This is a genomic window from Leifsonia sp. NPDC058248 (assembly GCF_042881905.1).
Classification (GTDB): Bacteria; Actinomycetota; Actinomycetes; order Actinomycetales; family Microbacteriaceae; genus Leifsonia.
Genome location: NZ_JBHVXB010000008.1, coordinates 107,244 through 161,455, shown reverse-complemented (window position 1 = coordinate 161,455; position 54,212 = coordinate 107,244). Strand labels below are relative to the sequence as shown.

Below are 54,212 nucleotides of genomic sequence, written 5' to 3'. Positions count from 1 at the left end.
CGCCGCGGCCCCCCGCTGATCGGGGTGGGGGTGTGGATGCACCCGGACCCCGTGCCCCCCCCCCCCAACTCAGGACTCGACGGCGTGGGGGACAGCGCGTAATAGTCGGCAACAGGGGGACGGCGAACGGGGTGGGCGCCTATCGTCTATCCATGACCGATCTCGAACTCCACCCCGGTACGGCGACGAGCGCGCCCGCCGGTGAGGTGCACGACTCGGTCGCCTCGCTCGTCGGCAACACGCCCATCGTCGAACTGCACGCGCTCACCCGCGGGATCGGTTCGCGGGTCCTCGTCAAGCTCGAAGGCCGCAACCCCGGCGGATCCTCCAAGGACCGCATCGCGCTGAACATGATCCGCTCGGCCGAGGCCTCCGGCGTACTGGTACCCGGCGGCACGATCGTCGAAGCCACCTCCGGCAACACCGGGATCGGGCTCGCCCTCATCGGACGGCTCACCGGGCATCCGGTCGTCATCGTGCACAGCTCCGACATCTCCGACGAGAAGCGCAAAGTGCTCACCGCCTACGGGGCGCGGCTCGTCGAGGCAGACTGGGAGGCCGCCCCGAGCGACCCGGCCAACCCGCGGGCCATCGCCGACCGGATCGCCGCCGAGACGCCTGGGTCGTGGCGCTCCTCGCAGTTCGCGAACACAGCCAACCCGGATGCGCACTACCAGGGCACGGGCCCCGAGATCTGGCGGCAGACGGCCGCGAGCGTCACCCACTTCGTGGCCGCGATCGGCACCGGAGGAACGGTGAGCGGAACCGGCCGTTTCCTCAAGGACGTGAGCGCCGGCGAGGTGCGTGTGATCGGCGCCAACCCGGTCGGCTCCACGTACGGCGGCGGTCCAGCCGGGAGCATCCTGGTCGACGGTGTCGGGTCGGCCTGGCCTCGCGAATTCTGGCCGGAGACCTTCGACCACGCCGTGGTCGACGCGGTGCGCACGGTCGACGACCGCGAGGTCTACCGGACCATCCGGCAGCTCGCGTCCGAGGAGGCCCTGCTGCTCGGCCCGTCGTCGGGCCTGGCGATCGCCGTGGCGCTCCGGGTCGCCCGGGATGCCGAACCCGGTTCGGTGGTCGTGGCGATCGCGCCCGACGGAGGTGTCAACTACCTCACCAAGGCCTATGATCCGGAATGGCTGGCGGCCGCCGGTCTCGCCGGCGACGAGTAGGTCGAAAGACGACGAGGGAGCACATGAGTCTTCTCCACTTCGGATGGTTCCTCGGCGCCGGTTTCGGCGTGCAGGGCTGGGGCGACCCCACTTACGGCATCGGCTACGACTGGAAGCAGCCGCGGGTCTACCAGGACGCTGCGCGCCAGTTCGAGGCCAGCGGGTTCGACCTCTTCATCATCGAAGACGGCGTCGCCGTGCCGGACACCTACGGCGGCTCGGCCGAAGTGAACCTCGCCGCCGCCCGCTTCGTTCCGAAGCACGACCCGCTGCCGCTCGTCCCCTATCTGCTGAGCGCCACCAGCCACCTCGGCATCGTCCCGACGCTCAGCGCGAGCTTCTACGAGCCGTTCACGGCCGCTCGCCTGCTCTCCACTCTGCAGCATTTCGCGCAGGGCCGGCTCGGCTTCAACGTCGTCACCAGCGGTTCCGACCTCGCCGCCCAGAACTACGGCCTCGACAAGCAGGTGGAGCACGACCTCCGCTACGACCGCGCCGACGAGTGGGTCGAGGTCGTTCGCACGCTCTGGCGCAGCTGGGACCAGGACGCAATCGTCGAGGACGTCGGGCGCGGCGTCTACGCCGACTTCACGAAAGTGCGCACCATCGACCACGACGGTCGCTTCTTCACCGTCCGGGGTCCTCTGAACACCGCGCCCGCCGCCGAGGAGCCTGTGATGGTGCAGGCCGGCGCATCCGGCCGCGGCCGCGACTTCGCCGGGAAGAACTCCGACGTCATCCTGGCCCTCGCCTCGACGCCCGAGCGGATGCGCGAATACCGCGACTCCATCCGTCAGGTGGCGCTTGCCCATGGCCGCGATCCGGATGCCGTGAAAGTGCTCTTCGTCGTGAATCCGATCGTCACCGCGAACGCCGAGGAGACGGCGACCGTCAAGGCCGCCCGTGCCGAGCTCACCCAGGCCGCGATCGACGAGCAGCTGCAGTCCATCTCGTACCTCAGCGGCGTCGACTTCAAGCGATTCGATCTCGACGCGCCGCTGCCCGAGGTCACCACGAACAGCAACCAGGGCACCCTCGACAACTTCGTGAAGTCGGCTCCGGCCGGTTCCACTCTCCGCGAGATCCTGCAGGCACGTGCCCGCAAAGACGGCCTGGCGATCGTCGGGACCGCCGACGAGATCGCCGACCATCTCGGGGGACTGGGGGAGGCGGTCGGAGGCGACGGGTTCCTCTTCACCGGCCAGGTGCATCCGGCGAACGTCCACCGCACCCTGGACTCGCTGGTTCCGGCGTTGCGCCGGCGCGGACTGATCCGCACCGGTTTCGGCGGCGGCGGTCTGCGCCAGAACCTGCTGGAATTCTGATGACGGCCGAGCGCGCGGCGGAGCGCGCGGCGGAGCGCCCGGTGATCGAGCTGGCCGGCACTGCGCCCAGCGTCGCCGACCTGGTCGCTCTCGCCAACGGCGCCGCGGTCACCTTGTCGCCCGAGACCCTCGCCACTCTCGCGGCGTCGCGAGCCGTCGTCGACGACGCCATCGCGACGGGTGCTCCTGTCTACGGACTGAACCGCCGACTCGGAGCGGGACGGGATGCCGCCATCGACCCGAGCGAGCTCGCCGACTTCCAGCGGCGCACCATCGCCAACCACCGCGGTGGGATCGGGGAGGCGTTGTCCGAGCGCGAGGTCCGCGCGGTCGTCGCGGCGCGGCTGATCGGGTTCACGCGCGGCGGGTCGGGGGTCAGACCCGAGCTGGCCCAGGCGTATGCGGCCCTGCTCGACGCGGGCGTGCATCCGGTCATCCCGAGCCGCGGTTCGGTGGGGGCGGCCGACCTCACGCATCTCGCGGAGGTCGCGGCCGTCGTGACCGGCGACGGGCGGGCGATCGGCGCATCCGGAGCCGTGGTGAGTGGTTCGGTCGCGTTGGCTGCGGCCGGGCTCGAGCCGATCGCTCTGGCCCCGCACGAGGGTCTGGCCGTGCTGAGCTCGAACGCGTACAGCATCGGCGTCGGCGCCCTGGCGGTCACCGACGCCCGGCACCTGGCCGAGGCGGCCGACCGTTCCGTGGCGCTGTCGCTCGAGGCGATCGGGGCAGCCGGTCCCGCCGGTAATCTGAGCGCCTACAGTGCAGTGGTGGCGGATGCCCGGGGCGGAACCGGTCAGCAGGCGTCGAGTGCGGCGATCCGGGCGGCCCTCGACGGGAGCGCCCTCGAACGGCCCGGACGCGAGGTGACCGTGCAGGACCCGCTGGCGTTCCGCACCGCCCCGCAGCTGCACGGAGCGCTCCGCGAGGCGATCGCACGGACGACGGCCGAACTGGAGACCGAGCTCGCCGCCCGCACGGACAACCCGCTGGTCGACATCGCGACGGGCCGGATGGTCTCCGGCGGGAACTTCCAAGCCCTGCCCCTCGCCCTGGCCTTCGAGAGCCTCCGGCTGGTGCTCGCCCACGTGGCCTCCGCCGCCGAACGCCGTGCTGCAGCCCACTCGGTGGCGCTCGCTCCTGCGCGAGCCGCCGGCTACACCCGCGTGCCCGGCCTGCTGCTGTACTCCGCCGCTGCCGCCGTCGCCGAACTCCGCCAGCTCGCCGGGCCGGTCACACTCGGCATCACGACGTTGTCGGGCGTCGAAGACCACGCCTCGCTGGCTCCGGTGGCCCTGCAACTGCTGCAGCGCTCGCTCGACCTCACGGGCGAGGTCGTGGCGATCGAGGCGTTGCATGCGACCGACTTGCTGCGGACATCCGGTGCTGTGCCCACAGGCGTCGGCACGGCGCCGCTCTTCGCGGAGCTCGACGCGCTCACTGCCAGCGGCATCCCCGCCAACGAGCTCGTGCCGGCGGCCCGCGTCGCTCTCGCCTCGCGAGCCTGACCGGCCGTGCCGGGCCGGCCGTCAGAGCGCTTTGTCGAACGAGAGGTAGGAGACGGCCTCCCAGTCGCCGTCCAGTTCGAAGCGCGGCGTGTAGCCCAGCGACAGGTAGAGGGCGACCGCTTCGGGCTGGCGGGCGCCGGTCGTCAGCACCACGGTCGTCACACCGCGACGGCGTGCCTCCGCCTCCAGCTCGGCCATCACGCGGCGGGCGAGGCCGCGACGGCGGAATCGCGAATGGGTCCACACCCGCTTGACCTCGACCGTGTCGTCGTCTTCGCGCATGAACGCGCCCCCGGCGACCGGTTCGCCGTCGGCCAGCAGCAGGATGAACGTGCCGCCCTGCGCCGCACTGAACACCTCGGCCGGATACCGGGACAGCTCGGCCGACGACGGGATGCCGTCGTTCAGTCCGTACCGCTCGTCGTACTCGCGGGAGAGCTCCTCGACGAGCGGAGCGGCCAGGGGATCGTCGGGACTCGTCACCACGACGATGGTGGAATCGGCGAAGCTGGAGGAGTCGTCTGTCACCATCCGACGATAACGCGGGCACGGCACCGGATGCGCGTCCCGTTTCACACTTCGACACGCACGACGGATCTCGCGCAAAAAACTGCGAAATCTGCCGGAAATCTCCGTGAAAAGGGGCGTTGCACGCGTGATTTAGTGTGACAGGAGGGTGTGGTGGCTGAGGTATGCTCCACTCACCCGTACCTGCATCCCCTGCACCGGAAGAAGGACAGAAAACCATCATGCGCATCCGATATGTGGCCCCTGCGGCCGCCTTTGTCGCCATTGCAGCGCTTGCGCTCACCGGCTGTGTCGACAACTCCACGCCGTCCGGCAGCAGCTCATCGTCGAGCTCGGCCAGCGTGAAGAAGGACGACAGCCTGGCGTCGCAACTGCCGGAGAAGATCAAGTCGGCGGGCACCCTGACCGTCGGCATGGACAACACGTACCCGCCGAACGAGTTCAAGGACGACAACGGCAACCCGGCCGGCTGGGAAGTCGACCTGACCAACGCCATCGCCGCCAAGCTCGGCCTCAAGGCCAACTACGCGATCGCGAAGTTCGACAACATCATCCCGAGCGTCGCCGGCGGTAAAGACGACATCGGCATGTCGTCGTTCACCGACACCGTCGAGCGCGAGAAGCAGGTCGACTTCGTCAACTACTACACCGCCGGCATCCAGTGGGCGTCTCAGAAGGGCAAGACCGTCGACCCGGCCAACGCCTGCGGCCTCAAGGTGGCTGTCCAGTCCACCACGTACGAGGACACCGACGAGGTCCCCGCCAAGTCGAAGGCGTGCACCGACGCCGGCAAGCCGGCCATCCAGGCGCTGCGCTTCGACACCCAGGACGCCGCCACCAACGCGGTCGTCCTCGGCCAGGCCGACGCGCTCAGCGCCGACTCCCCGGTGACGCTCGCCGCCATCGCCAAGTCGCAGGGCAAGCTCCAGTCGGCAGGCAAGGCCTTCGAGGTCGCGCCGTACGGCATCCCGCTCGCCAAGGGCTCGGACCTCACCCCGGTCATCCAGAAGACCATCCAGGCGCTGATCGACGACGGCACCTACGGCAAGATCCTCGACAAGTGGGGCGTCGCCGACGGCGCCGTGACCACCGCCGACGTCAACGCCGCCTCGAAGGGCTGATTCCGATGACCCTGGGCGACCAGGACCGGCCGGCGACGGGGACCACCCCGCCGCCGGCCGGCACCACGCAATCGGAGCCGATCAAAGCGATCAAGCTCCGGCACCCGTGGCGGATCTTCTTCGCCGCGGTGCTCATCCTGCTGCTGATCTGGTTCGTCGTGGACGCGTCGCAGCGCGAGGCCTACGGCTGGGCGTCGGTGGGAAAGTACATCTTCGACCGGCGCATCAGCGCTGCCGCGCTCGTCACTCTGCAGCTCACCATCTACTCGATGATCATCGGTGTCGTGCTCGGCCTCTGCCTGGCCGTCATGCGCCTCTCGCCGAACCCGGTCGTCAAGTCGATCGCCTGGCTGTACCTCTGGATCTTCCGCGGCACCCCTGTGTATGTGCAGCTGGTCTTCTGGGGGCTCTTCTCGCTGATCTACCCCCACATCTTCCTCGGTGTGCCGTGGACCGACATCGGCGTCACCTTCGACCTCGCGTTCATGCAGAACGCGTTCGTCATCGCGATCGTCGGCCTGGCGCTCAACGAGGCGGCATATATGGCTGAGATCGTGCGCGCCGGCCTCCTGTCGGTCGACGCCGGCCAGGAGGAGGCGGCGACCGCGCTCGGCATGTCGTGGGGCCAGACGATGGTCCGCATCGTGATCCCGCAGGCTATGCGCGTGATCATCCCGCCGACCGGCAACGAGGTGATCTCGATGCTGAAGACGACCTCGCTGGTAGCGGCCATCCCGCTGACCACCGACCTGTACGGTGTCGCGCGGGACATCTCGGCAGTGACGTTCACCCCCATCCCGCTGCTGATCGTGGCCTCGATCTGGTACCTGTTCTTCACCTCGATCCTGATGGTGGGCCAGTACTTCCTCGAGAGGCGGTTCTCGCGCGGTGTCTCGGCTCGCCGGCCGGACCGCGGCGACGGCGCACTGACGGGAGCGGTGCCGGTGGTCGAAGGACCGGCGGGCAATGAAGTGGGAGGCAAAGGATGACCGACGCGACGAACGCGACACCGATGGTGCTCGCCGAGGGCGTCTCGAAGAGCTTCGGCTCCAACGAGGTTCTGAAGAGCATCTCGCTGTCGGTGAAGCCGGGCGACGTGCTGTGCATCGTCGGGCCGAGCGGCTCGGGCAAGTCGACCTTCCTGCGCTGCATCAACCACCTCGAGCGCGTGGACGCGGGCCGGCTCTCGGTCGACGGCCAGCTCGTCGGCTACCGCCAGCACGGCGACAAGCTGTACGAGCTCAAGCCCAAGGAGGCGTCCAAGCAGCGCCGCGAGATCGGAATGGTCTTCCAGCGCTTCAACCTGTTCCCGCACATGACCGCGCTCGAGAACGTCATGGAGGCGCCGATGCGCGTCAAGGGCGTTCCGAAGTCGCAGGCCGCCGTGCGGGCGCAGGAGCTGCTCACCCGGGTCGGACTCGGCACGAAGGGCGACCACTACCCGGCCCACCTCTCAGGCGGTCAGCAGCAGCGGGTCGCGATCGCGCGTGCCCTGGCGATGGACCCGAAGCTGATGCTGTTCGATGAGCCCACCTCGGCTCTCGACCCCGAGCTCGTCGGCGAGGTGCTCGACGTGATGAAGGGGCTGGCGGCATCCGGTATGACCATGATCGTGGTCACGCACGAGATGGGCTTCGCCCGTGAGGTCGCGGACGAACTGGTCTTCATGGACGGCGGCGTCGTCGTCGAGTCGGGCGACCCGCGCGAGGTGCTGGCGAACCCGCAGCACCAGCGCACGCAGGCGTTCCTCTCGAAGGTGCTGTAGCCGGTAACTCCGGAATTTCCGGTCTGGATGCCCCCGCTTTCTCCATTGAGCCGGAGATCGCAGGGGCATCCGTTCGAGTGTTCCGGAGTTACGCGCAGCGCGTGTGTCCCGTCAGCCGCCGAGCACCTTCCGGATGCGCTGGATCGAGACCGTCTCCGCCGTTCCCAGGCCCTGCGCGAACAGGCTGACCCGGAACTCCTCGAGCATCCAGCGCGCGTGCACGATCGCCTCCGGCGAGCCCGGAGTGAGCGGGATGCGCCCGCCGGCGTCCGCGTAGAGCGCGAGCGCGGTCTCCACCTGCGTCTGCCAGGCGCGGTCGCGGCCCGGGTTCACCGGGAGCGCCGCGATGCGTTGCGTGATGCCGTTGAGGTAGCGCGGGATGTGCCGGAGCTGCTCGAGCCCGGTCGCCGACACGAAGCCCGGGTAGACGAGGCCGGCGAGCTGCGTCTTGGCGTCGTTCAGCGCGGACAGGAACACCAGCGACGTCGCACTCCCGATGGCCTTCTCGGCGGCGCGGGCCGCGGTCAAGATGCGCGTGACGAGCGCCACCGTCTCGAACATGGAATCCATCACGATGCCGGAAACGCGGTCGCGCACCGCCTCGAACTCCGCGCGCATGAAGACCTGCCCGTCGGGCTTCATCCGGTAGAGCACACTGTCGATCACGGCCAGCAGCGTGTCGTCGAAGAGCGCCTTCGTGGTCGGGTACGGGCTCGCCGCCAGCGTGAGCTTCTCGGTGGAGGTGAGGTGCTGCTGCACGTACGCGACCGGCGACGGGATCGACGCCAGCAGCAGGCGACGCACCCCGCCGGGCATCGCTGCCGCCTGGTCGGCGGGCGTGCTCATCAACCGGATGCTCACGCTGGAGCCGTCGTCCACGAACGCCGGGTACGCCCGGATCACGTTGGTGGAGCCGCCCGGCCCTTTTTGCTCGGTGTCCAGGAAGCGGGGGAGCTCGTCCAGGTCCCAGGTCGTGAGCCCGGCCCGTTCGATGGCGTTGGGGGTGCGGGCCTCGGCGACCCGCGCCACCGAGTCGCGGGCACGGGACCGCAGCCGCTCCTGCAGTTCGGCGAGGTCTTTGCCGCTGGCGACCGGCCGCCCGCGTTCGCCGATGACCTGGAAGGTGGGCCGCAGGTGGGCCGGGATGCGCTCGCGGTCGAAGTCGGCTGCGGTCACGCGGGACCCGGTGAGGCGGTTGATCGCGGCGGCCAGCGTCTCGGCCAGGGTCGCGGCGGGCCGCTCGCCGTCGTGGGCGCGCATCCCCGCGGTGCCCTGGAGCTCGCCGAGGAGCCGCGCGGCCCAGTCGGCGGCCGGCACGACCAGGCGTCGGATCGCCTTGGGCAGCGATTTGATCATCGCGGTCACCAGTTCGTGACGGAGGCCGGGCACCTGCCAGTCGAAGCCGTCTGGGAGCAGGCCGGCGAGCAGGGGGAGCGGCACCTGCACGGTGACACCGTCGTCCTCTTCTCCCGGCTCGAACCGGTAGCGGAGGGTGAGCCGCTGATCGCCTTGCCGCCAGACCGGCGGGAACGCCTCGTCGTCGACCGGGGCCGACTCCGCGTCGAGCAGCGCCTCCTGCGTCATGGTCAGCAGGTCGGGCGTCTCGACCTTCGCTTTGCGCCACCAGCCTTCGAAGCTGCGGGTCGAGACGACATCGGCCGGCAGGCGACGGTCGTAGAATTCGAACACGGACTCGTCGTCGTTGAGAATATCGCGGCGGCGGGTGCGTTCCTCGAGTTCGCGCAGTTCGGCGCGCAGCTTCTTGTTGGCCCGGTCGAACGCCTGCTGCGAGTCCCATTCGCCGTCGACCAGCGCATGCCGGATGAACAGTTCGCGCGACAGCTCCTGGTCGATCCGCGAGTACTGCACCCTCCGGCGCGGGATGATCGGCACTCCGTAGAGCGTGACGCGCTCGTAGGCGACCACGGCCCCCTGACTCTTCTCCCAGTGGGGCTCGCTGTAACTGCGTTTGCACAGGTCGCCGGCGATCGGCTCCGCCCAGGCGGGATCGATCGAGGCGTTCATCCGGGCGAACAGGCGGCTGGTCTCGACGAGCTCGGCGCTCATCACCGCATTCGGCTGCTTCTTGGCGAGCGTCGAGCCGGGGAAGATCACGAACCGGGCCTGCCGGGCGCCGAGGTACTCCGACAGCCGGGAGCCCCGAGCGCCGCCCTTGTTGCCGGAGGCCGTCGCGTCTTTGAGACCGATGTGCGAGAGCAGGCCGGCCAGCAGCGACTTGTGGATGCCGTCGGGATTGACCGCCGGCTCGCCGATCGTGAGGCCGAGCGGTTTGGCCAGCTGCCGCAGCTGCCGGTAGACGTCCTGCCATTCGCGCACCCGCAGGAAGTTGAGGTACTCGGCTTTCACGAGCCGCCGGAACGCGCTCGACGAGAGCTCCTTCTGCTTCTCTTCGAGATAGTTCCAGAGGTTGAGCAGGGTGAGGAAATCGCTCGTGGGGTCCGCGAACCGCGCGTGCAGCTCATCCGCGCTGCCGCGTCGCTCCACGGGCCGTTCGCGCGGGTCCTGGATGGTGAGCCCCGCGACGATCGCCATCACCTCGCGTGACGTGCTGTGCCGTTTCGACTCGACCACCATGCGGGCGAAGCGCGGGTCGATCGGGAGCTGGGCGAGCTGCCGGCCGATCTTCGTCAGCGCGTTTCCGCCGTCGGCGCCGCGCGTGATCGCGTTGAGCTCGCCGAGCAGGTCGAGGCCGTCTTTGATACCGCGCGAGTCCGGCGGCGTCAGGAACGGGAACGCGGCGATGTCGCCCAGCCCGAGCGAGATCATCTGCAGGATGACCGCCGCGAGGTTGGTGCGAAGGATCTCCGGCTCGGTGTACTCCGGCCGTTTGGCGAAGTCCTCCTCCGAGTAGAGCCGGATCGCGATGCCGTCGCTGGTGCGCCCGGATCGGCCGGAGCGCTGGTTCGCGCTCGCCTGCGAGATCGCCTCGATCGGCAGCCGCTGCACCTTGGCCCGCACGCTGTAGCGGGAGATGCGGGCGGTCCCGGCGTCGATCACGTATTTGATTCCCGGCACGGTGAGGCTGGTCTCCGCCACGTTCGTGGCGAGGATGACACGGCGACGGATGCCCGGCAGCGTCGACGGCTGGAAGACCCGGTGCTGCTCGGCGCTCGACAACCGGCCGTAGAGCGGGAGCACCTCGGTTCCGGAGAGGTTGCGCCCGCGGATCGCGTCCGCGGCATCACGGATCTCGTTCTCACCGGAGAGGAACACGAGCACATCGCCCGGCGCCTCTCTGGCGAGCTCGTCGAGCGCGTCGTTGATGCCCTGGAGATAGTCGCGGTCGGCGGCGGGCACCGGGTCGACGTCCTCGTCGTCGGCTTCGAGTGCTTCGGCCACGAGCGGGCGGTAGCGGACCTCGACCGGGTAGGTGCGCCCGGAGACCTCGACGATCGGTGCCGGGGTTCCGTCGGCCGTCGAGAAGTGCTCGGCGAAGCTCTGGGGGTCGATGGTCGCCGAGGTGATGATGAGCTTGAGGTCGGGACGCCTCGGCAGCAGCTGCTTGAGGTAGCCGAGCAGGAAGTCGATGTTGAGGCTGCGCTCGTGCGCCTCGTCGATGATGATCGTGTCGTATTTGCGGAGCATCGGGTCGCGATGCATCTCGTTCAGCAGGATGCCGTCGGTCATCAGCTTGATGCGCGTCGCGGCCCCGACGCGGTCGGTGAAGCGCACCTGGTAGCCGACGAGCCCGCCGACCTCCTCGCCGAGCTCCTCCGCGATGCGCTCGGCGATCGTGCGTGCGGCCAGCCGGCGGGGCTGCGTGTGACCGATGTTCTCGCGCCCGATCTCCAGGGCGATCTTGGGCAGCTGCGTGGTCTTGCCCGAACCGGTCTCGCCCGCGACGATCACCACCTGGTTGTCCCGGATGGCACGCCCGATCTCCTCCCGCTTCTGGCTGACCGGCAGCTCGGGCGGGAAGTGGAGGCGGGCGGGGGAGACCGTGGAAGACATGAGCCCTCCATTCTATCGGGGGCACCTATCGGGGCACGCGCACGGGGGCTTTCCCTCGAACCGGCGGTGCCGTAGGTTGCAGACAACCCGAACGGGTTCTTGTGTCGACGGAGACAGGGAGCACCCTTATGAGCCACGGTTTCGCCACGATGTCGGTCGCGAGCATCCTCGCCGAGACCGCCCACCGGATGCCCGACAATGTCGCGCTCGTCTTCGGTGAGCAGCAGATCTCCTACCGGGACCTCTGGGACCAGACCCGGCAGTACGCGGGCGCGCTGCGTGCTCGCGGGATCGGGGAGGGCGACGCCGTCGCCCTGCTGCTGCCCAACGTGCCCGACTTCCCACGGGCGTACTACGCGGTGCTCGCGCTCGGGGCGATCGTCGTCCCCGTGCATGCGCTGCTCAAGGCGGACGAGATCGAGTACGTGCTGCGCGACAGCGGTGCGAAGCTGCTGATCTGCGCCGCACCGCTGCTGGGCGAGGGCGCGAAGGGCGCCGCGGCGGCCGGCATCGAGACGCTGTCGGTGCTGGTCCCCGACGAGCAGAAGGCGGCGCTGCCGTTCGCGCGACTCGAAGACCTGGCGGCGGGCGCGCATCCGGTCGACACCTACGTGCCGCGCGACCCGCTGGACACCGCCACGATCCTCTACACGAGCGGCACGACCGGCAAGCCGAAGGGCGCACAGGGCTGCCACTTCTCGCTCGTCGAACAGGTCAACGTCCTGCTCGCCGGGACCCTCGACGTGGAGCCGAGCGACCGCATCCTCGGCTGCCTGCCCCTGTTCCACACATTCGGCCAGACCTGTGTGATGAACCTGGGCTTCCGGGCCGGCGCCGCCGTGGTGCTCGTGCCGAAGTTCGACGGCGCGACCGCGCTCGCGCTGCTCAACTCCAACGCCTGCACCATCATGACGGGCGTGCCGACCATGTACATCGCGCTGCTCGAGGCGGCCAAGTCCAACCCGGAACGGCCGCCGCTGCGATACGGGATGTCCGGCGGCGCCGCCATCCCCGTCGCCGTGATCGAGCGCATGAAGGACGTGTACGGCATCGACGTTCACGAGGGATACGGGCTCACCGAGACCTCGCCGGTCGCCTCGTTCAACCATCGCGGCTCGCCCACCCGCGTCGGGACGGTCGGCACGCCGATCTGGGGTGTGGACATCGAGATCGCCGACGCCGAGATCGACGACCGGGTGGAACTGCTGCCCCGCGGGGAGCTCGGCGAGATCGTGATCCGGGGCCACAACCTCATGAAGGGCTACCTGAACCTCCCGGAGGCGAACGCCGAGGCGGTGGTCGACGGCTGGTTCCGCACCGGCGACCTCGGCACCAAGAGCGACGACGACTACATCACGATCGTCGACCGCAAGAAGGACATGATCGTGCGCAACGGTTACAACGTGTACCCGCGGGAGGTCGAGGAGGTGCTGTCGACGCATCCGTCGGTCGCGATGTGTGCCGTGTTCGGCGTGAGCCACGACACGCACGGCCAGGAGATCATGGCCGTGGTGACGCTGATGCCGGATGCCCGTGCCGACGCAGACGATCTGGTCGCGTTCGTCCGCGAGCACGTGGCCGCGTACAAGTTCCCGCGGCGGGTGGAGATCCTGGAGGTGCTGCCCCTCGGGCCGAGCGGCAAGGTGCTCAAGCGGGAGCTGGTCGCGCGGTTCGAGGCGGCGGCGGTCGACGGCGCCTGAGAGCGTCGGGCGGGCCGGGGGCGCCGTCCCGCGCGCGTCAGGGCGCCTGGTCGAGCATCCGGAGCTTGTACGACGAGTGCAGGTAGAAGATCGCAATCGCGCCGTAGACGACGCAGGAGACGGCCGGGACGAACGAGTTGTCGGCCTTGGACGCCAGCGCGCCCAGCAGCGAGATGCCGGAGGCGACCGCGAGGCCGGCGCCGATCCAGAAACCGGCTGCCGGCCGCGCGGTGGCACGCCACCAGGCCCGCGGGTCTTCGCGGTTCTCGGTGGCTCCGCGGAAGAGACGCACCCCCACGAACACGTACGCGATGTTGAGGATCGCGACGATCAACACATCGATGGTCGGGTTGACCAGGCGCATGAACACGAAGAGGTTCAGGACCAGCAGCAGCGCATACACGCCGACAATGTAGGTGACCTTCCCGGGGATCGTAACGATGCGCACACCGCGAGCCTAACGGGCTAGTTGACCTCGTTGGGGTGGGCGCTGACGCGTCCCTCGCGCTCCATCGACGTGATGGCGGCCACCTCGGCGGCCGTCAGCTCGAAGTCGAAGACGTCGAAGTTCTCGGCCATGCGCTCGCGGCGGTTCGACTTGGGGAACACGATGTTGCCGGTCTGCAGGTGCCAGCGGATGACGACCTGGGCCGGCGTCTTGCCGTGCGCCTCGGCGGGGGCGGCGACCTCGGGGGCGTCGAAGAGCGGGTACTTGCCCTGGCCGAGCGGGCCCCACGCCTCGATGTGGATGCCGTGCTCACGAGAGAACCCGGTCACCTCGGGCTGCTGGTGCGCGGGGTGGAGTTCGATCTGGTTGACGGCGGGGACGACGTCGGTGTTCGCCAGGAGCTTCTCGAGGTGCGGCACCAGGAAGTTGGAGACGCCGATGGCCTTGGCGCGGCCGGTCGCCGCGATCTTCTCGAGCGACTTCCAGGCCTCGACGAAGGTGTCCTTCTCTGGGGTCGGCCAGTGGATGAGGTACAGGTCGACATAGTCGAGGCCCAGCTTGGCGAGCGACTCGTCGAACGCGGCCTGCGCATCCGTCTGCCGGTCGTTCCAGAGCTTGGTGGTGACGTAGAGCTCGTCGCGCGCGATGCCGGACGACGCGAGCGCCTCTCCGACGCCCGCCTCGTTGCCGTAGATCGCGGCGGTGTCGATGTGGCGGTAGCCGACCTCGAGGGCGTCGGTGACGATGCGGGTCGTCTCGCCCGGATCGACCCGGAAGACGCCGAAACCGAGCTGCGGGATGCGGGTTCCGTTGTTGAGTTCGAGAGTGGGGATATTTGCAGTTGCAACCATTCCTCTACGGTAATCCGTCGATGGTCTTCGCTTCCAATTGTGAGCGCTGATGGATTCATCGAAGGCAGCGATCAATGGGGGCGCCGGATGCTCGCGCGTGATCCGGTAACGTCGAGCGCATGGCATCGCGTGATGAGATCGAACAGCTCGCGGAGACCCTCCTCGAGGAGCACGGCGACCGCATCGACGCGCTGCGCGACCACATGCTCCGGCTGATCGATGCGACCACCGCCGACGAGCATCCGCAGACCACCGAGCCGATCGCGGTGCTGTCTCCCGTTCGCGACGGCGTGCTGTGCGTCTTCTCCTGCGTCTGCGTCGCCGCCTCCGACGGCCAGCCGATCACGATGATCGCCACCCGGCTGAGCGCGGTCGACAGGGACGAGGCGGATGTGGCGCCCACCGACGTCGAGGCCCTCGCATTCTCACGCGCCCTGCTCGGCGACGTGTGGTTCTCCCAGTCGTTCCGCGAGCGGTCCGAGATCGCCGACCCGGCTCGAGCGTCCCGCGGGGTGCGACTCTACCTCTCCGGGGACTTCCAGCCCGGCATCCCCGAGGTGCTGGGAGACGCGCTGGTGCCCACCGTCGAGACCCTCGTCTGACGCCTGCACACGCCGTGCGCCGGCGCAAGCGCTTCGTGCGGGGGTGACGGAATGTTGCGTTGGTTGCGTCGTGTGACGGGCAGGCTGGCGCCCGGCGGGGCACGGGCTTAGCGTCGTGCCATGTCCCAGCTCGCGAACTCTCGGCCGTTGCGTGTCGTCGCCGTCTCCGGCAGCCTCCACACGCCGTCGAAAACGACGGCACTCGTCAAGGAGATCCTCGCCTCGTACGGGCGCGAGCTCTCCATCGACGCCCACCTGATCGCCGTCAACGAGATCGGCCCGGACTTCGCCGGCGCCCTCCGCCGCGACCAGCTGCCCCGCTCCGTCGAGGACGAGCTGCAGCGCATCGAGAACGCCGACCTGCTCATCGTGGCGAGCCCCGTCTACCGCGCGTCGTTCACCGGCCTGTTCAAGCACCTCTTCGACTTCGTCGGGCAGTACGCGCTGGTCGACAAGCCCGTGCTTCTCGCCGCGACCGGCGGCTCCGACCGGCACGCCCTGATCATCGAGCACCAGTTCCGCCCGTTGTTCGGGTTCTTCCAGGCGCTCACGCTGCCGATCGGCGTGTACGCGAACGACTCCGACTTCACCAGCGGGGCCGTCACCAGCCTCGACCTGCAGGAGCGCATCGACCTCGCTGTGGCGCGGTCGCTGCCGCTCATCCGCAGCAACGTGGCCGAAGCCGACTCGATCGCGAAGTACCTGGGCCGATGAGCACCGCGAACGAGACCGCGGCCTGTCCGCTGCTCCCGGTGGTCGGCGGCGACCTGCAGGTGCCGCTGGTCGACGGGAGCTCGACGCGCTACGTGAACCTCGACTACGCCGCCAGCGCCCCCGCGCTGACGTCGGTGGCGGCGCACGTGACCGAGGTGCTCCCGCTCTACGCCAGCGTGCACCGCGGCGCCGGCTACGCCTCGCAGGTGTCCACCGCCGCCTACGAGCACGCCCGCCAGGTGGTGGGCGACTTCGTCGGCGCCCGGCAGGACGACCTGGTGATCTTCACCCGCAACACCACGGACTCGCTCAACCTGCTCGCCTCCGTCGTGCCCGGTGAGACCGTGGTGCTCGACATCGAGCACCACGCGAACCTGCTGCCCTGGGTGAGCGACTCGGCGCGCATCGTGAAAGCGGGGGACACCGTCGAGGATACGCTGAGGCGAGTGGATGCGGAGCTCGGCTCCCATCGTGCCGCACTCCTCGCGGTCACCGGCGCCAGCAACGTCACCGGGGAGACGCTCCCGCTGCGCCGGCTCGCGACGATCGCGCACCGGCACGGCACCCGTCTCGCCGTCGACGCCGCCCAGCTGGTGCCGCACCGCCGGGTCGGGGTCGCCTTCGACGGCGTCGACTACCTGGCGTTCTCCGGTCACAAGACGTACGCCCCGTTCGGCGCCGGCGTGCTCGTCGGACGCCGCGACTGGCTCGACCGCGGCGAGCCGTACCTGCGCGGCGGCGGCGCCGTCAGCACAGTCACGCTCGAGTCCGCGTCGTGGCGCACGGGACCTGCACGCCACGAGGGCGGCTCGCCCAACGTGGTCGGTGTCGTCGCCCTCGCCAAGGCGATCGGCGAACTGTCGGCGCTCGACCCCACGGCGTGGGCGGACCACGAGGCTGCGCTGCGCGACCGCCTCGTGACCGGGCTGGAGAGCGTGCCGGAGGTGCGCATCCACCGCCTGTTCGCCGACGCCGAGGACACCGTCGGCGTGGTCAGCTTCAGCGTCGACGGCCTCGACGGCCACGAGCTGGCGACCGTGCTCTCGGCGGAGTGGGGGATCGGCGTGCGCGACGGGCGGTTCTGCGCGCATCCGCTGCTCGAACGACTCGGCGTCGACGGTCCGGCGTTGCGCGCCAGCTTCGGCGTCGGCTCGACCATCGACGATGTGGATGCCCTGCTCACCGCCCTGCGCAGCGTGATCGCCGACGGCCCGCGCTGGACGTACACGGTCGTCGACGGCCAGTTCGTCGCCGAGAACGACCACCGCCCGCGCCCGGACTGGGCGCCCGAGCTGGACCCGTCGCTGACGTCGTACGGGTGCGCCGCCTGAGCCATGGCCGGCACGCTCATCCTCGGCGCGGTGTTCCGTGCGCTCGGAGCCTACCCGTCGGGCTGGCGCTACCCGGGCGCGCACAACAACCCGCTCGGCGACCCGGCGGTGCTCCGACGGACCGCTCGCGCGGCCGAGGCGGCCAAGCTCGACTACCTCTTCTTCGGCGAGTGGCTCGCGACCGGCCCCGATCTCGAGTTCCGCGACCCCGACCTCCTCGCCCGCCTCGACCCGCTGAGCGCGATCGCGTACCTCGCCGGCGTGACCAAGCGCATCGGGCTCATCGCGACCGCCAACAGCGGATACTCCGACCTCTACTCGCTCGCTCGCCAGACCGCGTCGATCGACCGGCTGAGCGCGGGGCGAGCCGGGATCAACGTGGTCACCGGAGCCGATCCACGTGCCGCCGGCAACCACGGACGGGACCCGCACGGCGCGACCGAGCCCCGCTACGACGAGGCGACCGAGTACCTGCGCGCGCTGCGCCTGCTCTGGGACAGCTGGGAGGACGACGCGTTCGTCCGCGACCGTCGCGGCGGCCGGCTGATCGCTCCCGACAAGCTGCACCGAACGGATGCCCGGGGCGAGAACGTGCGCGTCACGGGGCCGCTCAACGCAGCCAGGCCCGTTCAGGGCCACCTCCCGATCGTGCATGCCGGGACCTCGTCGCGGTCGCGCCAGCTCGCCCGTGAGCTGGCGGACATCGCACTCGTCGCCCTGCCGTCGCTCCCGGAGGCCGTCGCGTTCCGGTCCGAGCTGATCGACCGGTCCCGGGCGCTCGGCCGCCGGGACGCGCCGCGAGTGGTCACCCCTATCCTGCCGGTGGTGGCGGAGACCACGGCCGAGGCCAGGTCGATCTTCGACGAACTGCTCCTGCTGGTTCCGCTCGACGACGGTTCGGCCCTGTCGCAATCGCCTGACTTCCCCGCCAACCGGTCGATCCGGGCGCTGTCTTCCGTCGTGGGCGTTCCGCTCGGCTCACCCGACCTCGACGACGAGGTGCCGCAACGGGTGGCCCGCCGGTTCTCCGAGGGCGGCCAGCGGCTGCTCGAACTCGTCGAGACGCGGACCGGCCGGCGGGTCGCCGGTGAGAGCGCGGTGACCTACCGTCACCTGCTGGCCACGCATGCGGTGCCGGCTGCCGTGATCGTCGGAAGCGGCGGCGAGGTGGCCGACCACCTGCAGGAGTGGTTCGCGGCGGGCGCGGTCGACGGATTCAACGTGCTGACCCCGTTCCTGAACGCGCAGTTCGAGGCCTTCACCTCGCTCGTCGTCCCCGAGCTGCAGCGGCGCGGTCTGTTCCGCACCGAGTACGAAGGACGGACGCTCCGCGAGCACCTGGGGCTGTCGAGGCCGGAGAACCTGCACGGCTCCGCCGAGAGCGCCGCCGCGCAGCGGAGCGCCTGAGCGACTGAGCCGCCGGCTGTCTGAGCTCCGGGCGTGCGAGCTCAGGGCGTGCGGTGGTTGCTGCGTTGCGCGATCCCGAACGCCAGCGTCCCCACGAAGAGGATCGCCGCGACGATCCCGAGCCAGAACAGCCCGGTGAAGGCGAAGCCGACCACGCCGAGCGCGGCCCAGACGACCAGAAGGATGATGATGATGGCCATGATGGGTCCGCCTCAGTTCTTGGGGGCCGCACCCGTCGGCCGGATGGCCGTCGAGGGCGGCGGTGTGGCCGACCGGGTGGCCGTCCTGACGACACCGGTGGGTGTCGCACGCTGTTCGAGCAGCGGGCAGGCGAACGGGTCCTTCTCGCCCAGCCCGACGCGGTTGATGTAGTTCGTGACGATGACGTAGGAGGCGATCAGCCCTGTCTGCGTGTAGTGGACGCCGTGCTCGTCGCAGAAGGCCCGGATGGTCGGCGCCGCCCGCCGCAGGTGCGGTCGCGGCATCGACGGGAACAGGTGATGCTCGATCTGGTAGTTGAGCCCGCCCATCATGAAGTCGAGCACCCGGCTGCCCCGGATGTTGCGGCTCATCAGCACCTGGCGGGTCAGGAAGTCGAGCTTCGCGTCGTGCGCGACCAGCGGCATCCCCTTGTGGTTCGGAGCGAAGGACATGCCCATGTAGAACCCGAAGAGCCCGAGCTGGATCGCGAGGAACACCGCGGCCTTGCCGGGGGAGAGCACGAAGAGCACGAGCGTCAGGTACCCGACGATGCGCACCATCAGGAAGCCGATCTCGACCGGCCGGCGCTGCACCGGCTCGCGGGAGAACACGCGGCGCACGCTCGACGCATGCAGCGAGAGACCCTCCAGCAGCAGGATCGGGAAGAAGAACCAGCCCTGGTGGCCGATCATCCAGCGCAGGAGGGGAGGGCGCTTCGACGTGGCCTGCGACGGGGTGAACGCCACCACCGGCAGGTCGATGTCGGGGTCGACGCCTTCGCGGTTCGGATTGGCGTGGTGCCGGGTGTGCTTGTGCTGCCACCACCCGTAGCTCATGCCGACGAACAGGTTGCCGACGACGAGGCTGGTCCAGTCGTTCCAGCGGCCGGAGCGGAAGATCTGCCGGTGCGCCGCATCGTGGCCGAGGAAGGCGATCTGCGTGAAGACGAACGCGAAGAGCGCGGCGGTGAACAGCTGCCACCAGCTGTCACCGAGGAGCAGGAACAGCCCGATCGAGGCGATCGTCACGACCGGCACCGCGACGAGTTTCGTCCAGTAGTAGCCGTAGCGGCGCCGCATGAGACCGGATGCGCGGATGATCCCTGCGAGCTGGGAGTAGTCGTCGGGGGCGGAGCGTTCACGACTCACGGTGTGCGTAGGGACTGATTCCAGTGACATCCCGGCTCCTCGTCGATGCGGGCACCGGGGTCTGGGGCACTGTCCCCTCATCCTACGCTCGCGGGGTGTCGCGGGAGCGGGTTCCGAGCCAACGTGCAGCCTGCCGCCGGAGTCCTCCGGCGCGTAGGGTGGCCGCATGGCGAATCGGCTCGCTGATGCGATCAGTCCCTACCTGCGCTCACACGCCGGAAACCCCGTCGACTGGTTCCCGTGGGGCCCCGAAGCGTTCGCCGAGGCCGAGCGACGGGATGTCCCCGTGCTCATCTCGATCGGCTACTCCACCTGCCACTGGTGCCACGTGATGGCCCGGGAGAGCTTCAGCGACCCGGAGGTCGCGGCCGAGATGAACGCACGGTTCGTGGCGATCAAGGTGGACCGGGAGGAGCATCCGGATGTCGACGCCGGCTATCTGTCGGCGGCGAGCGCCTTCACCGGCAACCTCGGCTGGCCTCTCACTGTGTTCACGACGCCCCGCGGCCGGGCGTTCTACGCGGGAACGTACTTTCCGCCGATGCCGATGGCCGGTCGCGCGTCGTTCCGCCAGATCCTCGACGCCATCTCGGATGCCTGGGACAACCGCCGGGCGGAAGTCGAGGAGAACGCCGTCGCGGTGGTCTCGGCGCTGAAGGCCGCCTCCGAGGCCGCGACCTCCGTCACCGACCTGCCCGGCGAGAGCGCGCTGGACGACGCCGTGTCCGTGCTCGCCGAGGCGGAGGACGCGGTGTACGGCGGTTTCGGCACCTCGCCGAAGTTCCCGGTGGCCCCGGTGCTCGGGTTCCTGCTGTCGCGCGAGCCTGGTGTCCCGGTGGCGATGCGCACCCTCGAACGGATGGCCGCCTCCCCGTTGCGCGACCCGGTCGACGGCGGCTTCTTCCGCTACGCGACCCGGCGCGACTGGAGCGAGCCGCACTACGAGCGGATGCTCTACGACAACGCCCTGCTCCTGCGCGACTACGCACAGGCGTGGCAGCTGACGGGCGCCGGATGGGCCGAGGAGGCCGCCGACGGCATCGCCGGGTTCCTGCTGGGGGTGCTGCGGCGGTCCGGCGGGGGATTCGCCTCGGCGCAGGACTCCGAGAGCACGATCGACGGCGCCCGGGTCGAGGGCGCCTACTACCGGGCGTCCGCAGTCGAGCGCGCGGCGCTCGACCCGCCGCCGATCGACGGGAAATTGCTCACCGGCTGGAACGGCCTCGCCATCGGCGCGCTCGCGCGGGCGGGCTTCGCGCTCGACCGGCCGGCCTGGGTCGTCGCCGCACGGGGGGCCGCGGACGTTCTGCTCGAACAGCACGTGCGCGACGACGGGATGCTCGTGCGCGCCTCGCTCGGCGACCGGGTCTCCGACGCGGCACCCACCCTCGAAGACTACGGCGGCCTCGCCGGCGGCCTCCTCGAACTCGCGCTCGTGACCGGTGAGCTCCGCTACGCCTCGGCGGCCCGCGACCTGGTCGACCTCTGCCTCGACGCGGGAGGGGAGGCGACGTGCCCGTTCGAGGTCCCCGGCGGGGGCGACCCCGTGCTGCAGAGCAACGGGATGAGCGTCCGGGTCGACCCGTCGGAGGGCGCGTACCCGTCCGGGCTGTCGTCCACGGCATCCGCTGCCCACACGCTGTACCTGCTCACGGCGGAGCGGCGCTACGAACGGGCGGCGCGCGAGGCGATGCGCCTGGTCGCCGCGCCCGCCGAGGAGACTCCGAGCGCGTTCGGCGCTGCGCTCGAGCTGATGTCGGCGCTTGCCCGCGAACCGGAGCAGCTCGTGGTGGTGCTCCCCGACGGCGGGGAGGACGCATCGGGCATGGTCGCGGCCGTACGCGGCCGGCCGACCGGTCTGGTCACCGTCGTGGACGAGCAGGCGGCGCGCCGTCTCGAGGCCGACGGCTTCGAGCTGTACGCGGGGCGCAGGACCCAGGGCGGGCAGCCGACCGCCTACCTGTGCCGCGACTTCGTCTGCCGGCTGCCGGTCACGATGCCGGCGCACCTCGCCTAGCGGCGCTCGACCTTGTCGAGCATCCCCCACACGGCCTCGCTGAGCTCCGGATGCTCGAGCGCGATCCGCCGCAGCACCTCGTACTCGAAGCGGGCGAACAGGGCACGTCGGGCGGCGGGGTGGTGTGCCCTGGCCTGCTCGTCGGCGAGGTCGAACCGGTCGATGGCGTTGGAGCGGAGGGAGATCACCACCTGCTCGTCGACGCTCGGGAGCTCCGGGATGAACTGCCACGGGTCCTCACCGGCGCGGCAGCGGTGCTCGATGATCGCGGACAGCTCGTCGTGGGCCTGCTGGCGCAGGACCTCGACGCTCGTGGGAACATGATCCGCCACGCTGATCCTCCCTCCGCACCTCTCGGGTCATCGTCTCGACCGGCGCTCCGACACGTCGGCTCCACCAGCCTACGTCGGGTTCGCCGACGGTGTCGTGAGGTCGCGTCCAGCGAGGCGGCGTTCAGCGAGGCGGCGTTCAGCGAGGCGGCGTTCAGCGAGGCGGCGTTCAGCTCACGCGCGCGAGGAGGAACGCGTTGAGCGCGTCGCTCAGTTCGGCGTCCACCGTGAACGACCTGCCGTCGAGGTGGGTGACCGGCGCCGCCTGCCGCACGCTCGAGACCAGCCACAGTTCGTCGGCCAGCGGCAGTTCGTCCGCGCGGAGCTGCTCGTAGGAGGTCTCGAATCCGCGCTGCTCGAAGAAGGCGAACACGCTGGCCTGCGTGGTGCCGGCGAGGATGCCCTGGTCGGTCTGCGGGGTGCGGACCCTGTTGCCGTTGCGGACGATCACATTCGAGGTCGGTCCTTCCAGCGCGAAGCCGTCGGAGCTGACGAAGATCACGTCGTCGGCGCCTCGGCGGCCGGCCTCGCGCAGGGCGGCGCGGTTCGCCGCGTACGAAAGCGTCTTCGCACCCTGCAGCAGCCACGGTGAGGTCTCCGCGACATCGTGGCGGTAGCCGCGGTCGAGGGTGACCACCCGGATGCCCCGGCGTGCCGCCGAGAAGTCTTCTGCGACATCCACGAAGACCCACCCGCTGGCGCGACCGGTCCCCTCGACGCCGCGGGTCAGGATCAGCTTGGCGTAGAGCTCGCGCGCGCCGTCGGTGCCGTCGGTGGCGTCGGCGCCGTTCCGCTGCCGGTAGTCCGCGATGCCGGCGACCACCGCGTTCCGCCAGACGTCGAGGTCGGGCTCGGCCAGGTCGAGCAGGAGCGCGGAGTGCGCGAGGCGCTGCAGATGCGGTTCGAGGGCCTGCGGATGCCCGTCCACGACGCTGATCGTCTCGAAGACGCCGTCCCCGCGGGTGAGGCCGAGATCCATCAGCCGCACCTGGGGTGCGTCGGCGTCCACGGTCGTGAAGCCGGGGTCGCCGGCCGGGGCCGCCGCGTCGGCGGGAGTAGAGGTCGGCCGGGTGAGGGTGAGCAGCGTCGCGCGAGTCATACCCCTATTGTGACTCCCGGATGCGGAACGCGTCGTCGCCTTCCGGCACCAGCTCGGTCACCGTGACCTTCGTCACGCGGGAGCCGGGCGGTCCCGTGCGCAGCCAGTCGAGCATCCGGTCGACCTGCGCGGTGTCGCCCTCGATCTCGACCTCGACGCTTCCGTCGTGCCGGTTGCGGGCGAAGCCGACGACCCCGAATCGGTGGGCGACCTCCCGCGCGCTCCAGCGGAAGCCCACGCCCTGAACCATTCCCGTGACGATCGCCTGCACTCGGATCATCGCCCCATTCTGCTCCCGGTCGCGGTGATCCGGGAGGCGTCGCGGAGGCCGCGGGTGCCGGTGACACCGCCGACGGCGCCCGGTGCGTTTGAATGGGACCGTGACTTCACCGCTCGTGACCGACCTCCGCTCCGACCTGCGCGCCGCCGGGTTCACCGTCTCCGCCCTCGGAGCACTGTGGGGTGAGACGGGAGGCGAGGCGCTGCACCGTGGCCAGCGCATCCCGGCCCTGCGTGCGCTGGCGGCCGAGCGGCAGCGCTCCGGGCAGACCGCGCTCGCGACCCTGGCGGAGTTGTTCGTGCTCGGCAGGGCGGTGGGGGCGGATGCCCTGGAGCGCGCACTCCCGTCGCTGGGGTCGGCCGGCGCGGAGTCGCTCGGGCTGATCCGCGCCTCGGGGGACCGGGTCGAGCCGGCGGTCGACCTCCGCCCGTACAGCTTCGTGGACGCCCTCGGACCCGGCGAATGGTGGATCGTCTCCGACCTCGGCGAGCTGGCGCTCGGCCATGCGCTGCCCGTCGACCACGTCCTGGGCGTCGGCGGGGCATCCCTCACCCTGAGCGGCCTGATGCTGCAGTGGCCGGTCGAGCGAGTCCTCGACCTCGGCACCGGATGCGGCATCCAGGCGATGCACGCCTCGCGTCACGCCGGGAGCGTGGTCGCGACCGACATCTCGGTGCGGGCACTGGAGCTGGCGGCCCTGAACGCCGAGCTGAACGGGATCGGGAACATCGAGTTCCGGTTGGGCAGCCTCTTCGAGCCGGTCGCCGGTGAGACGTTCGGTCACATCGTGTCGAATCCTCCGTTCGTGATCACGCCCCGCGGCGAGGGTGTGCCCGAGTACGAGTACCGGGACGGCGGCCTCGTCGGCGATGCGCTGGTCGAGGCGGTCATCCGGTCGGCGGGTGAGCATCTCGCGCCGGGCGGCGTGGCGCAGCTGCTGGCCAACTGGGAGTATCTGGGGCGTGCCGCGCCGGTAGCGAGCGCGGGCGCCGACGCCTTCGAGCGGGTCGGCGGCTGGCTGGACGCGTCGGCGGTCCCGGTCGACGCCTGGATCGTGGAACGCGACGTGGAAGACGCGGCGCAGTACGCGGAGACCTGGATCCGCGACGGCGGCACGCGCCCGGGGACCGAGGCTTTCGATCGGCTCTACGAAGCCTGGCTCGACGACTTCGCTGAGCGCGGGGTCGAGTCGGTGGGCTTCGGCTATGTGCTGCTGCGGCGTCCGGGATCCGGTGACCCGACCCTGCGCCGCCTCGAGCGGTTGAACGGCTCGCTGGGCGGCAACGAGGCGGGACTCGGCGTCCACCTCGGTGCCGTGCTCGAGGCCCATGACTGGCAGGCGGGTGCCGATGACGCCGCGCTCGCCGCCTCCCGGCTCGTGGTCGCGGGTGACGTGACCGAGGAGCGGCACTCGTGGCCCGGCGACGAGGGCCCGACCGCCATGCTGCTGCGGCAGGGCGGCGGCTTCGGGCGCACCATCCAGGGCGACACAGCGTTGATCGCGCTCGTCGGCGCCTGCGACGGCGAGCTCACGGTCGGCGCGATCGTCGGTGCGCTCGCCCAGCTGCTCGAGGTGGACGAGCCGGCGCTGGCGGCGGAGCTGCTGCCGATGGTGCGCGCGCTGGTGGTGGACGGATTCCTCAGCCCTGCTGCGGCCTGACTCGGCCGCGGTGGCCTGACTCAGCCGCGCGGCGGCCCGACTGAGCCGCGCGGCACCCGGACTGAGCCGCGCGGCAGCCGGACGAGCTCCACCTCGGTGACCGCGCCGGCGTCGACCACCGCCGTCAGGTAGGTGCAATCGGGCTGGCGGCGGCGATCGGTGGGGGATCCGGGGTTCAGCAGTCGCAACCCGCTTGCGGCCGTGGAGTCCCACGGGATGTGGCTGTGGCCGAAGACGAGCACGTCGGTGCCGGGGAAGTCGCGGGCGCAGCGCTCCTCTCGGCCGGCTGCCGCGCCGGTCTCGTGCACGACGGCGAACCGGAGTCCGCCCAGCTCTGCCCGGGCGACCTCGGGCAGCCGCTCTCGCAGCTCGGGTCCGTCGTTGTTGCCGTAGACGCCGATCAGGCGTTTCGAGCGGGCTTCGAGCAGGTCGAGTGTTCCGAGGTCGACCCAGTCGCCGGCGTGGATGACGACGTCGGCCTCGTCGACCGCCTTCAGCAACTGCGCCGGAAGCGCGCGGGCCCGCTTGGGCACGTGGGTGTCCGACACGATCAGTAGACGGAGGGCGGCGCTCATGGCTCCAGAGTACGAGGCACCGGATGCTCGGAGCGCCCTGTGCACACGGCGCGCTTCTCCACAGGTTGATGGCAAAGGGTTCGCAAAGGCGCGTGCCGGGGATTAGCGTCGAGACATGAAACTTCGAACCCTCGGAAACAGTGGAACGGTCGTCACGGAATACGCCCTCGGCACCATGACCTTCGGCGCGGAGGCCGACGAGAAGGCCTCCCACGCGATCATCGACACCTACCTCGACGGCGGCGGCACCTTCATCGACACCGCCGACGTCTACAGCGCGGGCGGCTCGGAGACGATCATCGGGCGCTGGCTGGCGAACAATCCCGCCCGGCGCGACGAGATCGTCATCGCCACCAAAGGGCGTTTCCCGATGGGCGCCGGCTCAAACGACCTCGGGCTCTCCCGTACGCACTTGCGCAAGGCCCTCGACTCCTCGCTCTCGCGGCTCGGCGTCGACCACATCGACCTCTACCAGATGCACGCGTGGGACGCCGTGACGCCCATCGAGGAGACTCTGCGGTTCCTCGACGACGCGGTTCGTGCCGGCAAGATCTCGTACTACGGGTTCTCCAACTACCTCGGCTGGCAGCTCACCAAGGCCGTGCAGGTCGCGTCGGCCAACGGATGGGCGGCTCCGGTCACCCTGCAGCCGCAGTACAACCTGCTGGTGCGCGGCATCGAGCACGAGATCGTGCCCGCGTCGCTCGACGCCGAGATCGGGCTGCTGCCGTGGTCCCCGCTCGCCGGCGGCTGGCTCAGCGGCAAGTACTCCCGCGACCGCACCCCCACGGGAGCCACCCGGCTCGGCGAAGACCCGAAGCGCGGCATGGAGGCGTGGGACAAGCGCAACGCCGACCCCCGCACGTGGGAGATCATCGAAGCGGTCGGCGTGGTCGCGAACGAGACAGGCGCCTCGGCCTCGCAGGTCGCGCTCGCCTGGCTGTCCGGCCGGCCGGCCGTCACGTCGGTCATCCTCGGCGCGCGCACGATCGAGCAGCTCACCGACAACCTCGGTGCCGCCGACCTCACGCTCTCCGACGACCAGGTCGACGCGCTCACCCGGGCGAGCGAGCCGCGCACCGACGACTACCCCTACGGCGCCGCCGCCATCCAGCAGCGGCACCGCAAGCACGAGGGCGGTCGATGAGACGCACAAGCGCCGCTCCCTCGCAAGACCGCGCGTGAGCGGGCGGCAGACGGGGCCGGCGAGCGATCGCCCACGACTGAGCGACCGTCGTCAGCTCGCGCTGACGCTCCTCGTGGCCGGAACGTTCTTCATGGAGAACCTCGACGGCACGATCCTCGCAACGGCCGCTCCGACAATCGGGCGCGCCTTCGGCATCGACTCGGCCACCGTCGGCGTCGCGATCACGGCGTACCTCGTGACGCTGGCGGTGCTCATCCCGATCTCGGGATGGCTCACCCAGCGCCTCGGCGCGCGCACCGTCTTCGTCGGCGCCATCGCGGTGTTCACGGTGGCGTCGGCCCTGTGCGCGCTCAGCGGCGACCTGGTGCAGTTGACGGCCATGCGCATCCTGCAGGGCGCCGGCGGAGCCATGATGGTCCCCGTCGGCCGCCTCGCGGTCCTGCGGGTGACCGAGAAGAAAGACCTGGTGCGGGCGATCGCGTGGCTGACCTGGCCCGCCCTGGCCGCGCCCATCGCCGCACCGTTCGTCGGCGGTCTGCTGGTGACCTACGCGAGCTGGCAGTGGATCTTCCTGCTGAACATCCCGCTCGGCGTCGTGGCGTTCATCGCCGCCCTGCGGCTGACGCCGCGCGAAGCCGAACTGACGCGCACCCCGCTCGACTGGCTCGGCTTCGTGCTGACGTTCACGGGAGTCGGAGGCATCGTGGTGTTCGGTGCGCTGCTCGCCGACCCCGCCGCGCCCGTGATGGCCACGGTGGTCTCGGGCGTGGCGGGCGCAGTGCTCACCGCCGCCGCCATCCGGCATCTGAGCCGCGCCGCTCACCCGCTGCTCGACCTGCGCGCCTTCCGCATCGAGACCTTCCGGATCACGCATGCGGGCGGCTCCCTGTTCCGGCTCACCATCTCAGCGGTCCCGTTCCTGCTCCCGCTGTTCTTCCAGGACGCACTCGGCTGGTCGCCGGTCCAGGCAGGCGCCGTCGTCCTCACCCTGTTCGTCGGCAACCTCGTCATCAAGCCCGCCACCACGCCCATGCTGCGGCGCTGGGGATTCCGCAGGGTCCTCATCGGGTCGACCGTCGGAGCCGTGATCAGCATGGTGCTGTCCGCCTTCATCGCGCCGCTCACGCCGATCGTGTTCGTCGTCGTCCTCCTGGTGTTCAGCGGAATGACCCGCTCCACCGGATTCACGGCCTACAACACCATCGCGTTCGCCGACGTGCCGCGCGACGAGATGACCGATGCCAACACCCTCGCCTCGACGGTGCAGCAGATCGCGGCGGGCCTGGGCGTCGCCGTGGGCGCTGTCGCGCTGCGGTTCGGCGACCCGCTCGCGGCCCTCCTCGGGCTGGGGAGTCCGGACGGCGCCTACCGGGTGGCGTTCGTGCTCATCGCGCTGATCGCGCTCGGCTCCGTGGTGGAGGCGGTGAGGCTGTCCCGGGGAGCCGGGGAGAACATCCGGCCACCCCGACGCGTTCGCGCCGCTGCCGGCGCCGGCGTCTGAACCCGGGAGCGTGCGCAGTGGCGTGCGCAGTGGTCAGTGCGCGCGGGGCACGACCGTCAGCACGCGCTCGATGTACTCGAAGAACGCGTCCATGAAACTGCGGAGGAACATCTCCGTTCCGGGATCGGTGACCTCGCCGTCCTCGGTGATGAGTCCGGGCGTGATCTGGATGTAGGCCTCCGGGGTGTTCATCTGGGGCGCCTGGAGGAAGCTCAGGACGCTGCGCAGCTGCTGCTGGGCGACAGCGGTGCCGATGGCTCCGGGGGAGGCGCCGATGATCGCGGTCGCCTTGCGGGCGATCACGTTCTCCCCGTACGGCCGGCTGGCCCAGTCGATCGCGTTCTTGAGGGCGCCCGGGATGGACCGGTTGTACTCCGGAGTGACGAAGAGCAGGGCATCCTGCACATCGACCGACGCCTTGAAGTCGAGCGCGACCTGGGGGAAGCGGCCGTCGAGGTCGCGGTTGTAGAGGGGCAGTTCGCCGATCGGGATCTCGGTGAACTCGAGGTCGTGCGGCGCCAGCCGAAGTAGGGCTTTCGAGAGCAGGCGGTTGATCGAGTGCTCGGAGAGGCTGCCGACGAAATAGCCGACGTGATACGGCGGGGTGAGCTCATTGATTGTTGCCATGTGCTCAGGCTCCTCCATCCTCCCTACGCTGTCGAGAGCGCATCCGCCGACCGCAAATAGGGCATCTTCCCGATGTGACGGCCCCTCCTTAGAGAACACGCTTGAGGTACTCAGGAAGAGCGGGACAGGGGAAAGAAAAATGCTGTTGTCAGAAGAATTCATGACCGGCCGGGTCGCAACGCGCGAGACCGCCGAACGTGACAGGGACACCGAGCTGGTGCGCGTCATCCGCGCCGAGCACGAGGCGCGCCACGACGAGGACGGGAAGGTCGGCTGGGTGCACTGGATGCAGCGTCACCGTGCGGCTTCGGCAGCACGAACCGAATCCCACCGGGACGTCGCGGCCGTGTCTTCGGGCGTGCCGGATGCGGTCGAGGAGGCCGCCCGGGAGGGCGTCGCCGGGCCGGTCGTGGAGACCGGCGACGGCCTCCGCGCGGCGGCATCGCCGAGCTCGTCCCCAGAGCGCCGGGAGCTCGAACCGGCCGGTCGGTGACCGCTGTTTCGCCTGTGGCGAAGCCACCCGGAGAAGGCTCCCCGGATGTCGGTGGTCCGTGGCACGATGAGGCCATGCGATCACCGGCGTCGAGCCCTTCGATGATCGGACGGGAGTCCGATCTCGCGGCGCTGCGCGACGAGCTCGCGGCCGTCGACGACGGGCAGCCGCGCGCCGTCGTCATCGGCGGCGAAGCGGGAATCGGCAAGACCCGGCTGCTCGACGAATTCCGCGCCGAGGCCGCCGGCTCGGCCATCGTGCTCACCGGCAGGAGCGTCGATCTCGGCACCGACGGTGCGCCGTACGCTCCGTTCACGGGCATCCTGCGCCAGCTCGTCGACGCGATCGGGCTGGATGCGGTGCTCGCCGCCGCCGGTCCGGGCGCCGGCGTGCTCTCGGTGCTGCTCCCCGAGCTCGGCGACACTGCCGGCGTGCCGGCCCGCACCGGCGTTGAGCGGCTCTACGAGCTCGTCACGGTCCTGCTCGAGAACGTCTCGAGCACCACCCCGCTGGTGGTGACCATCGAAGACGTCCAGTGGGCCGACACCGCCACGCTCGAACTCGTGCGTTTCGTGGTCAGGATGATGGAGAGCGGCCGATTCCTGCTGCTGCTCAGCTATCGCAGCGACGAGGTGCTCCGCGGGCATCCGCTGCGCTCCTACCTCCCCGAACTCGATCGCACGCGGCGCGTCACCCGCTGGGAGCTCGCCCGGCTCGATCGGTCCCAGGTCGCCGTCCAGGTCGAGCAGCTCCTCGGCTGCGTCCCCGACACCGAGACCGTCGATCGCATCTACCAGCTGAGCGAGGGTGTGCCGTTCTTCGTGGAGGAGCTCGTCGGCATCGACCACCTCGGCACGGGAGAAGACCTCCCCGAGACCCTGCGCGAACTGCTGCTCGCGCGCTACGAACGGCTGAGCGAGCCCACGCAGCGCATGCTCCGGCTCATCTCCGCCGGCGGCGTGTGCGTCGACCACGAGCTGCTCGAGGCCGTGTTCGAAGGCTCGGCAGACGAACTCGACGCGGCCGCGCGCGAAGCCGTCGTCGCCAACGTCCTCAGCACCGATCCGACCGAGTACACCTTCCGCCACGCGCTCGTACGCGAGGCGATCCACGCCGACCTCCTGCCGGGGGAGCGCACCCGTTTCCACACCCGCTACGCCGTCGCTCTCGAACACGGCGGGCGCTCGGCGAGCCAGATCAGCTACCACTGGATGGCGGCCCACGACCTGCGGCGTGCGTTCATCGCCACGCTCGAGGCGATGGAGGAGGCGCGGCTGTCCTACGCCTACCGCACCGCCGCCGCGATGGGCGACCGGGCCCTGGAGCTCTGGGATCAGGTCGACGACGCCGAGCAGCTCGCCGGACGCAGCCGCGTCGAACTGCTCACGCGCACCGCGTCGGCACTCCGCAACGCGGGCGACAGCGAGCGTGCCCTTGCCCTGGCGAACGCAGCGCTCGCCGACACCGACACGCTGACGCCTGACACCCACGCGCGGCTGCTGCGCGACAAGGCGCAGTACCTCGCCAACCTCAGCAGGCCCGGCTCCGTCGAGGCCCTGCGCGAAGCGCTCGCGATCGCGCCGTCCGGCCCGACCGACCGGCTGCGCCCCCAGCTCCTGGCGGAGATCGCCGGCCGTCTCATGATCGAAGCCCGCTACGACGAGGCCATCGAGATGTCGACGCTCGCCATCGACGAGGCCGGCGACGACGCCGGCGCCCGCAAATCGGTCGCCCACACCGTGCGCGGCATCGCGTTCATCGACCACGGCGACATCGAGCGCGGGCTCGCCGACCTCGAAGCGGCCCGCGAGCTCGCCGGCGCCGAGACCGGGCCCCTCCTGCGCTACTCGGTCAACGCATCCGACGCCATGAACCTGCTCGGGCGCTACGACGAGGCCGTCGCCATCGCCGTGGCCGGGGCAGAGCGGGCACGCCAGCGCGGCGTCGAACGCACCTCCGGCGTCATGCTCTCGTCCAACACCGTCGAGCCGTTGTTCGCCCTCGGGCAGCTCGACCGCGCCGAGAAGCTGCTCGACCCGGCGCTCGCCCTCGACCCGCCACCCGGCTTCCGGGTGCACTTGCAGCGCATGAAGCTCTGGCTCACGCTCTGGCGGGGCGACATCGATCGCGCCGACGAACTCGTGCGGCGCTGGCGGCCCGGGATGCTCGTGCAGAGCGAGATCGAGATGCAGTCGCGCCTGGGCTTCGCGCGCGTGGCCGCCGAGGTGGCCGTCGCGCGCGGAGACGCCGAACGGGCGTGGGCGGATGCGCGCGTCATCACCTCCGACGACTGGCGTTCCATCCCCGCCTACGACCTCCCCCTGCTGGCTGTCGCCGCCCGGGCGCTCGCCGGTCTGGCCGGCCGGCCCCGCGACTCGGGTGCCGGTGCGGGCGCCGGTGCCGGTGCCGGTGGTGCTGGCGACGCCGCCACGAGTGTCGACGTGCCCGCCGAGGCCGAAAACCTGCGCGCCATCCTGGCCCGGCTCGCCGACTGGCCGACCTACCCCGTATGGGCGCCGATCGTCGAAGCCGAGCTGGCCGTCGTGCATGCCGCCCTCACGAACGACTCCAGCGCCGTCGACGCCGCCACCGACGCCGCCTCCGCCGTGGTCGACGCGTGGCGCACCGCGCTCAGCGCCGTCGCGTCGCCGCTCGCGCCCGCACACCTCGGGCCGTACGCCCAGCTCCGTCTCGCCGAGGCGAGCGCCGTGCTCGGCGACCGCGCGACCGCCGAGGGCGCCGTGACCGCCGCACGCGACCGGGCCGCGGAGCTCGGGCTGGGCTTGATCGTCCGTGCTGCTGACCAGCTGCGCGAACGCGCCCTGTCGGTCCGTCACGGCGGAGTCCGGCCGTCCGACACCGCCCTCACCGAGCGGGAGGCTCAAGTTCTCGCCCTCATCGAGCAGGGCCTGAGCAACAAGCAGATCGGCGAACGGCTCTACATCAGCGCCAAGACCGCGAGCGTTCACGTGTCGAGCATCCTCAAGAAGGTGGGCGCCACCTCCCGCACCGAAGCGGTCTACCGCGCTACCCGCGCCTACCGCTGAGAGCGCACTCACGGGTGAGGGTGAGAACGTGCCCACCGGCGCGTACGCGCCTCAGCCGTCGACCGTGAGCGCGCAGGCGATGCAGAGTTCGGCCGTTGGACGCGCCCGGAGCCGTTCCACCCCGATGGGCCGCGCGCAGCGCATGCAGAGCCCGTACGTTCCCTCGGCGATGCGAGCCAGGGCAGCGTCCACAGCGACGATGTCCCCGGCCGTGTCGCCGCGGAGCGCCTGAATGCGCGTCCACTCGAACGACATCGTCGGGCCCTCCGGATCGTGTTCGTCGTCGGCCGACCCGTCCGCCCGCGCCGACAGCACCACACCGAGGGATTCGGCCAGGCGCTCCGCCTCGGCGACGTCGTGCGCCCGGCGATCGTGAAGGAGCGCCGTCAATTCGGCGAGCTCGTCGTGCGCAAGCCCCTCATCGTCCACCATGTCTTCTCTCAGCATCATCGCCCCCAGCCTTCGCCCGTCCGCCGGCCCCGCTGCCGTGCGGCGCCCACGGCGTCACCGATGGTGACGAGGGTACGCCTCCCGGCCGCGATGTCACGCTCCCACGCTCGCGTAGGCTCGAACGGTGCCTTCGTACCGTGTGACCGTCGCCGTCGGAGCCCTGCGTGCGGGAGTGCGCCCAGAGCTCGTCCTGCCCGCCGCCGCGGACGCCGCAGCCGAGCTCACGGTCGTCGAAGCGTCCAGCGTCGACGTCGTCGCACGCGAAGCGCGCCTGACCGTGCGGTTCATGGCGGACACCGTCGACGAAGCCGTCACCATCGCCCAGCACACGGTCGACCGTGTCGGCACGCTCGCCCGGACCGGCGACTGGAGGGTCACCGAACGGGTGGGCGGCCGCTGGTTCCGTCGCGCCTGACCCGCGCCGGACGGCTTTGCCCGTCGGCGGGCAGTGAATCCGCGCCGTCAGTGGACGGGCAGCGACGCCTCGATGAGTCCTACGATCTCGGGAGCATCCGGCTCCACCGTCGGGCGGAAACGGTGCACCGACCCGTCAGGCGTGATCACGAACTTCTCGAAGTTCCATTTCACCTTGCCGGCTTTGCCCTCGGCATCCGGAGCCTTGGTCAGCTCGTTGTAGAGCGGATGCGCCGACTTGCCGTTGACCCGGACCTTCTCCATCATCGGGAAGGTGACGCCCCACGTGGTGGAGCAGTACTCCTTGATCGCATCGGTGGAGCTCAGCTCCTGGAGGAACTGGTTGCTCGGAAAGCCGATGACGGTGAAACCGCGATCGCCGTACGTCTTCTGGAGGTCTTCGAGCTTCTCGTACTGGGGTGCGAGACCGCAGCGGGAGGCGACGTTGACGACGAGGATGACCTTGCCGTCGAAGGCGGCCAGGGAGGTCGGTTCGCCGTCGATGGTCGTGAATGGGATGTCCGTGATGCTCATGATCTGAGCATAAGCACGGAGCAGACCCATTCGTATGCATTCATTGCAATCATGCAGCGATGTTTCAGAGACGCGCCCTCGCAGCGCGGCAAGGGCCCGTCGTTTGCCAGTTCTTGTCGCCATCCAGGGCGGGTTGGCCGCAACAAGTGGCAAACGACGGCCGTCAGGGGTCGCGCCGAGGGGAACTGGGCGAGGGGGGTCTGGGCGAGGGCGGGCTAAGCGCGGGCGAGCGGCGCCTCGGCGTCGGCCGACCACTCGTTGAGGGACCCGTCATAGATCGCGACATCCGTGCGGCCGAGCAGCGACAGCGCGAGCGCGTCGGAGGCGGCCGCGATCCCGCCGGCGCAGTACGTCACGATGCGGTCGCCCGAGGCGAGCGCGTCCGAGAACGTCGCGCGCAGGCTCTCGAGCGGGAGGAACTCGTTCGTCTCCCTCGAGACGAGGCGGCCGGCCGGAGCACTGATGCTTCCCGGGATGTGGCCGAGCCGGGCACGCTGGCCGGACTCACCCGCGAACTCCTTCGGCGGGACTCCGCAGATCAGCGTCGCGCGCTCAGAGCCGTCGACGACCGAGGCGACGAAGTCCTTCTCGACCCACGACTCCGGGCGTTCGTCTGCGACGAAGATCGCGCCCGCCCGCGGTTCGACGTGCCCGAGGTCGATCGACCGGTCCTCGGCCCGCCACTTGGCGAGGCCGCCGTCGAGCACGGCGACGCGGTCGTATCCGAACGCGCGGAAAAGCCACCAGATCCGTGCCGCCCAGGTCCCGACCGCGGAGTCGTAGACGACCACCGCCGTGTCGTTGTCGATCCCCACCGACGCGGCCGCCGCCTCGAAGGCTGCGGCATCCGGGCGGGTGAACGGATACGCGCCGCTCGGGTCGCTGAACACGTCGAGCAGGTCCGCGAACACCGCGCCCGGAATGTGGCCCTCGATGAGGAACGGGTCGAGACCGCTGAGGTATGCCGAGCGGCCGTCGGGACGCGTTGCCTGCAGGACCGTCGCGTCCAGCACCACCAGGCCGTCGGACCCGAGGTGGTCGGCGAGCCATTGGGTGGAGACGAGCGGCCGGTCGAGGGCGGCGCCGATGGCGGGGGCCGGTGCTGTCGAGGTGGCTGTCAGGGTTTCGGATGCGGTGCTCACGTCAACCACGCTAACCAGCGGGCGCGCATCCGACTATGCGACGCGAAACGCGGCGTAACGCTCGACCTGTTCGGACGCCGACGACCACACCCTCAGCGCGCAAGGCTCAGCGCGGCCACACGTTCAGCACTCGATGACGTTGACCGCGAGGCCGCCCTCGCTGGTCTCCTTGTACTTGGTCGACATGTCGAGGCCCGTCTGACGCATCGTCTCGATGACCGTGTCGAGCGAGACGAGGTGCGATCCGTCTCCGTGCAGCGCGATCCGCGCGGCCGAGACCGCCGTCGACGAGGCGATCGCGTTGCGTTCGATGCACGGGATCTGCACCAGTCCGCCGACCGGGTCGCAGGTGAGGCCCAGGTGGTGCTCCATCGCGATCTCCGCAGCATTCTCGACCTGCTGGGGTGTGCCGCCGAGCACCGCGCACAGGGCTCCGGCCGCCATCGCGCAGGCCGAGCCGACCTCCGCCTGGCAGCCGCCCTCCGCGCCGGAGATGGAGGCGTTGGCTTTGAACAGCGAGCCGATCGCCGTGGCGGTCAGCAGGTACTGCCGGATGCCCTCAGCGGAGGCTCCCGGAACGAAACGCAGGTAGTAGTGGGCGACGGCGGGGACGATGCCGGCCGCGCCGTTGGTCGGCGCCGTGACGACCCGGCCCCCGGAGGCGTTCTCCTCGTTGACGGCCAGCGCGAAGGCGTGCAGCCACTCGATCGAGGTGTCGCGGCCGGGAACGCGTCCGGCGGCCTCCAGGTGTTCGCGCATCGCGGCGGCGCGCCGCTTCACGCCGAGTCCGCCCGGCAGCGTGCCGTCGCCGGCCAGTCCGTTGGACACGCACTCGGCCATCGCCGACCAGATCAGGTCGAGCCGGTCGCGCGTCGCGTCCGCACCGTGGATGGCCGCCTCGTTGCGTCTGGCCACCTCGCAGATCGGGATGTCGTTCTCGGCGCACAGCCGCAGCAGTTCTTCGGCGGTGTCGTAGGGCAGCGGATGATCGGCGCGCGCAGAGAGGTCGGCCTCCTCGCCGTCGCGCCGAATGAACCCGCCGCCGATCGAATAGTAGGTCTCCTCGACGAGGGGGAGGGCGTCGATCCTGCCGTCGGGTCCGGTGCCCCATGCGCTGAGGGTGAGGGCGTTCGGATGCCCGGGGAGCCGAGTTCGCGGCTCGAAGGCGATGTCGTCCCGGGCGATCGGGATCTCGTGACGTCCCGCGAGCACCACCGTCCCGTCGTCGCCGAGGCCGGACCAGAGGCCGCGGACGTCTTCGGGGAGGCAGGTCTCCGGCGCGAGTCCCGAGAGGCCGGCGATGACCGCGTCGGGCGTGCCGTGCCCGATCCCGGTGGAGCCGAGCGAGCCGTAGAGCGTGCAGGTGACGCGGGCGACACGGTCGAGCATCCCGTCGCTGCTGAGCTCCTCGGCGAACGCGCGGGCGGCCCGGAACGGTCCGACAGTGTGCGAGCTCGAGGGGCCGATGCCGATCGAAAACAGGTCGAAAGCCGAGACGTACGCAGTCACAACACCAGCTTACGTCCCCTCTCCTGCATGATTCGTGCGTACGGGTGCTCGTTCGCGCGCGGTTCCGGGCGTGCGGGCCGTCCTGGCGACCAAGACCGGGCATCCTGAGAATTAAGCAACTTCAGTTGACAATGCTTGCGAAGCAACTTAGGTTGCTTACATGGTTCCGACAACACCGCCGCCGCTCGGCGGGGCCGCCGACGGGCTCGCGTCCGTCGTGGCCCTCCGCGAGCTCGCCGACCGCCTGGAAGACGCCGAAGTCGAGCGCGCCCTGCGCGACGGCTGGACGTGGACGCAGATCGCTGAGGCCCTCGGCGTGACCAGGCAGGCCGTGCACAAGAAGCATCTGCGCCGCGTGGCCGGTGCCGGCATCGAACTGAGGAGACGCAATGGCTGACACGGCCGACACACGCGAGCACGAACACGACGACCGGCGGCTCTCACGCGCCCTGCGCACGATCATCATCCGGGCGGTGTCCGAAGCGCAGCGCCGCGGCGCGTCCCTCGTCGAGGCGGAGCACCTCCTGCTGTCCCTCTCGCTCGAGACCGGCGGTCCGACGGCGACCGCTCTGTCGGCATCCGGTCTCGACCACGCCGGCATCGAGCGTGTCCTGCGGGCCGAACGCGAGCGCAGCCTCGAGGCTGCCGGGGTCGCCCCGATCGCCGAGGAGCGCCTCGCCGCCTCGCCCCGGGTCGCTCGGCCGCGCTGGGGCGCATCGGCGCGGGAGGTGCTCGTCCGGGCCCACCGCGCCGCCGCGCTCACCCGCCGCAAACGGACGGCCGAGGTCGATCTGCTCTCCGGCATCCTCGGCCTCGAGCTCGGCACCGTTCCGCGCGCGCTCGACCTCGCGGGCGTCGACCGGCACGCGATCCTCGTGGCCGCCGCCACGCCGTGAGCCCGGCCCCGAGCCCGGCCCCGAGCCGGCCCCGAGCCGGACGCCGAGCCCGCGCGCATCCACCGTGTAAGCGTCATGTAAGCCGCATGTAAGCGGTCTGTAAGCGGTCGGCCGCACCATCGACTCGCACCACCACACCACCTCAGGAAGGACCATCATGGCCACCAGCTCAGAATGGGCGGTCGAAGCCCATGGGCTCGTCAAGGTCTTCGGCGGCAACCGCGCGGTCGACGGGGTCGACCTCAGCGTCCGCGCCGGAACCGTCTACGGCGTGCTCGGGCCGAACGGCGCCGGCAAGACCACCACGATCTCCATGCTCGCCACCCTGCTGAAACCGGATGCCGGGTCAGCCACCATCTTCGGCCACGACGTGCGCAAAGAGCAGCAGGTCGTCCGCCAGCTCATCGGAGTGACCGCGCAGTTCGCCTCCGTGGACGAGCGGCTCTCCGCCACCGAGAACCTCGTCATCTTCTCCCGCCTGCTCGGCCTCAGCCGCGCCGACGCGAAGCGCAAGTCGGCCGAGCTGCTCGAAGAGTTCGGGCTGACCGACGCCGCCAAGCGGCCGATCGCCAAGTTCTCCGGCGGAATGCGCCGGCGACTCGACCTCGCCGCCAGCCTCATCGCGCAGCCGCCGCTGATCTTCCTCGATGAGCCGACCACCGGCCTCGACCCGCGCACGCGTGCCCAGATGTGGGACACCATCCGGCGCCTGGTCGCGACCGGTTCGACGGTGCTGCTCACCACGCAGTACCTCGACGAGGCCGACCAGCTCGCCGACCGCATCGCCGTCATCGACAGCGGGCGGGTCGTCGCCGAGGGGACCGCCGACGAGCTCAAGGCCTCGGTCGGGGAGTCCTCGCTGCAGCTGCGGCTCTCTGACCCCTCCGACATGGACGACGCCCGCCGCGCGGTCTCCGCCGTGCTCGGGGTCGACGCCGTCGTGTCGCCCGAGGGCTCGCGGATCACCGCGCCCATGCGCAACCCTGACGCCGTCACCGACCTGTTCGTGACCTTCCGCGAAGCGGGAATCCACCTGACCGAGATGTCCGTTCAGAAGCCCACGCTCGACGAGGTGTTCCTCACCCTCACCGGCCACGGCGTCGAAGACGTGATCCCCGGCGCTCCCGAGAGCGCCGACGAAGCAGAAAGGGTCGACGCATGACCACCCTCAGCGTGATCACCCCGCCGTCCGAGCGGAGACTCAAGAACCACGTCAGCCTCACCCAGTCCGTCGCCCACTCGCTCACCATGGCGTACCGTGGTGTGCTGAAGATCAAGCGCACGCCCGAGCAGCTGTTCGACGTGACGCTGCAGCCGATCATCTTCACGCTGATGTTCACGTACATCTTCGGCGGAGCGATCGCGGGCAGCGTCGACGCCTACCTGCCGACGATCATCCCGGGCATCCTGGTGCAGACCGTCATCACGACCTCGGTCGTGACCGGCGTGCAGCTGCGCGAGGACATGGACAAGGGCGTGTTCGACCGCTTCAAGTCCTTGCCGATCGCGCGGATCGCCCCGCTCGCCGGCGCCCTGCTCGCCGACACGATCCGCTACACGATCGCCACGACGCTCACCTTCACGATGGGCTTCATCCTCGGCTACCGCCCCGCGGGAGGTCTCGGTTTCGTCTTCATCGCAGGTCTGCTCGTGATCGTCTGCTCCTGGGCGATCAGCTGGATCTTCGCGTTCTTCGGCGTGATCGCCCGAAGCGCGAGCAGCGTCCAGGGGATCTCGTTCCTCGTCCTGTTCCCGCTGACGTTCCTCTCGAACGCCTTCGTCCCCGCGGAGACGATGCCCGAGTGGCTGCAGTGGTTCGTCAACATCAACCCGGTGTCGCACCTGGTGACCGCCGTGCGGGAGCTCGCGAACAACGGAGTGTGGGGCCCCGACGCGTGGCTCGCCCTCCTCGGCGCTGCGATCATCGTGGCCGTCTTCGCACCGCTCACGGTGCGTGCGTACATGCGCAAGGCCTAGCACGTCTCGAAAGGAGCACTCCATGAGCATCGTCGTCGGAGACATCGCTGCGCTCGTCAAGGAGCCGTCCGGTCGCCCCAGTGACCGGGCGGTGCGGTTCTGGGCCTGGAACGCCGCGGTCGGTTGGACCGTCTTCGCGGCGTTGCAGGTGCTCTGGATGCTCGTGGCCGACGCCTGGACCCAACCGCTGCACCTGGCGGGCCTGGGCCTCACCCTCGTCGCCGCCGTCGTGCACGTCGCGGTCATGCCGCGCTGGCGCTTCCGCGTGCACCGCTGGGAGATCACCGACGACGCCATCTTCGTGCGCTCCGGCTGGTTCACGCAGGAGACGAGGGTGGCGCCGATCGCCCGCCTGCAGACCGTCGACTCCCGCCGCGGGTTCCTGATGCGGATGATGGGGCTCACGTCGGTGACGATCACCACCGCCAGCTCCGCCGGGGCCCTCACCATCCACGCCCTCGACGATGCCGTGGCTCGTGAGGTCGTGGCCGTGCTCGCCGAGGTCGCGCAGCACAGCGAGGGGGATGCGACGTGACCGACGCACCCGACGCACCCGACACCTCCACCGAGCCGTGGCGCCGCCTCAACCCGCGCATGCTGCTCGTGCATCCGCTGCGTGAGCTCATCCGGTATCTGCCCGTGCTGCTCATCGCCCTCATCGCGGGCGCGGCAGGCGGCGAGCCGTGGTGGGCCTACGTGCTGTCGGGGCTGGGTGTCGTCTTCGGCATCCTGCGCTTCTTCACCACCACCTTCCGCATCACCCCCACCCACGTGCAGGTGAAGAGCGGCGTGCTCGGCCGGCGGACCCTGTCGGCGCCGCGGGACCGCATCCGGTCGGTCGACGTGGACTCGACCCTGCTGCACCGTCTCTTCGGACTCGCGGTCGTGAAGGTCGGCACCGGAGCGTCGCACGGGCAGGACGAGCTGGAGCTGAACGCCGTCGCGCTGAGCGAGGTCCCGGCACTCCGGGCCGAACTGCTCCGGCTGGCGGCGACGGAGGACACCGACGACGACGGCACGGCGCGGGCGCCGGCCAATCTGAGCGGCTGGCAGCCGCGCTGGGTCCGCTACGCGCCGCTCACCCTCAGCGGGGTCGCCTCCATCGTCGTCGTCGCTGCGGCCGCGCTGCAGCTCAACTTCTTCGAGGGCGGCATCCTCACGCGCCTGCCGGTGGTGCAGCAGGGCATCGGATGGGTGGCTCACCTTCCGCTGCTGACCACGGCTCTCTGGGGCGCCGGCGGTCTGATCGTGATCGCGTCGCTCGTCGCAATGGCGCGCTACGCCCTCTCCTACGGCGGCTTCGCCATCCACCGCGCCCGGCCGACGACCCTGCACATCGCCCACGGCCTGCTCCGGGCCCGTCAGGTCACGCTCGACGAGACCCGGTTGCGCGGGGTGCTGCTCTCCGAGCCGCTGTCCCTGCGGGCGGCCGGAGCCGCCTCGGCGCACGCCATCATGACCGGTCTCGGCCGGCAGCGCGGCGGGGTCGCGCTGATCGCGCCGCCCGGCCCCCGCGACGAAGCGCTCCGCATAGCCGCGGAGGTGCTCGGCACGAGCGAGCCGCTCGACGTGCCGCTCATCGAGCACGGCCCTCGCGCGCACCGGCGGCGGTACACCCGGGCGGCAACCTTCGCGGGCGTCCTCGCGTTCGCGGCGCTCGTCCTGCAACTGCTCGGCATCGTCGGGCCGCTCGTCTGGTGGGCCTTCGCCGTGATCGTTCCGGCGTCGGCGCTCATCGCCGAGGACCGCTGGCGCGGCCTGGGGCATGCTCTGCAGCCGGGCTGGCTGATCGCCCGCAGCGGCTCGCTGAACCGCCGGCGTGCCGTGCTCGCCACCGACGGCATCATCGGCTGGACCATCCGCCGCAGCTTCTTCCAGCGCCGCGCCGGCCTGGCGACCCTCATCGCCACGACCGCCGCAGGGCGGCACCGCGTGGTCATCCCCGACCTGCCGGACAGCCAGGTGTGGCCGATCATCGAGGCGATCAGCCTGCGGCACGAGGAGCTCTCGCCCGGCCAGTATCTCGCCCGGTACGCCGCGGCGGTCTAGCAATACAGCTAGATCCGGCGAGACAGCCGCCCCAGCGAGACAGCCGCCCCACCGAGACGGCTAGAAGCGCAGCTCCTTCAGCAGGGCGAGCCCGCGCAGCGCTGCGTCGTTGCGATCGAGCGCCTCCGCCGCGGCGCGGGCCTCGTCGAGCACATCTTCGCCCCAGGCGGCACGGATGTCGGCGGCCGATCGCGCGCGGTCGAGTGTGTGGAGGTCCTGGCGCGCGTTCACCCGCTCGGCGATCGCGAACAGCTCGCGCCCCGACCGCAGCCACGCGGCGTCGCGGACGACGTCGTCGCGCTCCGCGAGCATCCACTGGGCGATCCCGAGGAAGCCTGCGCCCAGCACCGGCTTGTCGAGGTACGACGCCTGCAGGCGGTGATTGACCAGGATGCGCGTGCGCAGGTCCCTCGCCAGCTCGTCGATCCCGGACCAGCCGACCAGGTCGGGTCGCACCGGCAGCGCGCGGAGCTGCGTGACCAGGCTCGCCGCCCCCAGGATGGTCAGCCACGGGTTGGTGACGCTGTTGTGCTCGATGAACACGGCGACGGCGTCGCGATACTGCAGGATGCCCTCGGCGAGGTCGCCCTCCGCGAGTGCGATCTCGGCGAGGCCGCCGTGGCCGATGCCGTAGTAGTCCACGTACTCGAACCCGGTCGAGTCGTTCTCTTCGCGCAGGTAGCGTTCCAGCATCTCGCGGCCGGTGCCGACGTCGCCCTGCGTGATGGAGTTGATGGCGATCAGCCAGTCGAGCTGGTGCAGATCGCCGGAGGCCTGCAGCTTGGTCATCCCGTCCTGCGCGCGTCTCGCCCACAGCAACGTCTCGGCCGGTCGCGCCAGCTGACTGTGGACCTGGGCGATCGACTGCGCCGCCGACGCCGTTCCCCAGGTGTCCTGGGACAGTATCGACTTCTCGTACGCCGCGGTCGATCTGCTCAGGGCACCGTCGAGGTCGCCCTCGTTCTCCAGGAACTGGGCGGTGATCAGGTTGCCCATCGCGGCCAGCTGCGGGTCGCTCGACTCGCGGTACTGCGCGAGCAGCGCCATCCCCGGCCCCTCCCGACCCGCGAGCTGCACGAGGTTCGTGAGCGCCTCCAGTCGAGGGTCGTCGAGGGGGCCGTCCCGTTTGATGCGCTTGAGCCGTGAGATCGCGCGCACCGCGGTCCGGATGCCCGCGTAGAGGAACGTCGCTCCGACCACTCCGTACGCCGCTGCGGCATCCTGTCGTTCGTCGGGCCGGGGCTCCCACCCGGTGAGCGCGCCGACCACGATCGGGCCGAACGCGAGCACCTCGGTGTGCGCGCCGCGCAGCGACCAGTAGTAGGCCAGAGCCGAGAAGACGGAGGCGACGACGCCGCTGCGCCGGTCGTCGATCGCGGCGCGCAGGATGGTCACCAGGTTGTCCTGCTCGGCGGTGATCAGGTTGAAGCTCGGAACCTGCGCCACCCCGTGCAGCCGGGCCAGCGTCTCGCGGGAGAACTGCTGCGCCCACCGGTACATGCCGTCGCGCACGAGCTGGGTCTCGCCGGCCTCGACGAGGGCGAGGTCGCCGAACTCGCGCACGGTCTCGAGCATCCGGTAGCGCAGGATACCCGTCGACGGGTCTTCGGCGACCGAGACCAGCGACTGGTTGACGAGCGCGTCGAGGTCGTCGAGCACGGTGTCGGCGTCGTCGCCCGCGACGACCTCCGCCGCGGTCGCGCTGAACCCGTCGGGGAACTGCGACAGGCGCCGCAGGAGGGCGCGCTCCGAGCCGCCGAGCAGGTTCCAGCTCCAGTCGATGACGGCGAGCAGGGTGCGGTGGCGCTCGGGGGCGGTGCGCTCGCCGCTGGTCAGGAGCGCGAACCGGTTGCCGAGCCGGCGCTCGATCTCCTCGACCGACATCGACCGGGTGCGTGCGGCGGCGAGCTCGATGGCCAGCGGCAGCCCGTCGAGGCGATCGCAGAGCCGGGCCACGGCATCCGGTGGCAGCACGACCGCCGGGCGGGCCGCACGGGCGCGCTCTGTGAAGAGGGCGACCGCCGGACCCGCGCTTCCGCTACCGTCCGTGCCGGGACCGTCGACGCTCGCCAGCGAGTCGAGCGGATAGACACGCTCGGCGCCGATCGCGAGAGGCGCGCGGCTGGTCGCGAGCACGCGAAGGGTCGTCGTCGACTCCAGGATGTCGGCGATCCACGCGGCGGCGTCGTCGACGATGTGCTCGCAGTTGTCCACGATGAGGAGCGTCTCGCGCTCGCTCAGCACGCCCAGGATGCGCGACCGCAGGTCGAGCTGCGCCCCCGGGTCCCCGGGTCGCAGGGCTCGCGCCTCCCGGATGCCGAGGGTCGAGGCGAAGGCGAGGGCGATGTCGTCGCCGGAGCGCACACTCGCCAGCTCGACGAAGACCACCGCCGGGGTGTGGACTGCGCGGTTGCCGACCTCCTGCGCGAGGCGCGTCTTTCCGAGTCCGCCGGCGCCCAGCACGGTGGTCAGCCGTGACGTGGCGATGAGGTCTTCGAGCGCGTCGAGGTCGTACTCGCGCCCGATCAGGGCGTTGGGGGCGGCGCGCAGCCCGGCGCGGAGGCGCGTCGGTGCGGGTGGCGGGACATCGTTCCGCGCCGCCCGGTCGTGTTCCGCTGGTGCCCTCCGCGGCGACTCGCCGGCCTCTCGCGCCCGCTCTCGCTCGTGCTCCCGCTCTCGCTCGTGCTCCCGGACGTGCTCCTGCTCGTCGTCGCGGAGGAGCGCCGCGTTGAAGGCAACGAGCGCCGCGTCGGGGCGGGTGCCGAGCTGGTCGAGCATCGCCTCTTTCAGCTCGCCGAAGGCCCGCACGGCGTCGTTGCGCCGGCCGGCCGCGTCGAGAGCGCGCAGCCGCTCGAGCTGAACGGCCTCGTCGAGCGGTGCGACGGCGGTCAGGGATTCCAGGTCGCGCAGAGCGGCAGACGGATCGCCGAGCATCCGGTGCGAACGGGCCCGGATGAGCAGCAGTTCGTCGCGCAGGGCGGAGGCGGCGCGTCCCAGTTCGTCGGCCAGCGGGATCGAACCCAGTTCGACGCCCGGCTCGCCCCGCCAGAGCGCGAGCGCGCGGCTCGCGTTCTCGGCCGCGGTCGTCGCGTCGCCGTCGGCGTCCGCCTGCCTCGCCCGCTCCAGGTGGATGCGCGCCAGGCCGAGGTCGGTGAGCTGGGGTTCGATCGCGAGCGCGTAGCCCGTCGGTGTCGACTCGAGCAGCCCGTCGGCGCTCGCCGTGCGCACGCGGGAGACCAGGGTCTGGAGGGCCGCGCGCTCCTGGCGGGGCGGAGCGTCGTCCCACAGCTCGGAGACGAGCGATCGCACCGAGACCGACCCCCGCGCCAGCACCAGAGCGACGATGAGGCTCTTGCCGAGCGCACCTGCGGGTTCCACGAGCGCGCCGGTTCGGTCTTCGACCAGTACGGGGCCGAGGACTGCGATCCTGGGGGAAGCGGGCTTGGAGTCCACCCGCCGATTTTAGCCAGCCTGGGCGACAGGCGGGTGCGCCGACCCTAGGCTTGTAGCGAACACGGTCGCCCAGCGGTGAACACGACGTCACGACGGGGAGTGCGATGGCATTCGATTGGTCAGGGTTCTATTCGGCACAGGGTGGGCGCGGGGTGCGCCCCACGTTCACCAGCGGTCTGGACGCCTGGCTGGGCGACGAGCCCGGCGACGCGCTCGACCTCGGCTGCGGGGACGGCGTCGAGACGCATCGTCTCGCCGAACTCGGCTGGCACGTCGTCGCCGTCGACGCGGATCCGGGTGTCGAGGAGCGCGTCCGCGCCGAGGTGGGGGAGGAGCTCGCGCCGCTCGTGGAGGTGCGCCAGTCGGGATTCGAGACCCTGGGGGAGCTGCCGGCGAGCGACTTCGTGTACGCGGGCTTCGCCCTGCCGTTCTGCGAGCCGACCCGTTTTCCGTACCTGTGGGCCGACATCCGCGACGCGCTGCGGCCGGGCGCCGTGTTCGCCGGTGAGCTGTTCGGGCCGCACGACGAGTGGTTCGGCCGGCCGGGGATGAACTTCCACGACCGGGCCGGTGTCGAGGCCATGCTCACCGGGCTCGACGTCCTGCAGCTGGTCGAGGACGACCGGCGCGGGATGTCCTTCGAGGGTCCCAAGCGCTGGCACGTCTTCCACCTGGTCGCGCGCGCCTGAGCATCCGGGGTCCGAGCACCGGGCCGCGAGCACCGAGCCGCGAGCACCGAGCCGCGGGACCTGTGTGCCCGCGCGCCTCAGCGAAGCGTCTTGCGCGCGGTGATCTGCCCCGTGTCGAAGCCGAGCAGGTGCAGGCCGCCGTGGAAGCGGGCGTGCTCGATCTTGATGCAGCGGTCCATGACCACCGTGAGTCCTTTCGACTCGCCGTACTCGGCGGCCTCTTGGTTCCAGATTCCGAGCTGGACCCAGATCGTGGGCGCGCCGATCGCGACGACATCGTCGATGACGCTCGGGATGTCGCTTCCGCGACGGAAGACGTCGACGATGTCCGGGACCTCGGGAAGCGACGCCAGGTCGGGGTAGGCCTTCTCGCCCAGGATCGTGTCGGCATTCGGGTTCACGAAGTACACGCGGTAGTCGCTCGACTGCTGCAGGTACGTTCCCACGAAGTAGCTGGAGCGCGCCGGATTGGGTGAGGCGCCCACGATCGCAACGGACTTCGCCGCGCGCAGGATCTTGAGCCGCTCCTTCGCGTCGGGACCCACCCAGGTGCGCTGCGATCTGAGGAGCTTCGCCAGCGGCGAATCGGCGGGGAGCGCGCAGCTCAGGCCGTTGGCCAGCTGCACCTCAGCCGTGCCGTCGGGAGCCGTGCCGTCGGGGGCCGGGCTGCCGGCAGCGGTGGTGGCGGAGGCATCCGTGAGAGTCATGCGTTCTCCTTCACAGCGATGGCGAGAGCCTGATCGAGGTCGTAGATGATGTCGTCGACGTCTTCGATTCCCACGCTAATCCTCACGACGCCCGGAAGCACCCCCGCATCGAGGAGCTGCTGCTCGGTGAGCTGCGCGTGCGTGGTCGACGCCGGATGGATGACGAGCGTCTTCGCGTCGCCGATGTTGGCCACGTGGCTGGCCAGGTTCAGCGACTCGATGAACGTCTGACCCGCCGCGCGCCCGCCCTTCACCACGAAGCTGAACACGCTGCCCGGGCCCTTCGGAAGGTATTTCAGCGCTCGGTCGTGGTGCGGGTGAGCGGTAAGACCGGCCCACAGCACCGACTCGATGCGCGGGTCGGCGTCGAGCCACTCGGCGACCGTGCGCGCATTGTCGACATGCGCCTGGATGCGGTACGGAAGCGTCTCGACGCCTTGGGCGAGCAGGAACGCCGAATGGGGTGCGAGCGTCGGGCCGATGTCGCGGAGCTGCTCCGCGCGCAGCCGGGTGAGGAAGGCGTACTCGCCGAAGTTGCCCGACCACTGCAGCCCTCCGTACGACGGGACCGGCTCGCCGAACAGCGGGAACTTCTCGCTGTGCCAGTCGAACCGGCCGCTCTCCACCACCACGCCGCCGAGGGTGGTGCCGTGTCCGCCGAGGAACTTGGTGGCCGAGTGGATGACCACATCGGCGCCCCACTCGATCGGGCGGTTGAGGTACGGGGTCGCGATCGTCGAGTCGATGATCAGCGGGATGCCCGCCGCGTGCGCGACCTCCGCGAGACCCTCGATGTCGGCGATCTCGCCCGACGGGTTCGCGATCGTCTCGGCGAAGATCAGCTTGGTCCTGTCGGTGATCGCCGCGGCGTAGTCGGCCGGGTCGGCGCTCTGGACGAACGTGGTCTCCACCCCGAAGCGGCGCAGTGTCACGTCGAGCTGGGTGATCGAGCCGCCGTAGAGGTTGGCCGACGCCACGATGTGGTCGCCCGTCCCCGCCAGCGAGGCGAACGTGATGTACTGCGCGCTCAGGCCGCTCGCCGTCGCGACGGCGCCGAGGCCGCCCTCCAGGCTGGCGACGCGCTCCTCGAACGAGGCGACCGTCGGGTTGGCGAGCCGCGAATAGATGTTGCCGTACTTCTGCAGGGCGAACCGGGCCGCCGCATCCGCCGTGTCGTCGAAGACGAACGCACTCGTCTGGTAGATCGGAAGCGCTCGGGCCCCCGTCACCGGGTCGGGGATGTTGCCCGCGTGAATCGCACGCGTGCGGAAGCCATATTCGCGATCAGCCATGGGGTCACGCTACCCGAGCATCCGGGGGTGGATGCGCGGAAGTCGTAACATGCCGCAACCCGCCCGTCCTCGGCCGTGATCGAGATTTGGTACACTTGTACTAGATCGCAGGTTCGCGATCCCGGACGACGGTTCAGTACCCGGTGCGCGACAAGACTGGCCACGGGAGTGAACCATGTCGTGGATCGTGCTGATCGCATCCGGAGTCCTCGAAGCCGTCTGGGCCACAGCGCTCGGAAAGGCGGAGGGTTTCACCAGGCTCTGGCCGTCCGTCACTTTCGGTGTCGCGCTGCTCGCCTCGATGGCCGGCCTCGCGTTCGCCATGCGGGACATCCCGACCGGCACCGCGTACGCCGTGTGGGTCGGCATCGGCGCGGCCCTCACCGTGCTCTACGCGATGGTGTTCGGCGGCGACGGCTTCTCGCTCGTCAAGGTGCTGCTGATCCTCGGTCTCGTCGGCTGCGTGATCGGACTCAAGCTCGTCGACTCGCACTGACAGTCGTCGACGCGCACCGACGGCACCGACCGCATCGACGGCGCCGGATGCCCTAGCTCGAGAGCTGCACCGCGCCCAGCGCGAGAGCGGCGATGAGCACCCAGGAGAGCAGGCCGACCGCCAGGGCCCGCGAGCCCGTGCCGAGCAGGGTGCGCAGGCGGACGGCCGTTCCCAGCCCGAACAGCGCCATCGCCAGCAGGGCGGTCTGCAGCTGGTCCGCGCCGTCGATCACCACCTGGGGCAGCGGCACGAACGAGCGCACGAGCACCGCCACGATGAAGCCCGCGACGAAGAGCGGGACGATCGGCGGACGCTTCGCGGCCGGGTCGGGGTCGACGTGGCGGCGGCGCTCGACCGCAGACGCGATCGCCACCATCGGAGCGAGCATCAGCACGCGCGTGAGCTTGACGACGATGGCGACCGCCAGCGCTGCCGAACCGGCGATCTGCGCGGTCGCGACCACCTGCCCCACGTCGTGCACTCCGGCTCCCACCCAGTGCCCGAACTGCAGGTCCGTCAGGCCGAGCGGATGCCAGAGCACCGGGAGGACGAAGATCGCCAGCGTTCCGCAGAGCGTCACCAGTGCCACCGGTGTGGCGGTCTCCTCGTCCTTCGACTTCACGACCCCGCTCATCGCGCCGATCGCCGAAGCGCCGCAGATCGAGAATCCGGTGGCCACGAGGAGCGGTTGATGCCCGGGCAGCCGGAACAGGCGCCCGAGCCACAGCGTGCCCACGAACGTCACGACCACGATCGCGACGGTCGTGGCGATGGTCACCCAGCCGAGACCGGCGATGTCGCCGAGACTCAGCTTGAGGCCGAGCAGCACGACACCGATGCGCATGAGCCGCTTCGCGGCGGTCGAGAGTCCCGGTGCGAGCACCCCGGTGACCGCCGACCGGGCGAACGGCAGCTGTCCGACGACGATTCCGAGGACCACCGCCGCCGTGAGCAGCGGGACCGCCGGCACCAGCCAGTGGATGCCCCACGCTGCGAGCGCCGCGACCGCCGCCGCCGCCGCACCGGGCAGCCACGGGAGAGTCCGGGTGGAGGGCGCGGCGCTGTTCATCCCCTCTATTCTGCCGGGCCGGCCGTGCTGGTCCCGCTCATCGGTGCTGAGGTCCCGCGGGCCGGCTCAGAGCGCCGCGAGCAGGGCCGTTCCGTCGGGGACGCCGAGACCCGTGCACGCGTCCCAGCCCGTCGTCGCTTTGTATGCGCCGTTGTCGCCGCTCGTGATGTCGCGGAAGCCGGCCGCGACCTGACCGGCACCGACCGAGTCGTACAGCGTCGGCTGTGCGAGCCCGAGCGGCTTGCCGGTCGACTGCACCAGGCGTGCCACGAGCGCAGCCCACAGCGGTGCGACAGCGCTCGTCCCGCCGATCACCAGGTCTTTGCCGTCGACCCGCACGCGGTACCCGGTCTGCGGGTCGGCGACCGCCGACACATCCGGGACCCCGCGCCCGCTCGGACCGTTCGCCGCCCCGCCCGCGTCCTGCCCTCCCGCGCCGGTCGGCACCCCGATGCCCACCTGCCACGACGGCTGCGGGAAGACCGCGCTGACGCCGCCGCCCGTCGCACCGCGGCCGCTGCCGTTGTTCCACACCGTCTCCGACTGCACCACACCCGTCGATCCGTCCGCTGCGAGACGCGTCCCGCCGCAGGCGAGCGCGTGCGGCGACGACGCCGGGAAGTCGACGTGCGCCTTGCCGTCGCCCACCCGGTCGCTGCTTCCGTCGTCGCCGGCAGCGGCCGTCGTCGTCACGCCGAGTGCCGCCGCGTCGGTGAGGGCGCCGTCGAACGCCGTGCGCGCCTGCTGGGTCCAGCCGTCTTCGCTCTGCCCCCAGCTGATGCTGATGGCGGCCGGCGTGGGCGTCGCGTGCGCCGCCGTCGTCACTGCGTCGACGAAGCCCGCGTCCGTGTTGGGTGCGAAATAGACCACGATGTCGGCGCCGGGAGCCAGAGCGCCCGCCACCTCGATGTCGAGCATCACCTCGCCGTCCGCTCCGTTCGGGTCGGCCCCCGGCGCGTTCGACGCGCCGTCGACGCCCACCGCCGTGACTTTCGGTCCGGTGATGCCGAGGCTCGCGAAATACGTGTCGAGGTCCTCCTGCACGAATCCGCCGCCGAGCTCGATGATCGCGATCGTCTGCCCGCTGCCGTCCGTGCCCTCCGGGAAGCGGTAGACCGACCCGAGCTCGATCGGCGTGTAGCTCGTCGAGACGGCTCGCGGCAGGGCCACCCGGTACAGGGCACGCGCCTGCGGCCGGTCGTCCAGCCCCAGCACCGCCGTCACCACACCGTCCAGGGCAGCCGGGATGCTCAGCCCGCCCGTGCGCTGACGGTGCGTGACCTCGCGGTCGTGGGCGTCCGTGCTGGTCGCCTGCGCGAGGTCGGTGCCGAACACCCGGCTCATCACCGACGCCGGCCCGGACACGCGCACCCGCCGCTCCGCCGCATTCGAATCGGCCACTGTCACCCCGAGCGCCGTCATCGTCGACCGCACGAGCTCGATGTCCTCCTCGGACGCGCCGTACCGGGATGCGAGCTCCTCGCGCGACATCGGCGTCGCGAGCGCAGCATCCGGAACCTCAGCCCGTCGCCTCAGAATGAGCGTCGCCTCCACCGGCGCCGAGGGCTCGACGGCGGTCTGGGCATGGACCCCGGGAGCGGCGGGTCGCTCGCTTCCGGGCAGGGGGACGAGGTCGAGGGGCTTCTCTGCGTCGGTCATACTCCACGGTCTACCACCAGCCCCCGATAAAGCCAGCGCAGCCCGGATAATGCCGGCACTGCCCGGCCTACACCCAGCTGGGCAGCCACATGTGGATCTGCCAGAACCAGAACGGCACCTGCTGCCCGATCCAGATCGGCCAGAAGAACGCGCTCACCGCGACCACGAACACCAGGAAGATCCCCACCAGCCACAAGCCCCGCACCCGTCGCCAGCGGGGGTCCGTGCGCTTGCCCAGGATGATCGCGATCACACCGGCGAGCGCGAGGATCAGGTAGGGCTCGAACGCGATCGAGTAGAACTGGAAGATCGTGCGGTTCATGTAGAGCAGCCACGGCAGGTAGCCCGCCGCCAGCCCGGTGAGGATGAGGCCGACCCGCCACTCCCGGTACCGGATCAACCGGTAAACCAGGTAGAACACCGCAGCGGCCGCCGCCCACCAGATGAGCGGGTTGCCGAGCGACGTGATCGCCGCCGAGCACGAGCTGGCCGTGCATCCGTTCTCTCCCGCCGTCGACCCGACGTAGTACATGCTCGTCGGCCGGATCATGAACAGCCACGTCAGCGGGTTCGACTGGTACGGATGCGGCACCTGGAGGTGGATGCTGTACCCGTACATCTCCGTCTGGTAGTGCCAGAGGTTCTGCAGCCACAGCGGTACCCAGCCGAGTCCGCCCTTCCACTCCATGTGGGTCGCCTGGGCCCAGTTGCGGTAGTAGCCGCCCTTCGTCACGATCCAGCCCGTCCACGTCGCGACGTAGCTCACCAGCGCGATCGGCACCATCAGCAGGAACGTCGCCGGTCCCTGCTTGAGGATCGCGCCCGTGATGTAGAACGGGAGACCGACCCGGCGGCGCGCGACGATGTCGACGACCACCGTGTAGACCGCGAAGAACGCCAGGAAGTAGAAGCCGCTCCACTTCACCCCCGCGCACAGCCCGGTCAGGATGCCCGCCGCGATCAGCCACGGACGCCACCACAGTGCCGGACCCCAGGCCGGGTCCCCGCCCTGCGCTCGCCGTTCCGCGACCCACGCCGCGAGTCGTGTCGCGTGCCATTCGCGATCGAGCAGGATGCAGCCGAACGCCAGCAGCGCCAGGAACATCACCGAATTGTCGAGCAGCGCCACGCGGCTCATCACGATCGCGTGCCCGTCGACCGCCAGCAGCAGACCTGCGATCGGCGCCACCACCGTCGAGCGGAAGAGTTTGCGCGCGATCAGGAACAGGACCAGCACCGCCAGGATGCCCACGACCGCCGTGCTCACCCGCCAGCCGAACGCGTTTCCCGCGCCGAACGCCGCCAGCCCGAGCGAGATGATCCACTTGCCGAGCGGCGGATGCGCCACGAACGACGGGTCGGACGTGAAGATGTCCGTCTTGCCCGCCGCGAACTGCGCATCCGCCTTGTCGGGCCAGCTGCCCTCGTACCCGAAGTGCATCAGCGTGTACGCGTCCTTGACGTAGAACGTCTCGTCGAACACCAGCACGTGCGGGGAGCCGAGGTTCCACAGGCGCAGGATCGCCGCCAGCAGCGTCACGCCCACTGGCGCGCCCCAGTACCAGAGCTTCATCCGCAGCGGCGTGCGCAGTCGTCGGGCCCACCAGTCGTCGAGTCGGCTCCCCGTCTGCTCGGCGGCGCGACGGCCGACAGCGAGCGGCCCGGTCGCGGGCCCCCCAGCGGCAGGCTGCCCGGCAGCGGGCGGCCCGGCAGGGGTCGGCGCAGGGACGGAGCCGAGCGCGGGAGTCGAAGTCACCAGATCATGCTAGGGGTCCAATCCTTGGCGGCGCCTCAGGACAGGCTCGGACACGGCCGGGTTTCCCGGAGCGGCGCCTGACAGACTGGGGCCATGATCATCCTGGCCGCCACCCCGATCGGCAACCTCAAAGACGCCTCGCTGCGGCTGATCGACGTCCTGGGCGAGGCCGCCGTCGTCGCCGCCGAGGACACCCGCGTCACCCACCGTCTGCTCGCCGGGCTCGGCATCGCCAATCGTCCCCGGCTCATCGCCTTGCACGACCACAACGAGCGCGACAAGGCCGCCGAACTCGTCGAGCTCGCACGCGACCAGGATGTCGTGCTCCTGTCGGACGCCGGCATGCCCACCGTGTCCGATCCCGGCTTCCACCTCGTCGAGGCCGCCGCAGCCGCCGGCGTCACCGTCACCGCCCTGCCCGGCCCCAGCGCCGTCATCACCGCGCTCGCCGTGTCGGGCCTGCCCACCGACCGTTTCACCTTCGAAGGCTTCCTCCCTCGCAAGCACGGTGAGCGGATGCACACCCTCCGGGACCTTTCCGGCGAACGCCGCACCATGGTCTTCTTCGAGTCCCCCAACCGGCTCGCTGCCTCGCTCGTCGATGTCGCCGCTGCGCTCGGCGACGACCGCCGGGTCGTCGTGTGCCGCGAGCTCACCAAGATGTTCGAAGAGGTCAAGCGGGGTACCGCATCCGAGCTCGCCGCCTGGGCCGCCGAGGGGGTCCGCGGTGAGATCGCCGTCGTCATCGAGGGCGCACCGGAACGTGTCGTCGACCTCGAGACGGGCGTGGCCCAGGTGCTGGCTTTGGTCGCCGACGGTGCGCGACTCAAGGAGGCGGCCGGCGAAGTGGCCGAAGCCACCGGTCTGGGCAAGCGCGACCTGTACCAGGCGGCGCTCGACCGTCGCTGAGGTGCCGGCCCGTCGAGGGTGAGTGTTCCGGCGCGGCGCGCTAGTGCGTGTCGCGTCTGTCTGTGGCCGCTGAGGTGGCTGTGCGGGTTGGGCGCGCTCGGGTTTACCGCCCCCTATGACGCCCGGCGTTGGGGTGGGGCTGCTGTCCTTTCCGGGAGGTGGATGCGGCCGCCGGGGCGGGGTGTTCGGTGGGGGTCGATGTGGGCGGGTGGGGTGAAGTGGGGGGTGCCGTTGGTGAGGTGGATGTCCCAGTGGTCGGCGTGGACCCGGTGGTGGTGGTGGCTGCACAAGAGGATTCCGTTGCTGAGGTCGGTGGGGCCGGTGTGGGCGTCCCACCAGCGGATGTGGTGGGCTTCGGTGTAGCTGGGTGGGTGCGGGCAGCCGGGGAAGGCGCAGCCGCCGTCGCGTTCGGCGAGGGCGAGTTTTTGGGTGGGGGTGAACAGGCGGCGGGCGCGGCCGAGGTCGAGGATCTCGCTGGGGCCGGCGAGGACGGCGGGGATGAGCTGGGCGTCGACGGCCAGGCGGCGGGCGGTGCGGGCACTGATCGGGGTGCGGATGCCGTCGATCTCACCGGTGCCGGTGCCGGTTCGCAGGGTGTCGAGACTGATCCGGACGATCATCGTCACCGGCGGTTTCCCGGTGC

49 protein-coding genes and 1 riboswitch (1 of these 50 only partly in view) are annotated in these 54,212 nt (G+C 70.5%); of the genes, 27 read left to right on the top strand and 22 right to left on the bottom strand.

Annotated elements, in window-relative coordinates; genetic code table 11:
* The first annotated feature begins 152 nt into the window (after positions 1 to 152).
* The 3 genes from ACFVV5_RS14570 to ACFVV5_RS14560 are packed head-to-tail and all read left to right on the top strand — an operon-like array spanning position 153 to position 4,005.
* Positions 153 to 1,175, top strand: a complete 1,023-nt coding sequence (locus ACFVV5_RS14570) for a PLP-dependent cysteine synthase family protein (RefSeq protein ID WP_387245408.1) — start codon at positions 153 to 155, stop codon at positions 1,173 to 1,175.
* A 23-nt stretch (positions 1,176 to 1,198) separates the two neighbouring features.
* Positions 1,199 to 2,500 (top strand): NtaA/DmoA family FMN-dependent monooxygenase, encoded by a 1,302-nt coding sequence (locus ACFVV5_RS14565; RefSeq protein ID WP_387245405.1) that lies wholly within the window; start codon positions 1,199 to 1,201, stop codon positions 2,498 to 2,500.
* Positions 2,500 to 4,005, top strand: a complete 1,506-nt coding sequence (locus ACFVV5_RS14560) for an aromatic amino acid ammonia-lyase (RefSeq protein ID WP_387245402.1) — start codon at positions 2,500 to 2,502, stop codon at positions 4,003 to 4,005. The genes ACFVV5_RS14565 and ACFVV5_RS14560 overlap by 1 nt, the downstream gene beginning before the upstream one ends.
* Before the next feature lie 21 nt (positions 4,006 to 4,026).
* Here ACFVV5_RS14560 and ACFVV5_RS14555 read toward each other — a convergent pair whose 3' ends face one another.
* Positions 4,027 to 4,536, bottom strand: a complete 510-nt coding sequence (locus tag ACFVV5_RS14555; protein ID WP_387245399.1) for a GNAT family N-acetyltransferase — start codon at positions 4,534 to 4,536, stop codon at positions 4,027 to 4,029.
* Between the two features lie 218 nt (positions 4,537 to 4,754).
* Between ACFVV5_RS14555 and ACFVV5_RS14550 the strand changes: the two genes are divergently transcribed.
* Genes ACFVV5_RS14550 through ACFVV5_RS14540 form a run of 3 tightly spaced genes read left to right on the top strand, consistent with a single transcriptional unit; the run spans position 4,755 to position 7,419 of the window.
* Complete coding sequence (locus ACFVV5_RS14550) at positions 4,755 to 5,654, top strand: ABC transporter substrate-binding protein (protein WP_387245396.1); 900 nt, start codon at positions 4,755 to 4,757, stop codon at positions 5,652 to 5,654.
* A 5-nt stretch (positions 5,655 to 5,659) separates the two neighbouring features.
* A complete protein-coding gene (locus tag ACFVV5_RS14545; protein ID WP_387245393.1) occupies positions 5,660 to 6,643 on the top strand; it encodes an amino acid ABC transporter permease in 984 nt (327 codons plus the stop codon).
* Entirely contained in the window at positions 6,640 to 7,419 is a 780-nt protein-coding gene (locus tag ACFVV5_RS14540; RefSeq protein ID WP_387245389.1) for an amino acid ABC transporter ATP-binding protein, read from the top strand. The genes ACFVV5_RS14545 and ACFVV5_RS14540 overlap by 4 nt, the downstream gene beginning before the upstream one ends.
* Positions 7,420 to 7,530: 111 nt before the next feature.
* Here ACFVV5_RS14540 and hrpA read toward each other — a convergent pair whose 3' ends face one another.
* Entirely contained in the window at positions 7,531 to 11,391 is a 3,861-nt protein-coding gene (hrpA, locus tag ACFVV5_RS14535) for an ATP-dependent RNA helicase HrpA (protein WP_387245386.1), read from the bottom strand.
* 128 nt (positions 11,392 to 11,519) lie between these two features.
* Between hrpA and ACFVV5_RS14530 the strand changes: the two genes are divergently transcribed.
* On the top strand, positions 11,520 to 13,091 hold the full coding sequence (locus ACFVV5_RS14530) for a long-chain fatty acid--CoA ligase (RefSeq protein ID WP_387245383.1): 1,572 nt from the start codon (positions 11,520 to 11,522) through the stop codon (positions 13,089 to 13,091).
* Between the two features lie 37 nt (positions 13,092 to 13,128).
* Here the strand turns inward: ACFVV5_RS14530 and ACFVV5_RS14525 are convergent, their stop codons facing one another.
* Together ACFVV5_RS14525 and ACFVV5_RS14520 are read right to left on the bottom strand one after the other, a co-directional pair.
* Positions 13,129 to 13,539, bottom strand: coding sequence for a hypothetical protein (locus ACFVV5_RS14525; RefSeq protein WP_387245380.1), 411 nt, complete (start codon positions 13,537 to 13,539; stop codon positions 13,129 to 13,131).
* A gap of 17 nt (positions 13,540 to 13,556) precedes the next feature.
* On the bottom strand, positions 13,557 to 14,390 hold the full coding sequence (locus ACFVV5_RS14520) for an aldo/keto reductase (RefSeq protein ID WP_387245377.1): 834 nt from the start codon (positions 14,388 to 14,390) through the stop codon (positions 13,557 to 13,559).
* Between the two features lie 119 nt (positions 14,391 to 14,509).
* On the opposite strand from ACFVV5_RS14520, the gene ACFVV5_RS14515 reads away from it, so the two are divergent.
* From ACFVV5_RS14515 to ACFVV5_RS14500, 4 genes are all read left to right on the top strand, one after another.
* Positions 14,510 to 14,992, top strand: a complete 483-nt coding sequence (locus ACFVV5_RS14515) for a hypothetical protein (RefSeq protein WP_387245374.1) — start codon at positions 14,510 to 14,512, stop codon at positions 14,990 to 14,992.
* Positions 14,993 to 15,112: 120 nt separating this feature from the next.
* Positions 15,113 to 15,706 (top strand): FMN reductase, encoded by a 594-nt coding sequence (gene msuE, locus ACFVV5_RS14510; RefSeq protein ID WP_387245372.1) that lies wholly within the window; start codon positions 15,113 to 15,115, stop codon positions 15,704 to 15,706.
* Complete coding sequence (locus ACFVV5_RS14505; RefSeq protein WP_387245369.1) at positions 15,703 to 17,037, top strand: aminotransferase class V-fold PLP-dependent enzyme; 1,335 nt, start codon at positions 15,703 to 15,705, stop codon at positions 17,035 to 17,037. Before msuE ends, ACFVV5_RS14505 begins: the two co-directional genes overlap by 4 nt.
* A 3-nt stretch (positions 17,038 to 17,040) precedes the next feature.
* On the top strand, positions 17,041 to 18,444 hold the full coding sequence (locus tag ACFVV5_RS14500) for an NtaA/DmoA family FMN-dependent monooxygenase (RefSeq protein WP_387245366.1): 1,404 nt from the start codon (positions 17,041 to 17,043) through the stop codon (positions 18,442 to 18,444).
* A gap of 41 nt (positions 18,445 to 18,485) precedes the next feature.
* Here ACFVV5_RS14500 and ACFVV5_RS14495 read toward each other — a convergent pair whose 3' ends face one another.
* Positions 18,486 to 18,644: a hypothetical protein gene (locus tag ACFVV5_RS14495; RefSeq protein WP_387245363.1), complete on the bottom strand. Its 159-nt coding sequence runs from the start codon at positions 18,642 to 18,644 to the stop codon at positions 18,486 to 18,488.
* Between the two features lie 12 nt (positions 18,645 to 18,656).
* Positions 18,657 to 19,823 carry a fatty acid desaturase family protein gene (locus tag ACFVV5_RS14490; protein ID WP_387245360.1) on the bottom strand — a complete coding sequence of 389 codons (1,167 nt, stop codon included), beginning with the start codon at positions 19,821 to 19,823 and terminating at the stop codon, positions 18,657 to 18,659.
* A gap of 136 nt (positions 19,824 to 19,959) precedes the next feature.
* Here ACFVV5_RS14490 and ACFVV5_RS14485 point away from each other — a divergent pair, with 136 nt between their 5' ends.
* Positions 19,960 to 21,810, top strand: coding sequence for a thioredoxin domain-containing protein (locus tag ACFVV5_RS14485; protein ID WP_387245357.1), 1,851 nt, complete (start codon positions 19,960 to 19,962; stop codon positions 21,808 to 21,810).
* On the opposite strand, the gene ACFVV5_RS14480 is transcribed toward ACFVV5_RS14485, so the two are convergent.
* The 3 genes from ACFVV5_RS14480 to ACFVV5_RS14470 all read right to left on the bottom strand — a co-directional run bounded on the left by ACFVV5_RS14480 (position 21,807) and on the right by ACFVV5_RS14470 (position 23,518).
* A complete protein-coding gene (locus ACFVV5_RS14480) occupies positions 21,807 to 22,142 on the bottom strand; it encodes a hypothetical protein (protein ID WP_387245354.1) in 336 nt (111 codons plus the stop codon). The two genes, ACFVV5_RS14485 and ACFVV5_RS14480, sit on opposite strands and share 4 nt — an antisense overlap.
* Before the next feature lie 166 nt (positions 22,143 to 22,308).
* Positions 22,309 to 23,238, bottom strand: coding sequence for an aminodeoxychorismate lyase (locus tag ACFVV5_RS14475; protein WP_387245351.1), 930 nt, complete (start codon positions 23,236 to 23,238; stop codon positions 22,309 to 22,311).
* 4 nt (positions 23,239 to 23,242) lie between these two features.
* A complete protein-coding gene (locus tag ACFVV5_RS14470) occupies positions 23,243 to 23,518 on the bottom strand; it encodes an acylphosphatase (protein ID WP_387245348.1) in 276 nt (91 codons plus the stop codon).
* A gap of 100 nt (positions 23,519 to 23,618) precedes the next feature.
* Here ACFVV5_RS14470 and ACFVV5_RS14465 point away from each other — a divergent pair, with 100 nt between their 5' ends.
* Positions 23,619 to 25,178 carry a methyltransferase gene (locus ACFVV5_RS14465; protein WP_387245345.1) on the top strand — a complete coding sequence of 520 codons (1,560 nt, stop codon included), beginning with the start codon at positions 23,619 to 23,621 and terminating at the stop codon, positions 25,176 to 25,178.
* A gap of 20 nt (positions 25,179 to 25,198) precedes the next feature.
* Here ACFVV5_RS14465 and ACFVV5_RS14460 read toward each other — a convergent pair whose 3' ends face one another.
* A complete protein-coding gene (locus ACFVV5_RS14460; protein WP_387245342.1) occupies positions 25,199 to 25,753 on the bottom strand; it encodes a metallophosphoesterase family protein in 555 nt (184 codons plus the stop codon).
* A gap of 115 nt (positions 25,754 to 25,868) precedes the next feature.
* Here ACFVV5_RS14460 and ACFVV5_RS14455 point away from each other — a divergent pair, with 115 nt between their 5' ends.
* On the top strand, positions 25,869 to 26,900 hold the full coding sequence (locus ACFVV5_RS14455; RefSeq protein WP_387245339.1) for an aldo/keto reductase: 1,032 nt from the start codon (positions 25,869 to 25,871) through the stop codon (positions 26,898 to 26,900).
* Between the two features lie 34 nt (positions 26,901 to 26,934).
* On the top strand, positions 26,935 to 28,401 hold the full coding sequence (locus tag ACFVV5_RS14450; RefSeq protein WP_387245336.1) for an MFS transporter: 1,467 nt from the start codon (positions 26,935 to 26,937) through the stop codon (positions 28,399 to 28,401).
* A 33-nt stretch (positions 28,402 to 28,434) separates the two neighbouring features.
* On the opposite strand, the gene ACFVV5_RS14445 is transcribed toward ACFVV5_RS14450, so the two are convergent.
* Positions 28,435 to 29,028 carry an NADPH-dependent FMN reductase gene (locus tag ACFVV5_RS14445; protein WP_387245333.1) on the bottom strand — a complete coding sequence of 198 codons (594 nt, stop codon included), beginning with the start codon at positions 29,026 to 29,028 and terminating at the stop codon, positions 28,435 to 28,437.
* A 145-nt stretch (positions 29,029 to 29,173) separates the two neighbouring features.
* Here ACFVV5_RS14445 and ACFVV5_RS14440 point away from each other — a divergent pair, with 145 nt between their 5' ends.
* Both ACFVV5_RS14440 and ACFVV5_RS14435 read left to right on the top strand, forming a co-directional pair.
* Positions 29,174 to 29,521 (top strand): hypothetical protein, encoded by a 348-nt coding sequence (locus ACFVV5_RS14440; protein WP_387245330.1) that lies wholly within the window; start codon positions 29,174 to 29,176, stop codon positions 29,519 to 29,521.
* Positions 29,522 to 29,595: 74 nt separating this feature from the next.
* The gene (locus tag ACFVV5_RS14435; protein ID WP_387245327.1) at positions 29,596 to 32,568 is read left to right on the top strand and encodes an AAA family ATPase; all 2,973 of its coding nucleotides are present in this window, start codon (positions 29,596 to 29,598) and stop codon (positions 32,566 to 32,568) included.
* 51 nt (positions 32,569 to 32,619) lie between these two features.
* Here ACFVV5_RS14435 and ACFVV5_RS14430 read toward each other — a convergent pair whose 3' ends face one another.
* Entirely contained in the window at positions 32,620 to 33,018 is a 399-nt protein-coding gene (locus ACFVV5_RS14430; RefSeq protein ID WP_387245324.1) for a TraR/DksA family transcriptional regulator, read from the bottom strand.
* A gap of 124 nt (positions 33,019 to 33,142) precedes the next feature.
* Here ACFVV5_RS14430 and ACFVV5_RS14425 point away from each other — a divergent pair, with 124 nt between their 5' ends.
* Positions 33,143 to 33,433: a hypothetical protein gene (locus tag ACFVV5_RS14425; RefSeq protein WP_387245321.1), complete on the top strand. Its 291-nt coding sequence runs from the start codon at positions 33,143 to 33,145 to the stop codon at positions 33,431 to 33,433.
* A gap of 47 nt (positions 33,434 to 33,480) precedes the next feature.
* Here the strand turns inward: ACFVV5_RS14425 and ACFVV5_RS14420 are convergent, their stop codons facing one another.
* From ACFVV5_RS14420 to ACFVV5_RS14410, 3 genes are all read right to left on the bottom strand, one after another.
* A complete protein-coding gene (locus ACFVV5_RS14420; RefSeq protein WP_387245318.1) occupies positions 33,481 to 33,966 on the bottom strand; it encodes a glutathione peroxidase in 486 nt (161 codons plus the stop codon).
* A gap of 215 nt (positions 33,967 to 34,181) precedes the next feature.
* A complete protein-coding gene (locus tag ACFVV5_RS14415) occupies positions 34,182 to 35,108 on the bottom strand; it encodes a sulfurtransferase (RefSeq protein ID WP_387245315.1) in 927 nt (308 codons plus the stop codon).
* A gap of 123 nt (positions 35,109 to 35,231) precedes the next feature.
* Positions 35,232 to 36,617 (bottom strand): L-serine ammonia-lyase, encoded by a 1,386-nt coding sequence (locus tag ACFVV5_RS14410; protein WP_387245312.1) that lies wholly within the window; start codon positions 36,615 to 36,617, stop codon positions 35,232 to 35,234.
* 160 nt (positions 36,618 to 36,777) lie between these two features.
* Between ACFVV5_RS14410 and ACFVV5_RS14405 the strand changes: the two genes are divergently transcribed.
* The 6 genes from ACFVV5_RS14405 (at position 36,778) to ACFVV5_RS14380 (ending at position 41,539) form a co-directional block, all read left to right on the top strand.
* Positions 36,778 to 37,014 (top strand): helix-turn-helix domain-containing protein, encoded by a 237-nt coding sequence (locus tag ACFVV5_RS14405; protein ID WP_387245309.1) that lies wholly within the window; start codon positions 36,778 to 36,780, stop codon positions 37,012 to 37,014.
* The gene (locus ACFVV5_RS14400) at positions 37,007 to 37,513 is read left to right on the top strand and encodes a Clp protease N-terminal domain-containing protein (RefSeq protein ID WP_387245306.1); all 507 of its coding nucleotides are present in this window, start codon (positions 37,007 to 37,009) and stop codon (positions 37,511 to 37,513) included. Before ACFVV5_RS14405 ends, ACFVV5_RS14400 begins: the two co-directional genes overlap by 8 nt.
* A 157-nt stretch (positions 37,514 to 37,670) precedes the next feature.
* The gene (locus ACFVV5_RS14395; RefSeq protein ID WP_387245303.1) at positions 37,671 to 38,675 is read left to right on the top strand and encodes an ATP-binding cassette domain-containing protein; all 1,005 of its coding nucleotides are present in this window, start codon (positions 37,671 to 37,673) and stop codon (positions 38,673 to 38,675) included.
* Positions 38,672 to 39,490 carry an ABC transporter permease gene (locus tag ACFVV5_RS14390; protein WP_387245299.1) on the top strand — a complete coding sequence of 273 codons (819 nt, stop codon included), beginning with the start codon at positions 38,672 to 38,674 and terminating at the stop codon, positions 39,488 to 39,490. Before ACFVV5_RS14395 ends, ACFVV5_RS14390 begins: the two co-directional genes overlap by 4 nt.
* A gap of 22 nt (positions 39,491 to 39,512) precedes the next feature.
* Positions 39,513 to 40,025, top strand: coding sequence for a PH domain-containing protein (locus ACFVV5_RS14385; protein WP_387245296.1), 513 nt, complete (start codon positions 39,513 to 39,515; stop codon positions 40,023 to 40,025).
* Entirely contained in the window at positions 40,022 to 41,539 is a 1,518-nt protein-coding gene (locus ACFVV5_RS14380; RefSeq protein ID WP_387245293.1) for a PH domain-containing protein, read from the top strand. Before ACFVV5_RS14385 ends, ACFVV5_RS14380 begins: the two co-directional genes overlap by 4 nt.
* 60 nt (positions 41,540 to 41,599) lie before the next feature.
* Here ACFVV5_RS14380 and ACFVV5_RS14375 read toward each other — a convergent pair whose 3' ends face one another.
* Positions 41,600 to 44,992 carry a BTAD domain-containing putative transcriptional regulator gene (locus ACFVV5_RS14375; protein ID WP_387245290.1) on the bottom strand — a complete coding sequence of 1,131 codons (3,393 nt, stop codon included), beginning with the start codon at positions 44,990 to 44,992 and terminating at the stop codon, positions 41,600 to 41,602.
* A 104-nt stretch (positions 44,993 to 45,096) separates the two neighbouring features.
* Here ACFVV5_RS14375 and ACFVV5_RS14370 point away from each other — a divergent pair, with 104 nt between their 5' ends.
* The gene (locus ACFVV5_RS14370) at positions 45,097 to 45,681 is read left to right on the top strand and encodes a class I SAM-dependent methyltransferase (RefSeq protein WP_387245287.1); all 585 of its coding nucleotides are present in this window, start codon (positions 45,097 to 45,099) and stop codon (positions 45,679 to 45,681) included.
* Positions 45,682 to 45,758: 77 nt separating this feature from the next.
* On the opposite strand, the gene ACFVV5_RS14365 is transcribed toward ACFVV5_RS14370, so the two are convergent.
* Both ACFVV5_RS14365 and ACFVV5_RS14360 read right to left on the bottom strand, forming a co-directional pair.
* Positions 45,759 to 46,289: a CoA-binding protein gene (locus ACFVV5_RS14365; RefSeq protein ID WP_387245518.1), complete on the bottom strand. Its 531-nt coding sequence runs from the start codon at positions 46,287 to 46,289 to the stop codon at positions 45,759 to 45,761.
* A gap of 95 nt (positions 46,290 to 46,384) precedes the next feature.
* Complete coding sequence (locus tag ACFVV5_RS14360; RefSeq protein WP_387245284.1) at positions 46,385 to 47,680, bottom strand: O-acetylhomoserine aminocarboxypropyltransferase/cysteine synthase family protein; 1,296 nt, start codon at positions 47,678 to 47,680, stop codon at positions 46,385 to 46,387.
* A gap of 100 nt (positions 47,681 to 47,780) precedes the next feature.
* Positions 47,781 to 47,845: riboswitch (guanidine-III (ykkC-III) riboswitch) on the top strand.
* A gap of 10 nt (positions 47,846 to 47,855) precedes the next feature.
* On the opposite strand from ACFVV5_RS14360, the gene ACFVV5_RS14355 reads away from it, so the two are divergent.
* A complete protein-coding gene (locus ACFVV5_RS14355) occupies positions 47,856 to 48,176 on the top strand; it encodes a DMT family transporter (protein WP_387245281.1) in 321 nt (106 codons plus the stop codon).
* Between the two features lie 52 nt (positions 48,177 to 48,228).
* Here ACFVV5_RS14355 and ACFVV5_RS14350 read toward each other — a convergent pair whose 3' ends face one another.
* The 3 genes from ACFVV5_RS14350 to ACFVV5_RS14340 form a co-directional block, all read right to left on the bottom strand.
* On the bottom strand, positions 48,229 to 49,245 hold the full coding sequence (locus ACFVV5_RS14350; RefSeq protein ID WP_387245278.1) for a YeiH family protein: 1,017 nt from the start codon (positions 49,243 to 49,245) through the stop codon (positions 48,229 to 48,231).
* 66 nt (positions 49,246 to 49,311) lie between these two features.
* Entirely contained in the window at positions 49,312 to 50,904 is a 1,593-nt protein-coding gene (locus tag ACFVV5_RS14345; RefSeq protein ID WP_387245275.1) for a protease pro-enzyme activation domain-containing protein, read from the bottom strand.
* 67 nt (positions 50,905 to 50,971) lie between these two features.
* Positions 50,972 to 52,660, bottom strand: a complete 1,689-nt coding sequence (locus ACFVV5_RS14340) for a dolichyl-phosphate-mannose--protein mannosyltransferase (protein WP_387245272.1) — start codon at positions 52,658 to 52,660, stop codon at positions 50,972 to 50,974.
* Positions 52,661 to 52,753: 93 nt separating this feature from the next.
* Here ACFVV5_RS14340 and rsmI point away from each other — a divergent pair, with 93 nt between their 5' ends.
* Positions 52,754 to 53,569: a 16S rRNA (cytidine(1402)-2'-O)-methyltransferase gene (rsmI, locus tag ACFVV5_RS14335; protein ID WP_387245269.1), complete on the top strand. Its 816-nt coding sequence runs from the start codon at positions 52,754 to 52,756 to the stop codon at positions 53,567 to 53,569.
* A 113-nt stretch (positions 53,570 to 53,682) separates the two neighbouring features.
* Here the strand turns inward: rsmI and ACFVV5_RS14330 are convergent, their stop codons facing one another.
* Positions 53,683 to 54,212, bottom strand: partial view of a DUF222 domain-containing protein gene (locus ACFVV5_RS14330; RefSeq protein WP_387245266.1) — the 3' portion only. 955 nt of this gene lie beyond the right edge of the window; 530 of the gene's 1,485 nt are visible here — the last part of the coding sequence; the start codon falls outside the window, past its right edge; the stop codon is at positions 53,683 to 53,685.

What these genes read in the sequence shown, in the direction of transcription:
- ACFVV5_RS14570 (WP_387245408.1), top strand. Translation starts at nt 153, where the DNA reads ATGACCGATCTCGAACTCCACCCCGGTACGGCGACGAGCGCGCCCGCC.
- ACFVV5_RS14565 (WP_387245405.1), top strand. Translation starts at nt 1,199, where the DNA reads ATGAGTCTTCTCCACTTCGGATGGTTCCTCGGCGCCGGTTTCGGCGTG.
- ACFVV5_RS14560 (WP_387245402.1), top strand. Translation starts at nt 2,500, where the DNA reads ATGACGGCCGAGCGCGCGGCGGAGCGCGCGGCGGAGCGCCCGGTGATC.
- ACFVV5_RS14555 (WP_387245399.1), bottom strand. Translation starts at nt 4,536, where the DNA reads ATGGTGACAGACGACTCCTCCAGCTTCGCCGATTCCACCATCGTCGTG.
- ACFVV5_RS14550 (WP_387245396.1), top strand. Translation starts at nt 4,755, where the DNA reads ATGCGCATCCGATATGTGGCCCCTGCGGCCGCCTTTGTCGCCATTGCA.
- ACFVV5_RS14545 (WP_387245393.1), top strand. Translation starts at nt 5,660, where the DNA reads ATGACCCTGGGCGACCAGGACCGGCCGGCGACGGGGACCACCCCGCCG.
- ACFVV5_RS14540 (WP_387245389.1), top strand. Translation starts at nt 6,640, where the DNA reads ATGACCGACGCGACGAACGCGACACCGATGGTGCTCGCCGAGGGCGTC.
- hrpA (WP_387245386.1), bottom strand. Translation starts at nt 11,391, where the DNA reads ATGTCTTCCACGGTCTCCCCCGCCCGCCTCCACTTCCCGCCCGAGCTG.
- ACFVV5_RS14530 (WP_387245383.1), top strand. Translation starts at nt 11,520, where the DNA reads ATGAGCCACGGTTTCGCCACGATGTCGGTCGCGAGCATCCTCGCCGAG.
- ACFVV5_RS14520 (WP_387245377.1), bottom strand. Translation starts at nt 14,390, where the DNA reads ATGGTTGCAACTGCAAATATCCCCACTCTCGAACTCAACAACGGAACC.
- ACFVV5_RS14515 (WP_387245374.1), top strand. Translation starts at nt 14,510, where the DNA reads ATGGCATCGCGTGATGAGATCGAACAGCTCGCGGAGACCCTCCTCGAG.
- msuE (WP_387245372.1), top strand. Translation starts at nt 15,113, where the DNA reads ATGTCCCAGCTCGCGAACTCTCGGCCGTTGCGTGTCGTCGCCGTCTCC.
- ACFVV5_RS14505 (WP_387245369.1), top strand. Translation starts at nt 15,703, where the DNA reads ATGAGCACCGCGAACGAGACCGCGGCCTGTCCGCTGCTCCCGGTGGTC.
- ACFVV5_RS14500 (WP_387245366.1), top strand. Translation starts at nt 17,041, where the DNA reads ATGGCCGGCACGCTCATCCTCGGCGCGGTGTTCCGTGCGCTCGGAGCC.
- ACFVV5_RS14495 (WP_387245363.1), bottom strand. Translation starts at nt 18,644, where the DNA reads ATGGCCATCATCATCATCCTTCTGGTCGTCTGGGCCGCGCTCGGCGTG.
- ACFVV5_RS14490 (WP_387245360.1), bottom strand. Translation starts at nt 19,823, where the DNA reads ATGTCACTGGAATCAGTCCCTACGCACACCGTGAGTCGTGAACGCTCC.
- ACFVV5_RS14485 (WP_387245357.1), top strand. Translation starts at nt 19,960, where the DNA reads ATGGCGAATCGGCTCGCTGATGCGATCAGTCCCTACCTGCGCTCACAC.
- ACFVV5_RS14475 (WP_387245351.1), bottom strand. Translation starts at nt 23,238, where the DNA reads ATGACTCGCGCGACGCTGCTCACCCTCACCCGGCCGACCTCTACTCCC.
- ACFVV5_RS14470 (WP_387245348.1), bottom strand. Translation starts at nt 23,518, where the DNA reads ATGATCCGAGTGCAGGCGATCGTCACGGGAATGGTTCAGGGCGTGGGC.
- ACFVV5_RS14460 (WP_387245342.1), bottom strand. Translation starts at nt 25,753, where the DNA reads ATGAGCGCCGCCCTCCGTCTACTGATCGTGTCGGACACCCACGTGCCC.
- ACFVV5_RS14455 (WP_387245339.1), top strand. Translation starts at nt 25,869, where the DNA reads ATGAAACTTCGAACCCTCGGAAACAGTGGAACGGTCGTCACGGAATAC.
- ACFVV5_RS14445 (WP_387245333.1), bottom strand. Translation starts at nt 29,028, where the DNA reads ATGGCAACAATCAATGAGCTCACCCCGCCGTATCACGTCGGCTATTTC.
- ACFVV5_RS14435 (WP_387245327.1), top strand. Translation starts at nt 29,596, where the DNA reads ATGCGATCACCGGCGTCGAGCCCTTCGATGATCGGACGGGAGTCCGAT.
- ACFVV5_RS14430 (WP_387245324.1), bottom strand. Translation starts at nt 33,018, where the DNA reads ATGATGCTGAGAGAAGACATGGTGGACGATGAGGGGCTTGCGCACGAC.
- ACFVV5_RS14420 (WP_387245318.1), bottom strand. Translation starts at nt 33,966, where the DNA reads ATGAGCATCACGGACATCCCATTCACGACCATCGACGGCGAACCGACC.
- ACFVV5_RS14405 (WP_387245309.1), top strand. Translation starts at nt 36,778, where the DNA reads ATGGTTCCGACAACACCGCCGCCGCTCGGCGGGGCCGCCGACGGGCTC.
- ACFVV5_RS14400 (WP_387245306.1), top strand. Translation starts at nt 37,007, where the DNA reads ATGGCTGACACGGCCGACACACGCGAGCACGAACACGACGACCGGCGG.
- ACFVV5_RS14395 (WP_387245303.1), top strand. Translation starts at nt 37,671, where the DNA reads ATGGCCACCAGCTCAGAATGGGCGGTCGAAGCCCATGGGCTCGTCAAG.
- ACFVV5_RS14390 (WP_387245299.1), top strand. Translation starts at nt 38,672, where the DNA reads ATGACCACCCTCAGCGTGATCACCCCGCCGTCCGAGCGGAGACTCAAG.
- ACFVV5_RS14385 (WP_387245296.1), top strand. Translation starts at nt 39,513, where the DNA reads ATGAGCATCGTCGTCGGAGACATCGCTGCGCTCGTCAAGGAGCCGTCC.
- ACFVV5_RS14370 (WP_387245287.1), top strand. Translation starts at nt 45,097, where the DNA reads ATGGCATTCGATTGGTCAGGGTTCTATTCGGCACAGGGTGGGCGCGGG.
- ACFVV5_RS14360 (WP_387245284.1), bottom strand. Translation starts at nt 47,680, where the DNA reads ATGGCTGATCGCGAATATGGCTTCCGCACGCGTGCGATTCACGCGGGC.
- ACFVV5_RS14355 (WP_387245281.1), top strand. Translation starts at nt 47,856, where the DNA reads ATGTCGTGGATCGTGCTGATCGCATCCGGAGTCCTCGAAGCCGTCTGG.
- ACFVV5_RS14350 (WP_387245278.1), bottom strand. Translation starts at nt 49,245, where the DNA reads ATGAACAGCGCCGCGCCCTCCACCCGGACTCTCCCGTGGCTGCCCGGT.
- ACFVV5_RS14345 (WP_387245275.1), bottom strand. Translation starts at nt 50,904, where the DNA reads ATGACCGACGCAGAGAAGCCCCTCGACCTCGTCCCCCTGCCCGGAAGC.
- rsmI (WP_387245269.1), top strand. Translation starts at nt 52,754, where the DNA reads ATGATCATCCTGGCCGCCACCCCGATCGGCAACCTCAAAGACGCCTCG.